Here is a 46,723-nt window from a genome sequence, read left to right on the forward strand (position 1 = left end):
GCATCGGCGCCGACATGGACGAAAAGCAATGGCGTTCGGTATTTCGCCAACTGCTCGCTGCCGGTTTACTGACGACGGATGCGGAAGGGTTCGGCACGTTGCGCCTCACCGCGGCCAGTCGCGAGGTATTGACCGGCAAACGCTCGGTACGCATGCGTGAGGAAACCAGGCCGGTGCGTCGCGCATCGCGCCGCCGCGACAGTCAGCTCGTCACGGGCGCGAGCTTGGGGATAGAAGCGTACGAACAACCCATGTGGGAAGCCCTGCGCGCATTGCGCGCGCGTCTTGCCAAGCAACATGGTGTGCCTGCGTACGTGATCTTCCACGACGCGACGCTGCTGGCGATGCTGCGGGCGCTACCGGAGAACGAAGAAGAACTTGCCTCGATCAGCGGTGTCGGCGAGGCAAAGCTCAAGCGATATGGCCGCGATTTTTTGGAAGTGATCAACGCGAAGGAGTGAGCATGGCTCACGCGTTGGTGCGCTTTCTTCCCTCTGTCGTCATTCCCACGCCCTTGCCGTCACTCCCGCGAATGCGGGAATCCATCTTCGTCTTTTGCATGAGGGCAAGGTGGATTCCCGCTTACGCGGGAATGACGGCAAATGGGGGAATGACGCCGGTGGGCATGGGATTGCGCACGTAGAAATAAGGACGTGACCGATCATCCATGATCAGTCACGTCACGACTTGGCCGGCTTGATCCGCGACGCGAGCGGCGCGTGCGTGGTTGCGAAGGATCGATGCCAACAACTCGAATGCCGTTGGTAGCGCGCGCAAGTCGCGCATGCGGCAACTCGGCAGCTTCCGCCACATAGCGCCAGCCGCTCAACTTCTGTGGTAGCCGCGCCTGAGGATAGGTATCGCGCAACGCATTCAGCGCCGTCTCGGCCGAATCATGCCGGCTTACTTCACTGACCTCGATCAGCGCGCGCCAACGGTGTCCGTGCTTGACGATGCGAAACAAACCACGGCTGGAGGGAAATACATACTGCGAAACCATCGGGTAATACTCTCAATCCGATGGTGAAAGCATCGCGCACGGTGATGACGTCACGATTATTTCTATGCGTCACTTCGATGGCGAAAGTGTGATGTTCACGTCACTACCGTGCGCGGGTCGTTAGAAAGATGTGAGGTCAGCCCGCATGACAGTCTATGCCAGGCGCGCTGGCGATCGTTTCGCCCGGGGCGAGCGGTGCAAGCATGCCCTCACGCATACCCTTGGTCCACCATTGCCATCCGTCGCCCGCATAGCGGGCGCCACTTCCGGAAATCACGCTGTGCAAGGTATGTGTTGCATGGTGAATGCTGATCACGGCCGTCTGGGAGTCGGGATAAGCCGCCTCGACCGTTTGTCCATCACTGCACGTGTAGTTCACCCATGCGAAAGGGTCGCTCGCCTGGGCGTGGTAAGAAGGTGCCGTCGCGCAGCCGGACAGCGCAACTATCATCGTCGCTATGCAACCGCGCACGATCATCACTGCGCCCTCCGCGTTCTATCTTGCGGAGCATGGCGCGGACGGTCCGGTGAACGCGGCGCTGCGATTGATTTTGTTCAATGCAACGCGGACTGTGCCAATGCCTTGATCTGGGCGGAATCGGTTACGCCAACCAATCGTCCCGTTTCTTTGCCGCCGTCGAAGGCGATCAACGTGCTTTGCTGGATGATGCCCAGCTGACGCTTCTCAGCGTTCTGATTGTCGTAATCGAGCCGCAAAATGACCAGTTTCGCAAAGGCAGGATCCTTTGCCATGGCATCGATCGTCGGCGCCTGCTTGCGGCAAATCGGACACCAGCTTGCGTAGGCATCCACCAATACAGGTTTGCCCGCTGCCCGTGCGGCCTTCAGGGCAGCAGTGGTGAAGGGTTGGATGGGTTGCGCCATCACGGGTGCGATCATGCCTAGGCCGAGCACGGCAATGAGGGAAAGCTTGCGAAGGGCGGACATGGGTCAATCTCCGTGTGGATGCAGATGGCTATTCGTACGGGAAGGGCGCCCGGTTACAGGGTAACCCTGGCGTCTGGCCGGACGAATGAAAAGCGACATCGCCAACCTAAGGAGTCCAATATGTCAGCCCGCCCGATCACGCAGCTCTATCGCCCCACGGTGCGGTCATGAGCGGTCAGCTCAATCCGCTGGTGGCCTATGTGGCGGGTGCTCTGACCATCCTGTCGCCGTGCGTGATCCCGCTCGTGCCGATCGTGTTGGGGAGCGCGGCGCAGCGTCATCGTTGGGGGCCCTTGGCCCTGGCGATCGGATTGGTGGCGTCGTTCACGGTCACAGGGTTTGTGATTGCCACCGTCGGCGCGTCCGTGGGTTTGAATGCCCAGACGATCCGTTTGGCAAGCGCAGTGTTGTTGCTGCTGGTCGGTATCGTTCTGCTGGTCCCGCGCTTGCAGGCCGTGTTCGAGCACGCCGCCGGGCCGCTCGCCAACTGGGCCGGTGAACATCAGGCGCGTCTGGAACGCTTCGGCTTAGCCGGTCAAGCGGGCATTGGCGTACTGCTTGGATTGGTGTGGAGTCCCTGCGTGGGTCCAACGTTGGGTGCGGCCACGTTGCTCGCCGCCCAAGGTAAGGATTTAGGACAGGTCGCCACGGTCATGCTCGCCTTTGCACTCGGCATTGCGACGGTGTTGCTCGTCGTTGCGTTGTTTGCGCAGCGTCTGTTCTCGCGTCGCAGAGGCGTCTTGATGACGGTAGGCGCACGCGGCAGGCGTATTTTTGGCGTACTTATCGTGCTGGTCGGTGCGTTGATCATCACCGGCACCGACCATGCATTGGAGGCTGCCATCATCGGAGTGTTGCCGGATTGGGTCACCAATCTCACGACCTCGCCATGACATCCTCGCGTGATGCGCTCAATTCGTTCCGATGATGCGCCCCGATTGGGCGTCGAGCTGCAGCGTAACGCTAGCGCCCGCTGGGCTTTTTGCCTTGGCCTTCCAGACGCCATTATCGAAATCGACATCGTGGACGTGTGTGTAGCCCTCCGAAGAAAGCGTGGCGCGAATGTCGGCCTCACTCATGCGTGACACCTGCTTGTTCGGATAAGCCTTGCCCGTAATCGGATCGACCCGCACTTTCACGCGTTCGCCATCGCCGCTGCGGCCACGGGCCGTCCACACGCCATCCTTGAAATCCACATCATGGATATCGGTGTAGCCCTGTTGCTTCAGTTGCGCGACAATTTCCTGCTTGGTCAAGGCTTGGTCTTGCGCGATGGCATAGGTGCCGGCGCATCCCACGACGCATGCAAAGGCCAATGAAGCGATCTTCTTCACGGACTTACCCTCGTTGCTGTGAGCGCAAGCAGTCTCCGTCGCACACAATCAACCTTCGGTGAAAAAAATTTACGGTGGACAGCGTTTATTCATGCGCATGAATCGCGGCATATACCGTGAACGGTGCTGTGCGTAGGCGTTGTCAACGGACTGTCTGAGCCAAATAGAAAAAGCCCGCTCAATAATAAGCGGGCTTTTTTTAAAGTGATCAGAACGCAATGCGTTTAGCGGTCGGCTGCCGCACATTGGTCATTAGGGCACGCGAAGTCGATTTCGGCGCCTCGGCCCGCGATGAGCGCAACATGGGCACGTGTATCGACCGTTTGTTCGCCTTTCTGCAGCGTGATGATGTAGTCGCCTGCCGGCAGCGACTCGATCTTGTAGTGCCCCTTTTTACTCACCGTTTCGTGGCGGTGCATGCCGGTGGAGCTGAGCGCCGTGACGGTCTCCCCTGCCGGTGCCTGGCCGAAGATGTGAGCGGTTGTCGACTGCGCGTGCGCAGTGACAGAGGGTAGGGAACTGACGATACCCAGTGCAATGAAAGCAGCTGCATTACGCATGGAAAACAACCAGCGGCATGGTTTATGGCTGGCTTTAAAACACTCGATGTTACGCATGGAAACTCCTGTTTCACGATGACAGTGCGGACGCACGGCGCCAGCCCTGACCTTATTTGTTGGCCATTGGCTCACCATGCTTGTTGACGATGCAATGCCGATTTTGCTTCCGTGCATAGGCTGCTCGCGCTACTGCTCTCCCTGTGCGCTGGGCAAGAGATTTCCCAGTCGTGTTGGCCCATACCCCATTGGACCAAATTCGAAAGATCGGTTCGATTCCGGGTCTCGATCATTTGCCACGAATGGCTCGGGCGTCAAATGCCTTTGGACATGGTTCGCATGCGCCAAAATGAAAAAGCCCGCTCGATAAGCGGGCTTTTTCATGGAATGCAATGGTGGCCGGGGACGGAATCGAACCGCCGACACGGGGATTTTCAATCCCCTGCTCTACCAACTGAGCTACCCGGCCAGAAGACGGCCATGTGTTACATGGAGCCGCACATTAAATCGAATGTGCGGCAGTACGTCAAGACTCTTGCGGTGGTTTGTAACCCTCTGGCTGCTTAACGTCGCCGCCAAACAGAAATTTTTCCATTTCGCCGCCCAGGAACTGGCGGGATTTGGGGTCGAGCGGATTGAGGCGGTATTCGTTGATCAGCATGGTCTGATGCGCTAGCCATTGCTGCCACGCGGGCTTGGAAATCTGCTCGTAAATGCGTTGCCCGAGCGGGCCTGGCCAAGGCGCGAAATCCAGGGCTTGGGCATCGATGCCGAGCTTGGCACAATGAATGGTACGGCTCATCGGACAGTCTCTTGTCAGTTAGGGTGCGGCAGGTTCAGGCAGCGCCATCAGCAACGAACGCACTGGCGCGGGCAAGCCCAGCGCGTGCAGGTCGCCGATGGCGCACCAACGCAGATGCGCATTATCGGCGATTGCGAGCGCGGGTGCTGCAGCATCGAACAGCAGCGGCTGGATTTGCAGGCGATAGTGGCTGAACACATGCACGAAGGGTGTAAGTGTAAGGGCGTCGTCGATGCGGGCATGATGTTGCGCTTGGCGCCATGCGCTGTCGGTATCGTCGGCTTCGGGCAGGCTCCACAAGCCGGACCATACACCTTGCGCACCACGCTTATGCAGCAGAACACGGCCGTCGATGTCGCGCAAAACCAGCATGACCGTGCTGCGCGTCGGTAACGCCTTGCCAGGCTTGGGTGTGGGAAGCTGCGCGGTGAGATGGTCGCGGTTCGCTACGCAGTCGGCCTGCATCGGGCATACGGCGCACAGGGGGCGTGCACGTACGCACACCGTAGCGCCCAGATCCATGATGGCTTGTGTGTAATCGGCGGTACGCTCGGCCGGGGTATGCGCATCGGCGTGCTGCCAGAGTTGCTTTTCAACGTCGCGTTCGCCCGGATAGCCGGCGATACCGTGGAAGCGGGTAAGCACGCGCTTCACGTTGCCATCGAGAATGGGAAAGCGCAGCCCGTAAGCCTGCGCCAAGATCGCGCCGGCGGTGGAGCGGCCGATGCCTGGCAGTTCGGCCAGCGCATCGAAATTGGGCGGTAGTTCACCATTGTGATGCGTCACGCACGTTTGTGCCGCGCGATGCAGAAAACGTGCGCGACGGTAGTAGCCCAATCCAGACCAAAGCGCGAGCACGGTATCTTCGTCGGCGGCAGCGAGATCGCGCAGCGCCGGCAATTGCGCGACGAAGCGCAGAAAATAAGGGATGACCGTCGCCACCTGCGTCTGCTGCAACATGATCTCGGACAGCCACACACGATACGCATCGCGCGGGTGTTGCCAGGGCAGGTCGTGACGCCCGTGGTGGTCGAACCAGGCGAGCAGGGCGGAGCTAAAAGTAGTCACTGTGAACGTGGTGCCATCGATGGGTTGGTGACCGGCGCACTGGTCGCAGGAGCAGGTACGGCGTCCCCCGTTTGGACGCTCAAGCCTTCGATATGCACGTTGCCGACATCCAGCGTGGCCATCTCGATGTGTCCATTGCCGGGTGGCATGGAGAGTCGCGGACCCTGCGGACGGGCAAGCCCGTTCCACCATTGCGCGAGCGCGAGCGGCGGCAGTTGGAGATCGATGTGGTTGTCGCGACCGAGCAATTTCAAATGCAGGAGCAGCGGCTTGCCTTGCGTGGCGGGGGTGAGCATGACGGCCGCGTCGTAATCACTCTCGCTCGCCAGGTGAAACTTGCCCTGCAGCTGCATCGACGCATTGGCTGCGCCCATCCAGCGTGCGTCGCCGGTCAAGTGCAGCGTGGTGGCGCTGCGATCGGTGACGTGTATGGTGATGTTGTTGAGCTTGAGCACGCCGTTATCGATGCGCGGCACACTAGAGAATTGCCATTGCAGCGGAGTGCCGTCTGTTTCGCTGCCTGATAGATTCACCCAAAACGCTTGCCCGGGTGTGAGGCGACCGGTATCGAGCGAAACGTCGCTCAGCCACTCACGGTCGCCTTGGACCACGCTGCCGTTGCGGATGCGCACGCCGGTCGCAATGCGTGGCACTTCTTCGGGCACCTTGGTCGATTGTGGTGGCAGGTTTACCAGCCATGCTTGCAGGGCATCCAGATCCACCCGCGGCGAATTGATTTGCATGCGCGAGATTTCCACCTGACGCCCGAGCAGCGCACGCCATGGCAATACCAGCCGACCATTGGCGGCCAGCAGGATGGGCATGTTGTTGGGGTTCGCACCGTTGTCGCGTGCGACCAGGGTAATGCCTTCCAGTTGCAACGCCGGGCGCGGGAACAAGGTTGGACTGGCCGGGCTGGACAACGTCAGCTCTAAACCCGCCTGCTGCGCCTGTGCTTTAAGCAACGCGGTGAAGCGATCCGGTTGCAGCAACAGATACAGCGCCACTAACACTACGAGCGCGATGCCGGCCAGCACGCTGGTGCAAATGATCAGCAGCAGTCGCAGCGGGCGCGGCAGGTTCATCAGCTCGTTGCAAAGTCGGCAGGGAGAAGGCCGTCTACATAAGCGTCAGCGTCGAAGACGCGCAAATCCGTGGCGGTTTCGCCCAGGCCGACGAAGCGGATCGGCAAACCGAACTCGCGCGCCAGCGCAAACACCACCCCGCCCTTGGCGGTACCGTCCAGCTTGGTGACCACCAGGCCCGTGACGCCGACGATCTGGCGGAACTGGCGCACCTGATTCACGGCGTTTTGGCCGGTCGTTCCATCGATCACCATCAGCACCTCGTGCGGCGCCTCGGCGTCGAGCTTCTTGAGCACGCGGGCGATCTTGCCAAGCTCGTCCATCAGGCCGGCCTGCGTGTGCAGGCGACCGGCGGTGTCGGCGATCAATACGTCCGCCTGGCGTGAGCGCGCGGCCTGCAGCGCATCGAAGATCACGCTGGCGGCATCGGCGTCCTGGCCTTGCGAGATCACCGGGACTTGATTGCGTTCGCCCCAGGCCTTGAGTTGTTCCACCGCGGCGGCACGGAAGGTGTCGCCGGCGGCCAACAAAACCTCTCGGTGTTCATCGCGCCAGCGGCGGGCGAGCTTGCCGATGGTGGTGGTTTTGCCGACGCCGTTGATGCCGACGGTGAGCACGACGAAAGGCTGTCGGCCGCCGATATCCAGCGGTTTCTGCACGGGCTTGAGCAGTGCGATCAGTTCTTGCCGCAGCGCCCCGAGCAGCGCGCCGGCATCGGCAAACTCACGCTTGTGCATGCGTTTGCGCAGGTTCTCCACCAGCGTCGTGCTGGCTTCAATACCCACGTCGGCGGTGATCAGCGTGGTTTCCAGTTCATCCAGCAGGTTGTCGTCCAGCTTGGGATGGCGGGCGAAGAGGCTGGTAAGCCCGCGGGCGAAGGTGCTGCCGGAAAGGCGTTCGCGCCATCCTCGCTTGGCCGGCGTCGACTCGCTCGTCGTGACATCGGCAGGCGCGGTTTGCGGCGCGATGTCCGCGATAACCGTTACCGGTTCAGCCGCCGGCGCCTGAGTTGGCGCCTGAGGCGTGGCTTCCTCGCTGTCGCCCGCGCCTTGATCGGCGGGTTTTTTTTTCCAGAACTTGAGCATGAAGGGCTCATTCGAAGACTAAAGTGGGGAGCGCTGACCCGTAGATGGCATGATGTTCATAACGACATGGATCAGAGCGTCAGCCAACATGCTAACACCCCCATATGTACTGTCCGCTGAGGAGGCGGGCGCATGAGGGCTTCGCCCGGCCGAATCCGGATCATCGGCGGCCAGCTGCGTAATTCGCGCCTGGACGTGCCTGATCTTCCAGGCTTGCGCCCGACCTCCGAGCGCGTGCGCGAAACCTTGTTCAACTGGCTCACCCCTACGCTTGCCGGCGTGCGGGCGCTGGACCTTTGTGCAGGAACGGGCGCGCTAGGCATCGAGGCGTTGTCGCGGGGTGCGGCAGCGGTGCAATTCGTGGAGCCCGAACGCGCCGTGGCGCAGGCGCTTGGGGACAACCTTGTCAGATTGAAGGTGGCCGCCGGTGAGGTCGCCGCCATGGATGCCATACGCTTTTTGCACGGTTCGCCACAGCCATTTGGCCTGGTGTTCATCGATCCGCCGTTTGCCTTGCAGCTGTGGACGCCACTGGCGCAACGCCTGGAGCAGGGCGGTTGGCTTACGGATGCGGCGCAGGTTTACGTCGAAGCGCCCCGCGGCTTATCCATGGAGCTGCCGTCGAACTGGGCGATCCATCGCGAGGGTCATGCGGGCGAGGTGCGATATGCGCTCTATCGCCGCTTCCGGCACCTTCCGTTAAGCTAATGCCAATCTCCTCCGAAAAACGCTTTTTTGTGAATCAGCCGGTCAACAAACGCCTCGCCGTCTATCCGGGCACCTTTGACCCGATTACCAATGGTCACGCAGATCTTGTCGCGCGCGCGGCACCGCTGTTCGAACGCATCGTCGTGGCGGTGGCGGATAGCCCGAACAAGGGCAAGGGGCCTGGGTTTTCACTGCAGGAGCGCATTTCGCTGGCACGCCTGGCGCTGGCGGACTTGCCGAACGTGGAAGTGCGTGGCTTCGATTGCCTGCTCGCGCAACTCGTGGCGGAGATGGGGGCCGGCGTGATCATTCGCGGCCTGCGCGCCGTGTCGGATTTCGAGTATGAATTCCAGCTGGCGAGCATGAATCGCCATCTCATTCCGCAGGCCGAAACGCTATTCTTGACGCCGGCCGAACAGTACAGCTTTATTTCTTCCTCGCTGGTGCGCGAGATCGGTCGCCTTGGGGGCGACATTACCGGCTTCGTGCATCCGGCGGTTCAACAGGCCATGCGGCAGCGCTGGCAAAAAAAGCAACCCGAAACCGAAGGGGATAACTATGCGTAAACTCACTCTCGTCGCCACCGCCCTTGCGTTGACCGGCTGCCTGGCACTGTCTGCATGCAATAACGGTCAGCAAGGCGACGGCCAGCAGCAGGCCCAGCAGCAGCAAGTCACCAAGCCCACCGATCCGAATGACACCAAGGCCTGGGGCGCCTACCTTGGCCAGATCGTGCAGAAGAACATGCAGGGCATGTCCGCGCCGCAGCCGTACGCGTACATGATCCCGGCCGGCGACAGCGACGATGTCAAGGATGCGCGCGACCGCCAGCTCAGCAATGTGCAGGACATCGTGGCCCGCGGCGTGCTGCCGGGCAACCTGATCGCCTTTGGCGGCCCGGATTCGGGCAAGACGGCCGATCTGGTTACCACCGCCTTCAAGGATGCCAAGTCCGGCTCCCTCAAGGGCGTGATCATCATCGTGATCGGCGATCAGGGCGACCAGCAGCGCGTGGAAGACGTGCTCAAGCCGACCGATGCAACGATCCGCTACATCACGATGTAACGTTCAAGGCTGAGATTTTCTCGGTTGCCGAACCGGCCTCTTCCCCCGCATGCAGGGGAAGAGGCCACGAGCTCTACGCTCGGTCGCCCCGGCGAAAGCCTGGGCCCAGCGTCTTCGCCACACCCCGGTTTTGCTGCGGCAACGGGCGGCCAACCACTGCGGCTGCTTTACATGGTGCCGTGGCGCTGTTGCTGCTTCGCACAACCGCCAGGCGGCCCATGTAAACTAACCCGGCATGTCCCTCAAGATCCTCGATACCTGCGTCAACTGCGACGTCTGCGAACCCGTCTGCCCCAACAAGGCGATTTCGCTTGGCGAGGAGTACTACGTCATCGACCCCGCACTATGCACCGAATGCGTCGGCCACCACGGCGAGCCGCAATGCGTGGTGGTGTGTCCGGTTGAATGCATCATCGTCGATCCCGCGCATATCGAAACGCACGGGCAGCTCGAAGACAAATACAAACATCTGATGGAGACCAAGGGATGAAGCTTGCGTTGCGCTGGCAGGTGCTGCTGCTGGGTTTTGTACTGGGCACCAGCGGCGCGTTCGCCGCGGACACGCCCACTCCCTCCATCCAGGCGGCACCGCTCGCGCAGCGTCCCGGTCATGCCGGCATCGCCAGTGCGAACGCGTTGGCTACGGAGGCGGGCTTTGAAGTGCTGGCCAAGGGCGGTAACGCCTTCGACGCGGCCATTGCAGTGGCTTCCACACTGTCGGTGGTCGAGCCGGAGAGTTCGGGCTTGGGCGGTGGCTTCATGGCGACCCTATACATGGCTGCCGACAAGCACTCGGTTTTCATCGATGCGCGCGAAACCGCACCGGCAGCGGTCAATCCCAAGGATTATCTCAATCCCGATGGCACGCCCAATCGCGATACCGCGCTGAAAGGCCCGCTGTCGGCCGGCATCCCGGGCGAACCGGCTGGCCTGGTGTGGCTGGCCAAGCATTACGGCAAGTTGCCGCTTACGGCCTCGTTGGCACCGGCAATCCGCATTGCGGGTGGATTCAAGCCGGACGAGCGCCTGCTCGGCTCCATTCGTGAGGAACAGAAAAATATCGAGCGCTGGCCCGCGTCGGCCGCGAAATTCCTGCCCAACGGCAACGCGCCGGCACAGGGAGAAATCTGGCACGACCCGGATCAGGCGCACACGCTGGAGCTGTTGGCAAAATACGGCGATTCCGGTTTCTACAGCGGCGAAACCGCCAAGAAGCTGGTGGATGCCGTGCGCCAAGCCGGCGGCGACTGGACGCTGAAGGATCTGGCGTCCTACCGCGTGAAGGAGCGCACGCCGATCACTGTGGATTATCGGGGCTACAAGATCATCACCGCGCCGCCGCCGTCATCCGGTGGCGTGGCGATCGCGGAAATCCTCAACATTCTTTCTGGATTCGATTTGACCAAGCTGGATCAGGCGCATCGCGTGCATCTGGTGGTCGAAGCCATGCGCCGTGCGTTCCGCGATCACAACGATTACCTGGGCGATCCGGATTTCGTAAAGATGCCACTGGACATGCTGCTGTCGCCGTATTACGCCGACGGGCTGCGCCAGACCATCGTGCCGGACAAGGCCACGCCCTCCTCGATGCTGGCGCCCTCCAATGCCAGTGATCCGGGCATGCACACCACGCATTTCTCGATCATCGATGCCGACGGCAACATGGTGGCGATCACCGCCACGGTGAACTACGTGCTTGGTTCCACCTTCGTCGCCGATGGCACGGGCGTGCTGCTCAATGATGAAATGGACGACTTCGCGCTGGTACCCAACAAACCGAATGTGTACGGATTGCTGGGCAGCAAGGCCAACGCCCCTGAGCCCGGCAAGCGCATGCTCTCGTCCATGTCGCCCAGCATCGTGATCGGGCCGGACCGCACGGCGGTGATCGGTTCGCCGGGTGGTTCCACCATCATCACGCAGGTACTGGAGGGCATTCTTGCTTTCATTGACGGCGGGGATGCGCACCAGGTAGTGGCGCACAAGCGTTTCCATCACCAATACATGCCTGACGTCGTGACAGTGGAGCCGGGCGCGTTCGATGCCACCACCAGTGATGCGTTGACGCACATGGGTTACACGCTCAAACAGCGTGAACCATGGGGTTTCATGAACGTGGTGATCTGGGACCGGCGCACCAACAAGCTCGATGCGGCGAGCGATCCGCGTCGTCAAGATGGGTTGGGCAAGGTGCAATAGACGCCTGGAAGTGATCACGGGCAAAAAACGCACACGTATCACCTGGCGAAAAACGTACACACGCGTCATTCCGGCCTTCGCCGGAATGACGGCAAAGCAAGCGGGGATAGTCATGCAGTTGTGGTCCCTCAACGGCAACACTCAAAAACTCGATGGCGGCGCGATGTTCGGCAACGCACCCAAAGCGATGTGGTCGCATTGGATCGCGCCGGACGAATTCAACCGCATTCCACTCGCGTGCCGCTGTCTGCTGGCAAAAGATCTGGAAGGCCGGCACGTTTTATTTGAAACCGGCATCGGTGCGTTTTTCGAACCGTCTCTGCGCGAGCGCTACGGTGTGGTGGAAAGCCATCACGTGCTGCTTGATTCGCTGGCAGAGGCGGGCTTATCACACGAAGACATCGACGTAGTCGTCCTTTCGCATTTGCATTTCGACCATGCCGGTGGACTGCTTGCGGCGTGGGAGGAAGGCAAGCCATCGCAGTTGCTGTTTCCCAATGCGACGTTTCTGGTTGGCGCGCATCACTGGCAGCGCGCGCAGAAACCCCATCCGCGTGACCGCGCGTCCTTCATACCGGAGCTGCAGCACCTACTGTCGGGAAGCGGGCGACTGGAGCTGGTGGCGGGCGAATACTCCCAAGCGCTCGGGCAGGCTGTACGCTTCCATTTCTCAGACGGCCATACACCTGGGCTGATGCTGGCGGAAGTCGCCGGCGTCGTTTTTTGCGCCGACCTGATCCCCGGGCGATCCTGGGTGCACTTGCCCATTACTATGGGCTATGACCGTTTCCCCGAAGCACTGATCGACGAAAAGCGTGCTTTTCTGGAAGATAAACTTGCACGCAACGTGCGCCTGTTCTTCACTCACGACCATGCTTGCGCGCTTGCCCGCGTGACACGCGACGAGCGTGGGCGCTATGGTACGGCTGACGAGCAGCCCCAGTTGCGCGGCATCGTCTGACAAGGAAAGCACCCTGATCCCTTTCGGCCGGAGGTTCGATGAGCGGCGAGCGAAAGCCACCACTCTCCATCCGTGAATTGCTGTGGCCCGCGCTCGGCGCGGTGCTGTTGCTCCTGGGCGTGGGGATGGGCGCGGTCATCGAACGCGGGCAGCTCGACTACCGCGCACAAATGAAGCGCCATGGCGGCGATGTAATGGACCTCGGCGGCAACGGCCATCCCGATGCCGGTGAGCAGGGTTTCATGGTGCGTGTGATGGGGCCGCTGCAAGTGGTGGAGGCCCCGCTCGATGAGCAGTTCAACCAGCAAACCGATCAACCGGTGCTGATCCGCCACGTGGAGATGTTCCAATGGCGTGAGCTCCGCTACGGCGAGGCCCCTTCCTACGAACTGGATTGGGTGGATCATCCGGTCGATTCCAGCCATTTTCAGCACCCGGAAGGCCATGCCAACCCCGGCAAATTTCCGATCGACGGCGCGCAGTTCGATGCGGGCTTGGTGCGTGTGAATGATTTTGTGCTCGCCCCTGCTTTGGTGCACGCCTTGACCGGAAGCCAGTCGGTAACGCCGGATGTGCGCAATTTGCCAAGCAATCTTGCTGCCAGCTTCAGCCTCTATGACGGTGGTCTGGTGACCAGTGCAGTGCCATCGCACCCTCAGTTGGGTGATCTTCGCGTGACCTGGGAGGCTGTGCCTGCACAAGACGTGACGGTCGTGGCGAAGGTGGACGGCAACAAGCTCATGCCCTCAAGCGACGCGACCGACGGCGTCGGTTTCGCTGTGCAGTCCGGTGATGTGCCGCTCTCGGATATTTTTTCCGATACACCGCTCGCGCCCGAATACCCGTGGCCACGTCGCATCCTTGCGCTGGTGCTGGCGTCGCTGGGCGCTGGACTCTTGCTGCGCTGGCACTACCAGCGCATCGATATCATTCTCGCGCCTGCGATCGCGGTAGTGGTGACGGGCGCTGTCGATGCAGTGTTGTGGCTAGGCAATGACACCACACTGGCCGCTGAGTGGTTCGGCCTCGCTGTCATTGGCATGGTGCTGACGATCTGGCGCGTGCGCGTGCAGGCGCATGCAAGCGTGGCAAGCTATTAAGTGCCTTATCGTCCGGCGACGCGTGTGTTGCCGGGAAGAGGCTGTACCGTTGGCGCTAACCGCCGAACGCGTCTGCGTGCTCGATAAACCACAAGCCTGCAAACAGCTTGGGGTCGATGGAATAGCCTTCTTTCGCCCGCGCCAGTAACCATGCTCCGGCCTCGCGACGCGGCACCTCATGCACCACGATGTTTTCCGTGGCATCGCCCCCGCCCCGGCTCACCTTTACCAGCTCATGCGCGCGCACAAAAGCGATGATCTCGTTGCTCATGCCGGACGACGATGGCCCTTCGTGCACGAACGTAACGCGGCTGCAGCAGTAGCCGGTTTCTTCTTCCAGTTCACGTTGAGCGGCCAGCAGTGCGCTTTCTTGTGCTTGATCGGCCAGGTCGCCGACGAGGCCGGCCGGCATCTCGATGGTGAATTGCTGTACCGCTACGCGATATTGCTCGACGAACAGGATCTTGTCTTCCGGCGTGACAGCCAGAATGATCACTGCCCCGCCAGGGTTGTTGCGTTCGGCATATTCCCAGCGACCACGCCGGCGCAGGCGAAGCCAGCGACCCTGGTGGAGCGTTTCAGGTGGCGCATCGGCATCTTCGGGTTTTCGGTTGACGTGATCCATTGAACGGGAGGCCTCTGGAAAGCGAAAAAATTCAAGCACCGTTGAGTGCGCGTAGCCGCGTGCGTGTGAGCGGGCCGAAACGAAGCTGTTCGCATAGCGGTTCAAGCGTGCTCATGCCGCGTTGGCGCACCAGTAGATCCGCGCTGCTTTCGATCGGCGCGTCGAGCGCAATGCGGGTCAAGCGCCGATACAACCTTGCCGCGTCCGCATGTTCGCGCAGTCGCTCGGCACAACGTGCCGCACCGCGCAGTCGCAGGAATGCCACTTCGTCCACGCGATCCAACAACTCATCCAGACTGCCGAAGTGGGCCAGCAGCGCGGCAGCCGTCTTGGCGCCGATCCCGGGCACGCCCGGTATGTTGTCGACAGCATCGCCGCAAAGCGCGAGAAAGTCCGCCACCTGTACCGGATGCACGCCCAATCGCTCGAATACGCCGGACGGACCCCAGCGCAGGTTGCGCGCAAAGTCCCACTGCTCGTCGTGCTCGCCGAGCAATTGGCCGAAATCCTTATCCGCCGAAACGATCACGCTGCGAAATCCATGCGCGCGCAAGCTCCACAGCGTGCTGCCGATCAGATCGTCCGCTTCATAGCTGTGATCAATCAGTACGCGTACGCCGAGCGCCTCGGTGATCGCGCGGCACAGTATGAACTGCCGTTCGAGGTCGGGCGGTGGCAACTCGCGGTTGGCCTTGTACGCAGGATAGATGGCGTTGCGAAAAGACGTGGTGAGCGAGGCATCGAACGCAACCGCAAGATGGGACGGACCCTCGCGTTCCAGCAACTCACACAGGAAACGCGTGTAACCGTGCACCGCATTGACCGCATGGCCATCCACGTCGTGAAACTCGTCCGGCATCGAATGCCAGGCGCGAAACACATACAGGCTGCCGTCGATCAAGTGGGCGGTGGGCAGGCGCGACATGTCAGCGCTGCCACTCGCTCAAGAGATCGTCCAGAGCGGGACGATCACGATCGGGAATGTCCCCTTGTGGCGTACCGATGTGTACGAAACCGATGACGGATTCGTTCTTCGCCAGGTGCAGCAAGTGGGCGACCTCCTGGTCGTAAGCCGCCCAGCCGGTAAGCCATTGCGCACCGAAACCCATGGCGTAAGCACCCATCAGAATGTTGTAGGCCACATTGCCCGCGCAGAGCTTCTGTTCGATTTCCGGAATGCCGCTGTCGTGATCGATGCGTGCCACCACCACCATTACCAGTGGGGCGAAGGTATAACGCAAGCGTTCTTTTTCGCGCTTGGACTCAGGCAGGTCGGGATTGCGAGTGATGGCGCGTTCGGCCAGCCATGCGCCAAATGTACGTTTTGCTCCACCACGCAACGCGATCAGACGGAAAGGAACGAGCTTGCCGTGATCGGGTACGCGGATCGCCGCCTCCAGCAGCGTGCGCAAGGTGGACTCATCCGGCGCAGGCTCGCCAAGCTGGCGCGAGGGTGCGGAGTGGCGTTGCTGCAGTAGGGAAAGCGCATCGAGCATGGGATGGCGTGCCTGGGAAAACGCTTATCCTACAACCGTACCGCCATGGTGGCTTGTGAGTGATTGCGCCGCGGATGCGTACGCGGCAACGGCGACGATCAGCGCACCGTGGCCAGACGGAATCCTTCTGGTAATAAAGCTTCCACGGTTGTCTGCCGCGTCGCCCCGGACGTGTTGGCCAGCAGTACCGGCATGTCGCTGGCGCACAGTTCGGCCAGCACCTGCCGGCAGGCACCGCAAGGCGTGACCGGCTCCGGGGTATCGGCCACGATGGCGATGGCGCTAAAATCGCCGGGTTTGCAGCCGGCGGCGATGGCGCTGAACAGCGCGGTACGTTCAGCACAATTGCACAAACCGTAGGCGGCATTCTCGACATTGCAGCCGCCGAACACGCGACCATCCTTGCTTTGTAGCGCTGCGCCGACATGAAAATGGGAATAAGGCGCGTAAGCCAATTCACGCGCGCTATGGGCAAGATCCAACAGGGTTTTGCTGACAATCTGCTCGGACATCGGGGCTCTCGCTGTCCCCCAATCGGGTCGGCCAGTCTAACGCGAAGCGCACGCGCTTCGGCTAGGATGCAAGGGTTACTCTGCAGAGGATGGCCAATGTCGATCACCGTGTCCGCATTGCGAGAGACCGCCGCCGGCGAACGGCGCGTGGCGATTACGCCAGAGATGGCGAAAAAGCTGCGTGGCAAAGGCATTCGCATCCTGCTTGAACAGGGTGCGGGTAGGGCGGCCGGTTTTCCGGACGCCAGTTATGCGGACGTGGAATTCGCCAGCGCGGACGAGGTCATGGCCCAAGCCGATCTGCTGGCCTGCGTGCTGCCGCCGGATGACGATGTGCTGCGCCGTTTGCGCGAGGGTGTCATCGTAGTGGGGCAGTTGCGTCCTTATGGCGCCGCCTCACGCATCGCCGCGCTCGTGCAGGCGAAGGTGACATCGTTTGCGCTCGAACTCCTGCCGCGCACGACGCGTGCGCAGGCGATGGATGTGCTCAGTTCGCAAGCTGCTGTCGCCGGCTACCGCGCCATGCTGATCGCTGCCGAACATGCGCCGAAATTCTTTCCGATGCTGACTACGGCGGCGGGCACCATCCGTCCTTCGCGCGTGCTGGTGATTGGTGCGGGCGTGGCCGGTTTGCAGGCTATCGCCACCGCGCGCCGGCTCGGTGCGCAGATCGAAGGTTACGATGTGCGCCCCGAAACGCGTGAACAGGTGGAATCGCTGGGTGCGAAGTTTCTCGATCTGGGAGTGAGCGCAGCCGGCAGCGGCGGCTATGCGCGTGAACTCACTGCCGAAGAACGCGTGGCGCAACAGCAAGCGCTGGCCGATCATCTGAAAGCCTTCGACGTCGTGGTGACCACGGCGGCCGTTCCTGGACGCGCGGCGCCGAAAATTCTCACCGCGGCCATGATCGCGGGCATGAAGCCGGGTGCGTTGATCGTGGACCTGGCGACCGAAAGCGGCGGCAACTGCGAACTCACTCGCCCGGGCGAACAGGTGCAGCAGGGTGATGTAACTATCCTGGGACCTCTCAACCTCGCCGCGGGTGCGCCACTGCACGCATCGGAAATGTATGCGCGCAACATCTACAACTTCGCCGAGCTGCTGATTCGCGAAACTGCGTTGCAGCCGGACTTCGACGATGAGCTGGTGGCTAAAAGCTGCGTGACGCGCGGTGGCGAGGCGTTGTTCAACGCGTGAGAGCGGTTGAGGGCGAGAGCATCGTTTTTCTTGGTCGCGGTGGATGAGGTCTGTCCTTGCCCTAGCGTTCGCCTGAGCCTGGCTGTCATTGCGGCGAAGGCCGGAATCCAGCTTAAATTCGAGTCCGAACGACACAACATTCTCGATGTTGCGTGCTACGCACGACGTATTCGAACTGGATTCTGGCCTTCGCAGGAATGACGCTGAGGCAATATCCGCTTTCTCAGAATAACGGCGCGCAAGAGCTAAGGCGCAGACTCCGATCGAATCTCGAATCGCTTAGCCGACACCGACTATCAATGCCGCGGCCGCGGCATGCCAAAGGCGTGTCCCGACGGCAGCGTGGACCCCGGTCCAAGGTGTTCCAGCCACTGGTGATGTTGCTCGGGTGACTGCTGCTGCCACTGGCGGCGTAACGCTTCGCGCTGAGCGGGCGTCAGCTGCTGGAAGCGCTTGAATGCATCGTGCAATTGCTGCTGCTTGGTGGCCGGAAGCGTGTCGTACAGATGTTGGTTCTGACGCGCCTGCGCGCGCTGTTCGGGCGTCATCTGCTGCCAGCGTGCGATGTGTTCGCGCACCTCCTGCTGACCTTCGGGCGAGAGCTTCATCCAGTCCTGCGTGCGCTGGAGCATATGCTCCTGACGGGCAGGCGGCAGTGTGTCCCACTGTGATTGCAGCGGCGAAAGCAGATTCTGCTGAGCGGGACTAAGGCTGTTCCACGGATGCGCGTTCTGCGCGTACGAAGGCGCCGCGATCGTCAGACCGAGCAACAAGGTCAACAGTGATGGCAGACGAACTTTTCGTAGCAGCATGGATCAGTGTTTGGCCTGGTCGCCCTGATTGGCGGCAAGCCAGCTATAGAAATCGAGATTCTGGTACAGACCAGGATCGGCTTTTTCCGCGCCAGGGGGCAAGTATTCGTTGTCCTGCTGCTCGGTCGCGGTAACTTGTGCGTTGTTATCGGTTTGCGCCGGCTGGGGCGCCGGCTGCCAGGTCATAAGCGCAGCCAGTGCCATGGCGGCCAAAGCCCCCACCGGCAACAGCACGCGCACGCGATGGCTGGGCGAGGTGTCTGCGGTGGCGGCCTGCAAAGCCGTACGGCGGGCGGCACGCAGGCGACCGGCAGTGACCGCGTCGATGCCTAGAGTCGCCTCCTGGTACCGCGCGCGGGCGCGCTGTTCGAATTGTTTGTCGGACGAGTTCATCGCCACTCCTCCAGTTGTTCGCGCAGGTGTTGCATCGCCCGCGAAAGGTGGGTTTTGACGCTGCCCTCCGAGCAGCCCATCGCAGCGGCGGTTTCCGCCACGTCCAGCCCTTCCAGTATTCGCAGGATGAAGGCTTCGCGCTGGCGTCGCGGAAGCTTTCTCACGGCCACGGCCATGTCTGCGTAGGACTGTTCTCCATGTAGTCGTTCCAAGGGATCCGGACCGTTGTCGGCCGGCTCCCAGGCGGGAAGTTCGTCGCCGTCGTCATCGTGGCCGCCACCAAGCCAGCCGACCACAATCGAGCGGACCTTGCGCCGGCGCTGCAAATCCACGATGCGCCGTCGCAGAATCCCCCAGAACAGCGGCGTCCATTCCCCCGCAGGTTTACTGCGGTAATGCTTGACCAGACGGAGCATGGCGTCCTGCACGGCATCAAGCGCGTCTTCCCGGTTGCCCAGGTGCAGCTCAGCCATACGGAATGCCCTCCGCTCCATGCTCGCCAGGAACGCATCCAAGCTGGCCGGTGCCGCCTGGCCTTCCTGCGCAAGAAGTTCCGCCTCGAAAACGGCTGAGACGCCATTCATGGCGCCGTTATCCGAATCGTCAGGGCGAGCATCCCGGGGCTCCATCGGTTCGACTCTCGTCATCAACGCGCAGGGCCGGCGTGGGTTGACCCTAGGCGCCTCATGCCTACCTCGCCACGCGGCCAGCGCCTAACCCGGACGGCATGGATCGTGACGTCCCATACACCGTATGATGCGGTGAATGTGACCAATGGGCGAGGGAAATGCATGCTGGACGGGTTCCTGGCGCTTTACATTTTCATGCTGGCAGCATTTACGGGTTACGAAATCATCGCGCGGGTACCGGTGATCCTGCATACACCGTTGATGTCCGGCTCCAATTTCATACATGGCATTGTGCTGGTTGGAGCCATGATTGCGCTAGGTCATGCGCATACGCCGTTTGAACTTGCGATAGGTTTCATCGGGGTACTGTTGGGTGCCGGTAACGCGGCCGGCGGTTACGTGGTCACGGAGCGGATGCTGGAGATGTTCAAGTCCAGCAAACCCGGCCAGGGCGGCAAGGAGAGCAAGTGATGGCGCTGCCGCAAAGCGTGATCGATGTCTGCTATTTCATTGCCGCACTGCTGTTCATCCTTGGCCTGAAGCGCATGAGCTCGCCGCGTACGGCGCGTGGCGGCATCGTCTGGGCGGGCTTTGGCATGCTGCTGGCGGTGGTGGCGACCTTGCTGTTGCCGGATATGCACAACCGCGGCCTGATCATCGCCGCCGTGCTGATTGGCGTGACGGCGGCGTGGTGGTCTGGCCGGCGCGTGGCGATGACGGCCATGCCCCAGATGGTGGCGCTCTATAACGGTATGGGTGGAGGCGCGGCGGCGGCGATCGGCGCCTCGGAACTGGTCGCCCATGTGGTTCCCGCGATGGATGCGGTGACGGTGGGCGCATTGAGCCCCGTGGCGCTGGCGCTAGGCGTGCTGGGTGCGCTGATCGGCTCAGTAAGTTTCTCCGGTTCATCGATCGCCTTTGCCAAGCTGCAGGGCTGGCTGGACCGGCGCTTCGTTTTCCCCGGCCAGCAAGTGGTGAACCTGCTGGTGCTGGCGGCCGCGGTAGGGCTCGGCATTGTACTGGCGAGCGGGCACATCACATTACCGCTGGTGGTGGGTTTCTTCATTGCCGCGTTGCTTTTCGGCATCCTGATGACCCTGCCCATCGGCGGGGCCGATATGCCGGTGGTGATTTCGCTCTACAACGCCTTTACCGGCCTGGCGGTGGCGTTCGAAGGCTATGTACTGCAGAACGAGGCGATGATCATCGCCGGCATGGTGGTGGGCGCGGCCGGTACGCTGCTTACGCAGCTGATGGCCAAAGCCATGAACCGTTCGATCGGCAACGTGCTGTTTGGCAGCTTTGGCGCGGCGGCGACAGGCGCGGCGGCACAGGCCATCGGCGGCAGCCAGAAACCCGTTGAAGCGGCCGATGCCGCCGTGATGATGGCTTACGCTGAGCGCGTGGTGATCGTGCCCGGCTATGGCATGGCCGTGGCGCAGGCGCAGCACAAGGTGTGGGAATTCGCGCAGCTTCTCATCGCGCGCGGCGTGAAGGTGAAGTTCGCCATCCATCCGGTTGCAGGCCGTATGCCGGGGCACATGAACGTGCTGCTCGCCGAGGCAGGTGTGCCGTATGACCTGATCGTGGACATGGAAGACATCAATCCGGAGTTCCCGGTCACCGATGTCGCCGTGGTGATCGGCGCCAACGATGTGGTTAACCCGGTGGCCAAGACCGACCCTTCCTCGCCGATCTATGGCATGCCGATCCTTGATGTTGCCGACGCCCGACAGGTGATCGTAGTGAAGCGCGGCAAAGGCACCGGTTTTGCCGGCATCGAAAACGCGCTGTTCTATGCAGACAATGCGCGCATGCTCTACGGTGATGGCCAGTCGGTGGCTGGCCAGCTCGTATCGCAACTCAAAACGCTGGACGCCTAGTTTTCCTTGCGCGCGGTGGTGGCAGGCGAGTGACGCAACGCCGTCACCGCCGCCACCACGATACCGGCCACCGCCCATGCGACATCGACTTTGCCCGCGGCCAAGTGTGCCAATTCCAGCAGCATCGCCAGGCCGGCCGTGCGCATCACCTCGATCAAGCCGTAGCCCAATGCAGCGGAAAGGTTGACGGCAACGGTCAGCACATGGCTGTACGCGCATGCCACCAGCGTGGCGAACGACGCCAGCCAGACCGCATTCCATTTCTTGGCGTGAACCCATTGCCGAATGGCGATGGCAAGCAACCAGCCTGCGGGCACGGCGAGCCAAGGTAGCGGGCGCTGGAAATGCACTGTGGGCAACAGCCAGACAGCGCCGGCCGCCAGTCCGAGCATGACTGCACAACACAGCGCAACGCCCTCACCGATGATCTGGCGCACGGTCATGGGCGATGGCCCGGAAGGGTTTGCAGCTCGGTCACGCGATGTCCTGGAGACAAAACAAAGCGGCCATCTTAGGGCCTGTCCGCACTATTTGCGTAGCCCGCGTTACCGCCCGACGGCCACTCAACCGCAACCCAAAGGCCTCCGCTCTGCCCTCGGCGGGCGTTCAAACGGCTCCTGACGCGCGCCACACAAATAGCGCGAGGCGATCCCTTGAGTTTCGATGTATCGCCCCTGATTTTGGGGACAGGCCCTGCCGATGGCCGGCATAATAGAGGGCCGGGCAAGCCCGGCTGGCTTTTCCCCACGATCGATCGAGATGGCATGAGCGGTTTTAGTCTTAGCAGCGAGCCTTTCACCCTGGAGCGGGACTGCAATGCGGTCATGGTGCCGCAGGGCGAAAACGTTGTTTTGCCCGCCGGCCAGGTGGGTTACATCACGCAGGCGCTTGGCGGCAGCTTTACCGTGTATGTGGAGGGCAACCTGTTTCGCATCGTTGGCAGCGATGCCGATGCGTTAGGCAAGGAGCCCCCGCCACCGCTGGAACTTCCCGACGATGCCACCGATGCGGACGTGGAAAATCTGGTGTGGCAGCAACTGCGCACCGTGTTCGATCCGGAGATCCCGATCAACGTGGTCGAACTTGGCCTCGTCTACGACGTAAGCCTGGAAACCATCGCGGTCGACGAGCGCAAGGTGTATATCAAGATGACGCTCACTGCACCAGGCTGCGGCATGGGCGACGTGCTGATTGACGACGCACGCACCAAGCTAGAGTTGATTCCGACGATTAAGGAAGCGGACGTCGACCTGGTGTTCGACCCGCCGTGGAACCACTCGATGATGTCGGAAGTGGCGAAGCTCGAAACCGGCATGCTTTAAGGTCGGCGCTTGTCCAAGCGCGGCGGCGGTGCTTGTTCATCTTGCGGAGGCTTGCATGCCTGCGCAAGTGGATATCAGGCGTGCTGAGACGCGGCAACATGAATGGGCATGCCGCTCCCGGTCACTGGCTTTTAGACGTCCAAACGGTTCATTACGTGAAAGACAAGGTAGAACTTCACGTCAAACTGGCGCTAGGATTAAAAGGACTGGCAGCAGGGGGCCAGCCGTAAAGACCGCTTCGCAATATCCATTTCTAGGAGAGAGGGGTATTTCGTATGAAGCAGAAACCTGTGCAATGCGTGGTTTTGGGTCTTACTTTCATCTTGCCGAGCATCGCTTTTGCTTTTCAGGGACAGCAACTGAAAGTGGGCGTGAGCGTAACCGGGGGATGCACCTTTGAGGATGGAACTGTCCAGCATGCCCATTTTGGGAGCCACCTTGCTGGAAGACCGCATTCGCCCGTGGCGGCAAATGGCTACGTGGAATTTTGGTGCAGCCCAGGCACCACGATCCAGATAGGTGTCGATGACGGGCAGAACCCTAATGCTGGCATGCGGCGCATGAAGGGGCCGGGGCCAACCGACTACATCTCCTACACGCTTCAACACAACCCGCAGCAAGCCATCGGCGGAGGACCGGGTGCAGCAACCCGGGTCAATGTCGATTTCACTCTGCCTGCAGACGCCATGCTAAACGCGGCGCAAGGTGAATACGAAGACACAGTGACAGTTACGGCCAACGAATAACTGATCAAAGGAGCCACGCGATGAATACGAACAGTCGTTGGGGGCTGGTTGTACTCGGCCTATGGGTGGCAAGTTCGGCGGGGGCGGCAGGTTTTAGTGTTACGCCGTTGCGATTGGATTTCACCGGCAATGGCTCGGCGAGTGTGGAAATCGAGAATGCAGGCAATACACCGATCGACATGGAAGTACAGGTCATGAGCTGGGCGCAGGTGGATGGCAAAGATGTTTACGCCGACACCAGCGATTTGACGGTTTTTCCCATGAAATTCACCCTGCCACCAAAATCCAGTGGCAAAGATCAGGGGCGTGTGATTCGTGTCTTCTTCCCGGCGGGCAAGAAAGGCTCACTGCCCAAAACGGAAAAGGCCTACCGCCTCTACATCACCGAGCTGCCGTCAGTGCAGCAAGATCCCGGCGAAAACATCCAGATACGCGAGCGCTTTGGCATACCGGTGTTTTTTCGCGAAAAGAAAGCCAGCTCGCAACTGAGCGCCAGCGTGGAAAGCGGAGGTGACGGCCTCATCAAGGTCCGGCTTACCAACCAGGGCACGATGCACGCGCACCTGAAATCCATCACATCCGATCCGGCCGGCATCGCGGGCGGTGGATTGGATGAGTGGTATGTATTGCCGAGTGCATCGCACCTGTATTCATTGCCGATATCCGGTGCTGTGTGCAGTCAGGCAAACGCCAAGTTGCGCATCAGTCTGGATCAAGGCAAACCTGTCGATGTGCCTGTTTCCATTCCCAGTGGCACGTGCAAAGCAGGTTAGCGTCATCAGAGTACCGGGTTGCAGCCGTGCAACCCGGTCATGCAAGCCAGGGTGTTTGGGCATGCGGGATGCGCTTGCAATGCATGTACTGATGGGTTTGATTTAGTAATGGAGCGCATGCGGGAGCACCCGTAAACGGCAGAGAGGTCGAAGCGGCACGGGCTAGGATGGCGAGAACGCAAGTGTGAGGAGAAGCATCGGCCTTTTTGGATCATGTGCCACAGGATGGATCAGGGGAGAGGCCGGTGCGCAAAATCCCCGTTGTCCGCGCCCTCGCGGCGTGTTGCCGCTGGAGCATGGGCGGAATACTTGCGTTTTACATGGCGCCTGCTGTTCATGCGGCTAATGTGCAAAACGTGCAACATCAGGCATCCACATTAAGCGAAGTGATGTGGGTGGTGGACGTTAATCACGGCAAGCCGACTGAAGTGGACGGCTTGACGGATGGTGAGCGCGTTTTTCTGCCGGCGTCGATGCTCGATGAATTTGGAATGCTGGCAAAGCCACCCATCGTCCATCTTCAAGGCAACGATTATTTCGACCCGCAAAGCATCAAAGGCTCCAAGAACGAGATCGACTTCAATCAGCTTGCGATACATATCGTTGTACCTGCCGATCTGATGAAGGGAAGCACGGTCAATCTGTCTCAACCGGTGATCCATTCCTTGACTCCGGAGCCACCGTGGTCGGCATTTGTGGATTATCGCTACGATCGTACCGAATCCCAGGGCAGAACCTTCCAGCAACTGCTGCTGTCACCGCACCTTCGCATGTTCGGATGGTCGTTCTACGACGATCAGGTTTTGACGAACTCGCCGTCAGGATTCCAAAACACACGTTTCGATAGCGTCGCATTTCACGATTGGCCCAACGATGCGTTGCGGCTGATGATCGGCGACTACACACCGGACACCGGCGACTTGGGTACCAGCTTTTCCCTCGCGGGTGTCACTTTGCAACGAAGCTACGCGCTGCAGCCGGGGCAGGTGATCAATCCTACCGCAAGCATGTCCGGTGTCGCCCAATCGCCGTCGCAGGCACAGATTTACATGGACGGGGTGATGATCGGCTCGATGAATATCGGGCCTGGCCCCTTCAACTTTCAAAACCTGCAAGGCTATGGTGGTTTGCGCGACATCAGTGTGCTGGTGACGGATACGGCCGGCAATCAGCACTCGTATTACATCCCTTACTACTTCAGCAACGAGCTGCTTAAAGCGGGATTCGACACATTCGACATGAGTGTTGGCTCACCGCGTACCAGTTTCGGCGCGGGTGGGTATAGCGGCAAGGCCGCCACCATTGCTTACCTTTACGGCGTCACCGACTGGTGGACCGTTGGCACCAACGACAGTTACATCGAGGGCGATCGGCACCTCTCGCCGCTGATGACGTTTGGGCTGGGGCCCGTTGGCACCATGACGGTCATGAGCGCCGAACGTCAGCACGACCACCAGCACCGTTACGCACATGAGTTGAATTTCGAGGGTGTGTGGTATCGCACAGACCTTCGATTTCAGTGGCGGCATGCGCAAAAGGACTTTGACGATCCACTGACACTCACTCAGACCGTCGAGGAAACCGAGGGTGGTCAACCGGTACTGCCTGATCTGCGTGCGCGTGATCGTTATTCGATAGCGCTATCGCAGCAGCTCGGACCGTTAGGTTCGATCTCCGCGAGCATGGGCCGACTTTTCCGCTTCGATCAGAGCGTCGTGACAACCGAATCCTTGACCTGGGCGCTGCGCTTGCCGTGGCGTGGGCAACTGAGCCTAAGCGGCCTCTATATGCGAGGCACCGGAGATCGCATGCGCGGTATTTTTGCATCCATCTATGTACCGCTCGGCCAACGTACGACGGTGACGACGGGCTATCGCGACGTGACCGGCAGCTCACCGCAGCGCTATGTTGAAGCCACCATGTATCCACCCACGGACAGTGGATTCGGTTTCAGGTTTTACGATAGCTGGCAGGGTCCCATCGACGATAAGGACGTCGGTGGTACATGGCTTAACAAGTTCGCGCAAGTCGATGTCGGCGTACGCGACCTCGATGATGGACAGTTCGTGCAGCAAGCCACACATGTATCGGTCAGCGGCGCGGTGGCCATGATCGGAAGCTACGTGTATTTCACGCCGTCGATCAACAGCTCTTTTGCTGTGGTCGATGCGGGTTATCCAGACGTTGGTATTTATCGTGCAGGCCAGCTCATCGGCGCAACAGGCCGCAACGGCACCTTGCTTGTGCCGGAAATAGCGCCTTATGCAGCGACAACGCTTTCCGTGCGTGACGATGATCTGCCGCCGGACGTGGATCTGCTCTCGCCAAAAGTGAACGTGGTGCCGGCTGATGGTGCGGGCGTATGGGTGAAGTTCGATTTGCCTAGGATCTCTGCCGTGAATGGGAATCTGTATTTTTCATCCGCCCACGGCGGGGGCACCGTCGATAACCATGCGATCAAGCTGACGACGCCGGACGGCCACGTTTTGGGCGGCCGAACTGGCGATCGCGGACTGTTCGAGTTGGACAATGTGAGCGGCGGCAGTTATCGCATCGAGATTCCCGATGCATCGCCCGCGTGTGTTGCAGTGATCCATGTACCTGAGGAGAGGCCTGCGATCTGGCAGGCAGGGCAGGTGACTTGTGAATAGGCGCACATGGTTTTACATGTTGCCGGGTGCCCTGATGGTGTTGACCGCGGCACGGGTCTGGCCGCAATTCACGATGCCGCCGCCTGCCGAGCCCTTTGACTCCTTACCACCATCGGCGCATCCCCTGCCATCGCACAGCGGACCTGTTCCGGCGGCGGAGGAATGCACGCTGCGAAACAACGATGTTTATTTCAGCAACTACACGTCGGGGCAGAGCAAGGATAAAGACGATGCCATGGGCATGTCCTTGTATTGCAACGAACCGGTCAGGGTGCTTATAAGCGCATCGCCCAGCCCGGAAAGCCCCAGCTTTGAATACCGCCTTCTGCGTCATGAAGGAGGCGACTCCGCCACACTGCGCTATCAGCTCTATATCGATTGGAGTCGTCAGGTTGTATGGGGAGACGGCACCGCGGAAAGCCGGCCTTTCGTGATAAACGTCGATCCAGATGCCGGCGCGGCTACCGTCGATGTGTTCGGCACCATTTTTGCCAACCAGTCCGTGCCGCCTGGCAGGTATTCGGACATGGTCACCGTAACGATCGATGTCGAATGACGCTGCGCTGTCTGCGTTTTTTGCGTCGGCTCAAAACGTCGAGGAGTGGTGGTATCAGAGGCCGCCGGCAATCTCTTCGAATCGGTTTGCATCGCGATTCTTGCGCACCTTGGCCGGATCCCACACGCGTCCATTCATGGCGATGTAAACGCCTTCCGGCAAAGTTTGCACCGCGGCCACCGCGCAACCGATGTTGAACACCGCATCCGAGCCCTGAAAGCGCGCGGGATTGAGCGCACCGGTGAGCACGATCACCTTGCCCTTGATCGAGGCCAGTTCCCTGGCGGTTTCCACCATGGTGTCGGTGCCGTGCGTCACCAGCACGTGACGATGCGACTGTGCTTCGATCGCGGAGCGAACCAGCGCACGATCCTCGGCAGTGATGTGCAGGCTGTCCTTGCGCAGAATCGGAATCACATCGAACTGGAAGGCCACGCCAAGCTGGCTGAGGATATCCCCGATCTGCGGCGCGCCAATCTTGTAGTCCGATTTGTCATCGAAGTAGATCTTGTCGATGGTGCCGCCGGTGGTGACGATGGTCAGATGCTGCATGATCGGATGGGCTTGTAGGGTGGAGACGCATTTTAACCGTTCCGCAGCGCCAGCGTAGGTGATCACTCCAGCAGCAGGCGGGTATCTTCACCGCTGATATCGGAAAGGCGCAGCAGGCCGTGGCCCAGGAACCGGCGCAAGGCCGCTGCCGGGCGCTCATCGGCGCGTGAAGACGCCCACGCCGCCTGGCGCGCCAGCAGCCCAGCGGCCGCGCAGCGCGCCAGCGTGATGGCGATGCCGCGCGCGCCCGCCTCCAGCACGTGGCGCTCGACTTTTTGCGTATCCATGTGCATGGCGGCCGCATCCAGCGCGGCGTGCACCGCAAAGGCAGCTTGCTGGTTATGCGCATGATTGAGCCAGCCGCCGATTACCTTGCGCAGGGCGGTGAAGCTGTTGTTGCCGCAGAGGGCGCGCAGGCTGTCCAGTGACAGCACATTGGTGGTGCCTTCCCAGATTGCGTAGACCTGTGCATCCCGCAATAACTGCGGCAGCCCGGTATCTTCGACGTAGCCGGCGCCGCCGAAGCATTCCAGTGCTTCCGAGCACAGGCTCACCGCCATTTTGCCCGTCCATAGTTTTACCAGGGGCGTAAGCAGACGCAGTGAGGCGGTTTCCTGCAGCGTGGCAACGTTCTGTTCCACACGGCCCAGCAGATATGCCACTTCGAAGGCGAGCGCAAAGGCGCCCTCGAATTCAGCCTGCATGTCGGCAAGTGTTTGCGCATGCAGAGGCTGTTCGATCAATGGCCGTCCAAATGCCTGACGACGCATTGCGTAATCGCGCGCCAGAGCAATGGCGCGCGCCATGCTTGCAACCGCACCGATCGCGTTCCATGTGCGGGTGATGTTGAGCATGGGCGCAACCTGGCGCACACCGTGTGCAAGTTCGCCTACGGGCCACGCTGGCAGGCCCTCCAAATGGATTTCCGCAGTGGGTAATTCGTGCGTACCGAGTTTGTCCTTGAGGCGATCAATGATCAGCTCAGGCTTGCGGTCCTCACCGTTCATCGTTTCCACGTAAAACAGCGCAAGCGTGGCCGTGCCGCTGCCGCTGCCATCCGGACGCGCCAGTGCCAGCGCCGCTTCGCCGACCACTGCGGAACTGAACCACTTGCGGCCATAAAGGCGCCATGAGCCGTCAGTGTCTTGCCTGGCGATGGTTTCGGTGTTGCTCACATCCGAACCACCGGCGTTTTCCGTCATCCATTGTCCGGATAGCCAGAACTGGCTTGCATCACGGCTGAGGAAATGCGGTAAGGCGCGATCGATCAGCGTCTTGTTGCCGGACGCTTTGATGGCGGTCGCAGCACCATCGGTCATCGCCAGAGGACAGGTGTAGAACTCGCTGGCCACGTGATAGACATAGGCGCGTGCGAATTCTTCCAAACGCGCGTGCTCGTGCGATTCGTGCCCGGCGGCAAGAATGGCGTGGCGGGTGGTGAGCTGCGGGCCTTCCAGCCATGCAGCGGTCAATTCCACGCGATCGACCCGGCGACCCCAGGCATCCCATTGCGTTAGCAGGGGTTTGCGGCGCGCGTGTCGGGCGCTGCGTTCCCACGTCATCTGGGCGTAGTCGGCCAATGCATCCAGGTCCGCATCCAGCGCGGCGCGGCGCTTTGACGGGAAGACACGGTCGAGCAAGGCGGTCAGCAAACGGTCGCTGCGATAGGGGTGCGCCAGTTGCGGGGCGTCTTGCAGGAATGCCATGTCGTTCACTCCAAGCCGATACAACCAGTATAGGCATGAAGCCGACGGCGGATGGTCAACCTGCCGGTGCCTTCGGCTTGCGTTTCACGCCTGCGCCCAATGTGCCGATCAGCAGTAAGGCGAGCAGCACTTCGAGCAAGGCCATGCCACGTTCTTGCGCTGAGCTCCAGCTTTCGGCGATGCCATGGCAGAAATAGAACAGGCTGAGCATGCCCGCCCATAGCAATGCGCGCGGTGGGTTGCCGATGGCAAGGAAAGGCAGCAGCAGCGGCACCACGGTCACGGCCAGCACCAGCCACAGCGGAAGCTGTTGCGGCGGAAACAGCCACGCATACCACGCGCACTGCAACAGGATCAGCGCCATCCAGGCCGCCATGCCGATACGTTGAGCCATGCTCATGCGTCGGTCGCCAGCTTGCGTGCGGTGTCGGCGAGACGCCGGCCGAGTGCGCGTGCCAGTTCGCGCTCGTGCTCAGTGATGGCGTTGTCGCCCTTGCTGCCGGCCACATGGCTGGCGCCGTACGGCGTGCCGCCGCTCAGCGTATGGGTGAGCGAAGGCTCCGTGTAAGGAATGCCCAGCAGCAACATGCCGTGATGGAGAAGGGGCAGGGCCATGCTCAGCAGCGTCGATTCCTGACCGCCGTGCATGGTGCTGGTAACGGTAAAGACGGCCGCCGGCTTGCCCACCAGGGCGCCGCTGGCCCACTCGGAACCGGTGCCGTCCAGGAAGTATTTCAACGGTGCGGCCATATTGCCGAAACGGGTGGGGCTGCCTAGCGCCAGACCGGCGCATTCGTGCAGATCCTGTTTGGTGACGTAGGGCGCACCTTCCTCGGGCTCCGGCGGCTGCGCCACCTCGGTGACCGGCGCCACCGGTGGAACCTGGCGCAGGCGGGCGCGCATGCCGGGAATTTCCTCCACGCCGCGGGCTAGCAAACGCGCCAGTTGGGCCGTGTGGCCGGTGCGGCTGTAGTACAGGATCAGGATGTCGCGCATGGTTTGGGGCATTCAGAGAGATTGGGGTAGTGTACGGGGCGGTACCAGGGATGTTCACCACTTATGAGCCTGCGTTTGGACCGTGACCGCACGTTGACCCTGGGCCGTTTCCTCTGGCGCCGGTTTCTCGACGACAAGTGTTTCGAGACGGCTGGTGCGCTTTCCTACACCACACTGGTTTCGCTGGTACCCCTCACCGTGGCCGTGCTGGCCATGTTCGCGGCCTTTCCCATGTTCGAGGAAGCGCGCGACACGCTCATCAATTTCGTCTTCAGTAACTTTGTGCCGGCGGCCGGCGAAACAGTACAGAAGGCCCTACTGGATTTCGCCTCCAACGCGCGCAAGCTCACCGGCATAAGCATTCTGGTGATGTTGTTCAGCGCGGTGTCCATGATGAACAGCATCGAAGACCGCCTCAACCGCATCTGGCAGGTGCGCCACCATCGTCCATGGGGGCCGCGCTTGTTGCTGTATTGGGCCGCGCTCACGTTGGGCCCGATCTTGATCGTCGGCGGCATTGCGGTGACCTCTTACGTGGCGGCCGTGCCGATGCTGCGCAGCGCCGGCGCGCAACTGGGCGTCGGGCAGGAACTGCTGAAAGCCATGCCGTTCGTGGTGACATTCCTTACGCTATGGTTGATGTACACCACGATCCCCAATCGGCCGGTAGACAAAAAACACACCGCCATCGGTGCTTTGCTGGGCGCCCTCTTGTTCGAACTGGCGCGCTGGGGTTTTACGCACTACGTGCGCAATGCGCAGAACTACCAGCAGATTTATGGCGCATTGGCGATCATTCCACTGCTCTTGCTGTGGATTTACCTCTCGTGGGTGATCGTGATTCTTTGCGCGTCGGTGTCGGCGTCCATGTCCGCGTTCGAGTACCAGAAACCCTGTGACGTGATGCCCGAAGGCTCCGAATTTCTTGGGCTGTTGGTGGTGTTGCGTCACTTCGTCGATGCGCAACGCGAAGGGCGTTCCATTGAGCCATTATCGATACGCGCAGCGGAGCCTTGCCTGCGCAGCGAAGCGATTGCGATCTACTTCGATGACCTGGCACGCGCCGAGCTCATCCATCGCAACGAAAACGCAGGCTGGTCGCTGGTGCGCAGCCTCGACAGCACCGATCTGATGCATGTGTATCGACACAGCGGCTATCGGCTGCCGTTGAACCCGATCGAACAAGTCGCCGCGGCCGGCATCAAACTTCCGCAAGAGTTACTTTCCACGCTCACCCGCTTGGCGCATTCGCTCGATGCCACCTTGGGTGCCCGGCTGGACAAGGTTTATCCTCTCCAGAGTTCACTGGCGTCCCCGCGTCAGGTTTCCCACACGCAGGAATCTGAAACATGAAGTTGTTTGCATCGTTGCTGCTGATGGCTACGTGTCTGGTAGCGTTCCCCGCTCACGCTGCCATGCCCGCCCAGCCTTCGCTCAAGATCACCACCCTGGATGGCAAGCCTTATGACCTGGCAGCGCAGCGTGGCCATTGGGTCATCGTGAATTTCTGGGCCACCTGGTGCGTACCGTGCATCAAGGAACTGCCGGACATCGCGCATTTCGTGAGTACGCACCCGAACGTGCGTGCGATCGGCATTGCGTATGAAGACACCGATCCGTCGGATATACGTGCCTTCCTGGCCAAGCATCCCGTGAGCTACCCCATTGCGCAGGTCACCATGGACAAGCCGCTGAAGGATTTCGACGAACCCGTGGGCCTGCCGACCACCTGGCTGATCGCGCCGGATGGCAAAGTGGCCAAGCACTTCATGGGGCCGATCACATCGGCGGCATTGAGTGCGACGATCGGAAAGTGATGCCGTGACCCGCGCGTGCTTCATTGTCAGCGGCAAGGTACAGGGCGTGTTTTTTCGCGCCAGCGCGCGCAACGAAGCATTGCGACTGGGCGTAGATGGTTATGCGCGTAACTTGGCAGACGGTTGCGTGGAAGTGATTGCCAGCGGCAGCGATGAAGCCTTGCATGAGCTTGAGCGATGGTTGCGGCATGGGCCGCCAGCTGCGCGCGTGGATGAGGTGATCCGTAGCACTTATCAGGGTGAGGTCCGCAGCAGGGGCTTTGCAGTGCTTTAACGCGATTGAATTCACATCGCCCAATGTGTATCCAACAATAGCCACGCTCATTCGACCGAGCGCGATGTTCGCGCATGCATCTACAGGTCGATATCTTTTGGCGGCCTGCCAATGCGATAACGCGCACTGATCGCCATCACCGCCCGACGGAAATCCGTAGCGAAGCCTTGCATGTCGAATAACGAATGCTTGTCGCGCTGCTGCGCGATGTGTCGCCGCAGGGCTGCCAGCGCGTCCGGATCATTGCCCAGCGCGGTGGCCATGCCGATGTAGGAGGTGTTTTCCGCGAGGATCAATTCCGGCAAGCCAAGATGATGCAGCAGGCTTGTCACCGTGCGTGATGCCATGGTTTCGCCGGTGCGCGTGAGCACTGGGCAGCCTGCCCAAAGCGCATCCGACGCCGCTGCGCGCGAGTGCACGGGCAGGGTATCCAGGTAGAGGTCTACGTGCGCGAAGCGTGCGAGGTAGTCCGGATAGGGAAGACGCGGCAAAAAGACCAGGCGTTCGGGCGCTACGTCCAGCGCCTGTGCTGCCTGGCGTAGTCGCTCATCCGTATTGGCCGGCCCAGTGAGTAGCCACAGCACGCTATCGGGCACCTGCTGCAGGATGAGCATCCAGCGCGCGAACGCGCCGGGATTCAACGCGTGGGTTTCGCAGAAGCAGGCAAACACGACACCCTCCTCCGGCAGCCCGCATTCGACCCGCGAAGGCGCTTGGCTATGTGCGCGGTTTGGATCGTTCGGCTGATGACAGCGGGGCAGGCGCACCACTTTTTCGCTGACGTGTTCGCGTAGTTCCGGGGGAAGGGTGATGGCGTCTGTCAGCAGATAATCCATCCACGGCGCGCCGGAACTGCCGGCATACCCCAGCCAGCTCACTTGTACGGGTGCCGGTTGCAATGCCAACATTTCCGCGTTGCCACGCCCGCGGTAACCATTGAGATCGAACAGAATTTCGATGCCTGTAGCGTGAATCCGTGCCGCGACCTGCGCACTATTGAGCCTGGAAACATCGTGCAATGTCGCGGCCGACGAAAGGCGCCTACGCACGGCGCTACCGTCGTCGGGTGTCGTGGCAAACAGGTGGATGTCCAAATCGCTGTCGGCAAGTTTTTCGATCAGGCCCACCAGATGCTGGCCGACGGGTGTTTCGTGGAAGCCGTCGGAGAGCATGCCCACGCGAATGGGCGTATCCGGCAATGGCATCGAGTGGCGCAAGTTGGCCTGCTGACGGAACGGGGCTGCTTGCGCTTCGATGAGTCCTGCGTAGGTTTTCGCGCATTGCAATTGAAAAGCGGCATCGGCGTCTTCGGCCAGAAACGAAAACGGATGGATGCCTGGTTCGCCATTGGCGACGGCCTGCAAGACGCGTTCGCTGAGTGCGTCGATGTCGTGCCAACGACACAAGCGCCGTCGCAGATACAGCAACTGTCCAGTCACCGGCACCGAATCGGGCGCACGCGCGAGTGCATCGGTAAAGGCATCGTGCGCACCAGGCAGATCGCCGGCTTCGTCCAGAAGCAGTGCAGCCTGGTACGCCGGCTGCACGTTATTGGGCTCAAGCTTGCCGGCCTGGAGCAGAGCGGCTGCGGCCTCCCGTGAGCGGCGCTGCGCGTGCAGTGCGTGACCAAGCATGACGTGGGCGACCGCGATCTCGGGTGCCTGGTGCAAGACTTGCCGCAACAAGGCTTCGGCTTCAGAGAGACGTCCCAGCTCCAATTCCGCTACTGCGAGATTGAGGCGGATGACCGGATGCTCAGGCAGGTTTTTTACCGCCAACGCGAACAGATCGCGTGCCTGCACGTGCTGGCCGGTGGACATGTATGCCGTGCCGAGTGCTTGCAGCAATGCAGGATGCCCTGGCGTTTTGGCCATGGCCTTTTGCAGACGTTCGATGGCCGCGCCGACCCTGCCGTCGGCCATGGACAGGCTGGCGAGATTGCATTGCAGTTCCACATTGTCCGGCGCGATTTCCGCGGCGCGATTCATCGCTGTCTGTGCTTCGCGGCGGCGTCCCAGGCGGAGCAACGCCACGCCGTGCAAGCGAATCAGTTCCGCCGCTACCGGAAACGCACGCCGCGCCAGCGCCGCAGCATGCGCGGCTTCTTCATTGGCATCGCGTTGCAGCAGCTCGCTGACTTTTTGCAGCGCGGAAGCGACATCGGTGGGTAGAGCGTCGGTCATCGGTAAAGAGCGGATCTGGCAAACGTGACAACGTGAACCTGCGGCAGCGCCGTCATTCCGACGAGGGCCGGAATGACGAATCGGGTATGACGGGTCCCCTTTGCGGAGGCGCTACGCTCAGCACTCTCCACGTGGCCTAGAGTAGCGCGACCGGCGGCCGGCGTAGAGCGACTTGTTCAATGGCCGGCGAGCGATTTCAGTTCGTCGGCCTGATGCTCGCGGGCAAGGCCGCCGAGGAGCTCGTCCAGGTGGCCTTCCATGACATCCGATAGGTTGTGCAGGTCCAGCCCGATGCGGTGATCGGTGATGAGGTTGTCTTTATAGCGGTAGGTACGAATACGCTGGCTGCGGTCGCCGGTGCCTACCTGCAGGCGTCGTGACTGCGCCTGCTCGGCGGCTTGCTTGGATTGCGCTTCGTCCAATAAGCGGGCCTTGAGCAGGCCCATCGCGCGCGCGCGGTTCTTGTGCTGGCTGCGTTCGTCCTGGCATTCCACCACGATGCCGCTGGGCAGATGGGTGATGCGAATCGCCGAGTCGGTTTTGTTGACGTGCTGACCGCCCGCGCCGGAGGCGCGGAAGGTGTCGACTTTCAGGTCGGCAGGGGAGATAGCGATCTCTTCGATGTCGTCCAGTTCCGGCAACACCGCCACGGTCGCGGTGGAGGTGTGCACGCGACCTTGTGATTCGGTGAGCGGCACGCGCTTCACGCAATGCACGCCCGATTCGAATTTCAGCCGCGAATACGCACCTTTACCCTCGATGCGGACGACCCCTTCCTTGTAGCCGCCGTGCTCGCCCGGATGCTCGCTCAGCACCTCCACCTGCCAGCGCTGGCGCTCGGCATAGCGCAGGTACATGCGGAGTAGGTCACCGGCAAAGATGGCCGCTTCGTCGCCGCCGGAGCCGGCGCGTACTTCGAGGAACAGGTTGGCCTCGTCGCGCGGATCTTTGGGGATCAGCAGGCGTTGCAGTTGATCGTCGAGCTCGGCCGTGCGCAATTCCAGGCGCGTGATGTCTTCGGCGGCCATATCGCGCAGTTCTGCGTCATCGAGCATGGCGCGTGCGTCGGCCAGTTCGCGCTCGACGTTTGCCAGCTCGCGCATGGTGTCGGCAACCGGTTGAAGTTGCGCATATTCGCGCGAGAGTTCACGAAAGCGTGTGGTGTCGGCCAGCACATCGGGTTGCCCGAGCAGCAGGGCGAGTTCTTCGTGGCGTTCGACGGTGGTTTCGAGTTTGTGGCGGATGGATGGTGTCATGAAGAAAACGAAGGGCGCAGTAGGAGAGGGGCGAAGCGATACGGCATGCATAGCGCGGCAGCCAGCCGCCCTCGCTATTCGTCGCTGGTCTCTACGCTTTCGTTTTCATCCAGACCGTACAGGCGTCCGGCGGCGTGCAAAAGATCATGGTCGCCGCTGAGCGCGGCTTCGCGCAGCCGCGCGCTGGGATGATGCAGGAGTTTATTGGTAAGCGTGTTGGCGAGGAATGCCAACGCTTCCTCCGGCGATTTGCCGCGCGCAAGCATGGCGCGTGCCTTTTCCAGCACCTGGTCGCGATAGCTTTCCGCGTGCAGGCGCAGATCCACGGCAGGATTGCGGATCGTGAGCGCGCGAAGCCACGCCATGTAGCGCTCCACCTGCAGATCGATGATGGCATCCGCCTCGCGCGCGGCATTCTCGCGCGAGCGGCGGTTGTCATCGATGACCTGGCGCAAATCATCGATGCCATACAGGTAGACGTCTCCGAGCTCACCCACGGCCGGATCGATATCGCGCGGCACGGCGATGTCTACCATGAACATCGGCCGCCGGCGGCGTGCGGCGATGGCTTTTTCCACCACTTCGCGGGTGAGCACTGGTTGCCGCGCGGCAGTCGAGGCGATGACGATGTCCGCTTCGGCGAGATGCTGCGGAAGATCGTGTAGCGAAATGGCATAGCCGCCGTGGCGGCCGGCCAGTTCCTGCGCGTTTTCCAGCGTACGGTTGGCGATGATCAGTCGGCGTACCTGTTTTTCGGTCAGATGGCGCGCCGCCAGCTCCATGGTGTCGCCGGCGCCGATCAGCAGCACGCACGCCTGACGCAAATCGGTGAAGACGCGTTCGGCCAGCCGCACGGCAGTGAAAGCTACCGATACGGTGTGTGCACCGATGCGCGTATCCGTGCGTACACGCTTGGCGACCGCAAAGGTGTGCTGCAGCAGGCGATCCATCGGCGTCTTGAGCGCATTGGCCTGTCGCGCCTGTTGATAGGCGTCCTTTACCTGGCCAAGGATTTGCGGCTCGCCCAGTACCATCGAGTCCAGCCCGGTGGCCACCCGAAACATGTGCCTCACGGCCGCGTCGCCATCATGCCGATACAGGAACTCGTCAAGCTTGCCTGGAGTCAAACGGTGATGACGACTGAGCCAAGCCTGCGGCACGGATTCGGCGCCCGCGGTTACGCTGACGTAAAGTTCGGTGCGGTTGCAGGTGGAAAGGATCAGCGCTTCGTCGATTCCGGGCTCGCGCGCAAGTTCATGCAAGGCGGCGGCGGTTGTATCTTCGTCAAACGCCACCTGTTCGCGCAGGCTGACCGGCGCGGTGAGATGGTTGAGCCCGAGGGCGATCAGCTTCATGACGTGATGCGAGTGAGAGCGACGGGCGTTGACCGGCGTAGACTAGACATTCCCGGTTGCGGCCGGAGCCGACAAGAGGTCTGGAGGAATAGTGTGCTGAGCGGGACGGTCAAGTTCAAGCAAGTGCGGCGGATTGTAGCGAGTGGATGGGTCGTGCTTGGCCTGGCCGGATGTACTGCGATGCCTCACCGGGCGCAAGCGCCATCGGCCGCGGCGGCTTCGCAGCCGCTGGCGAGGATGACCGTGGTCACGCCCGATCTGGATCACGATTTACTGGCCCAGTTGATGGCTGGTGAATTGGCGTTGTCCAGCGCCGATCTCAAGTCCGCCTCACAGTCTTATGGCAAGGCGATGATGATCTCCAATGATCCGGAGGTGGCCGGCAAGGCCGTCGCCCTGGCCATTGCCATCCACGATCCGGACGCGGCCAAGCGCGCCATCGACCGCTGGCAGGCCCTGGGTGCTACGTCGGCCCAGTTGGCGCAGGCGCGGGCCCAGCTGGCGGTTGAGCAGGGGCAGTCCGAGGAGGCCCGCCGCCAGTTGTCGTTGTTGATCACCAGCGGCGAGAAGGACGCATGGCGCATGTTCGGCCGTGTGCTGATTGGCAGTCGCGATCCGGCGCTGGCTGGCAACCTGCTCCAGGCTCTGGGGACGCCGGATCATCTGCCGGCCGACCCCAAAGCGTGGCTGGCCATGAGCGAGCTGGGCGAGCAACTGGGCCGTCATGCCTACGCCCAGCAGATCGCCGATGGCGCCTTGAAGCGCTTTGGCACGGCCGAAACCTATGCCTGGGCGGCGCAGCTCAAGCTCAACAACGGCGATCGCACGGGTGGCCTGAACCTGTTGCGTGAAGCCCAGGTGAAAGACCCCAACAACATCGGCCTGCGCTTGACCTACGCCTCTTTGCTGGGCCAGAGCGGCCAATATGCACAGGCTGCGCATTTGCTGGAAAAAGGGCCGCAGAACGCGCAGACCTATGCGTTGCGCGCGGCGCTGGCCGCCAACGCCAAGGACAACAAAACCCTGGGGCAGGTCTATCAGCAGCTTTCCCAGGCACCCGACGATGTGCGCAGTTCCAGCGCCTATCTGTTGGGCCAACTGGCTGAAGTGCTCGGGCACAAGGAAGATGCGCTGAAATGGTACGACCAAGTACCCGATGACGACGATCACGCTTTCGATGCCGATCTGCGCAGTGCAATCCTGCTGCAAGACCTGGGGCGCAGTGCGGAAGCGCATCAGCAATTGGCCGAAATGCAAACGGACTATCTCGACCAGCCCGCGCAGTTGCGCCGCGCCTACGAAGTGGATGCGGATCTCTATCTGCGCGAGAGGCGCTACGCCGAAGCGACCGATGCATTCAGCCATGCTTTGCAGGTGGCGCCGGACGATCCGGATCTGCTTTACGGCCGAGGGTTGGCGTATGCCGAGATCGGCAAGATCGACCTCGCCGTGGCCGATTTTCGCCGTTTGCTGCAAATCAAGCCGGACGATGTCGATGCCAGCAATGCATTGGGTTTCACCCTGGCCGATGCGGATCGCGATTTATCCGAAGCGGAGCGCCTGATCGCCACCGCGCGTGCGGCCAAGCCCAACGATCCATCCATTGCCGATTCCTGGGGTTGGTTGCAATACCGGCTCGGCCATCTTGATCAGGCTGCCGATGTGCTGCGCAGTGCGTGGCAATCGGGCAAGGATGCCGACGTCGGTGTGCATCTGGGCGAAGTACTCTGGAAACAGGGCCATCATCAGCAGGCCGAGCAAGTGTTCGACGAAGTGCGTCATATCGATCCGCATAACGCCGCCCTGCAACAAACCTTGAAGCGGCTGCAGCCATGAAGTCACTCCTACGCGCTTTCGCGGCGCTGGCGCCGCTGCTGCTGGCTGCGTGCGCGCCACAGCAACTCGTGCGCAACCAAGGCGATACCGCTGCGCTGGCGCAGCAGACAGCGCGCGAGCAACAACTGGCGAACACCACCCACTGGGTTCTGCAAGGCAAGTTGGGGGTCTACAACGCACAGGATGGTGGTAGCGGGTCCTTCACGTGGATACAGGATGGTGATCGCTACGATTTCACCTTCCGTGCGCCCATCACCGGCAAGAGTTATCGCCTCACCGGCGGCCCGGACGGCGCCGAGCTTGCGGGCGTGGAAGGCGGTCCGCAGCATGGGGCGGATGCTGAAACGCTGATGCAACGCGTGCTGCATTGGGACGTTCCGCTGAGCGAATTGCGTGCCTGGGTGCTTGGGTTGCGCGCGCAAGGTCAGCAAGCGCAACTGAGTTTTGGCGATAACGGCCTGCCTTCGCAATTGCTGCAGGACGATTGGGCAGTGACCTATCCTGCGTGGGATACGACGCGTCAACCGCCGCTGCCTGTGAAGGTATTTGCGGATAAGCCACCGTACAAAGTAAGGCTGGCCATCCAGTCATGGGATCTGCACTGATGTCGTTCCATATCCAGCGCGCTACCGCCGCACATATCGATGCCATCTGCGACATCGAGCGCACCGCCGTGGAACTGTTCCGCGACCATCCGGCGTGGCCGTTCTATTCGCGCATGGCCATTCCCAAGGATCTGCTCGCCGAAGAAATCCGACGTGGTTTCGTATGGGTGGCCGTGGATGAAGCGAGTGCCGAGGCCGTGGGTTTCGTGTGGCTCGATGTGGAGTTGCATGGCGACGTGGTCGGTGTAGCGGAGATCGACGTGTTGCCGGCATTTCATCGACGCGGCATCGGTTCGGCGCTGCTCGAGCACGCCTGCGCGTGGGCGCAGGAGAAGGGCTACCGGCGCGTCGATTTGGGAACGCTCCCCGATGTGCCCTGGAATGCGCCGTTCTACACCAGACACGGTTTTGTCGAGGTCGACAAGAACGATCCTGCTTACGCCTACGCGCGTGAACGCGATCGCGAGAACCGTTTTCCGGAAGCGCTGCGCGTGTTCATGTCGCGAACGCTTTCGCCCTGATTGGCACGCGACGGCGATGAATGCAAGCCCGTCTCGTTCGAACGCATGAATTGACACGCAGCGCGCTCCCAGCCACAATTTTTCTTCTTTGCTTTCGCCGGCTCCTGCTCTGGACAGCGAGCGATGCGGGCTGGGCCGAAGGCAGGTACAAACGAATACTGGGGCGTCGCCAAGCTGGTTAAGGCACGGGATTTTGATTCCCGCATGCGTAGGTTCGAATCCTACCGCCCCAGCCATTTATGACACGGGGGCCTTGTGCCCCCCGTTTGCGCAATCCGGAAGGATTGTCGTCGCATCGGGGCACTTGCGCGCCTGATGCTTTTCAAGCTCCATTCGGACTTACGCCGAATGGGGACGGGTTGAAGGGACATGGCGTCCCCGCGACAACCCTTGTGCGATTTCAATGGCCTGGCTCTGAGGAAACAACCGTGGATACGTCCAGTCCGATGCTGTTTACCGGCAATGCGCACCGTGCCCTGGCCGAAGATGTCGCCCATCGTCTGGGCGTGCCGCTGGGTAAGGCTCTGGTCGGCAAGTTCAGCGACGGCGAAGTGCAGATCGAGATCGAAGAAAACGTTCGCCGCCAGGAAGTATTCGTGCTGCAGCCCACGGGCGCGCCGAGCGCGGAGAACCTGTTCGAACTGCTGACCCTGGTCGATGCGCTCAAGCGCGCGTCAGCCGCCAGCGTCACCGCGGTGATTCCCTATTTCGGCTACGCCCGCCAGGATCGCCGTCCGCGCTCGGCGCGCGTGCCGATCACGGCCAAGCTGGTGGCCCGGTTGATCGGTACCGCGGGTGTGGATCGCGTACTCACGGTGGATTTGCACGCCGACCAGATCCAGGGCTTCTTCGACGTGCCGGTGGACAACGTCTACGCCTCGCCGATCCTGCTGGCGGACATCTGGCGCAACTACAGCATGGATGACCTGATCGTGGTCAGTCCGGACGTGGGCGGCGTGGTGCGCGCGCGCGCCATCGCCAAGCGCCTGGACGACGCGGATCTGGCCATCATCGACAAGCGCCGCCCGAGGGCCAATGTGGCCACCGTGATGAACATCATCGGCGACGTGGAAGGCAAAACCTGCGTCATGGTGGATGACATCGTCGACACCGCCGGCACACTCTGCGCCGCCGCCGCGGCGCTGAAAGAGCGTGGCGCCCGCAAGGTGGTGGCTTATTGCGTGCATCCGGTGCTCTCCGGCGCGGCGATCCGCAACCTCGAGAATTCCCAGCTCGATCAGCTGGTGGTCACCAATACGCTGCCGCTGCGCGAAGAGGCCAAGTCCTGCACCCGCATCCGCCAGCTCTCGGTGGCTGAAATGTTGGCCGAGACCATTCGCCGTATTGCCTACGGCGAATCGGTGAGCTCGCTCTACATCGACTGACGCCTTGGGCTCCCCCTGCTGGCAGGAGAGGGCAGGGGTGAGGCAGGGCGATCTATAGCGGGCTACCTCCAGCCTCCCCCTGCAGGCAAGGGGAGGGGCCGCGGTCATGGGTTGGGTCGACCCCCCTTTTTTCTGTATACTTGTGCGCTTTTCCGCCCGCATCCGCGGGCATTCCGGCTCTTCTGGTCGCGGGAGAGTCCATTCGGCTGCCGCGAGGCGGCTTTCAAAAACCTAAGGCAATACCAACATGGCCAAGACTCATGAAATCGCGGCGCAAGCCCGCAAAGACGAGGGGAAAGGTGCGAGCCGCCGCCTGCGTCGCGCGGCGTTCGTGCCCGCAGTGGTTTACGGTGCGAACCAGCCCGCCGAGAGCATCCAGATCGAGCACAACACCATTCTGCTCGCCGCCAAGCACGAGTGGTTCTTCTCCTCCGTGCTCGACCTGAACGTCGACGGCAAAGTGCAGAAGGTGCTGGTGCGCGACTGGCAGAAGCATCCGTTCAAGCAGCAGATGCTGCACATGGACTTCCAGCGCATCAATGAAAACGAAGCCATTCGCCTGAATGTGCCGATTCACTTCCTCAACCAGGAAAAGTCGGCTGCTGGCAAGACTGCCGGCGTGGTGGTTTCGCACAACCTCACGGAAGTGGAAGTGTCCTGCTTGCCGAAGGATCTGCCGGAGTTCATCGAGCTCGATCTGGCCGACCTCAACCCCGGCGACATCATCCACTTGTCGCAGCTCAAGCTGCCGGCGAACGTGGAAATTCCGGCCCTTCACCTGGGTGCCGACCACGACGTGGCCGTGGTCTCCGCTGTGACCGTGCAGGAAGAAGTCGAGCAAGCTCCGGCTGTTGAAGGCGCCGAGGGCGAGGCTGCCAAGCCGGCCGAAGCGGCCAAGGAACCGAAGAAATAATTCGCTTCGCTTACCACTCCCTCTCCTCGTTGGGGAGAGGGCTGGGGTGAGGGGCGAATCGTGCGGCCAACTCTCCAGTTACCCATGGCAGGTTTACGGCTCATTGTCGGACTGGGCAATCCCGGTGCCGAATACCTCAGAACCCGGCACAACGCCGGGTTCTGGTTTGTTGACGCCCTGGTATCGGGACATAACGAACGCTTCGGTTTCGACGGCAAGCTGCACGGCGAAACCTGCAAGCTGCGCCTTGGCGGCGAGCCGGTGTGGATATTGAAGCCCGCCACGTTCATGAACAAAAGCGGCATCGCTGTGGCTTCTGCGCTGCGCTATTACAAGATCGAGCCGGAGGAATGCCTCGTCGCCCACGACGACCTGGACTTGCCTGCCGGAACGGTGCGGCTGAAGTTCGATGGTGGTCATGGCGGCCAGAACGGTCTGCGCGACATCATGGCTCATCTGGGTCATGGCAAATTTCACCGCTTGCGCTTGGGTATTGGTCATCCTGGCCATAAGGATCAGGTTACGCCGTGGGTGCTCGGTCGTCCGTCCGTCAAGGACGAAGACGCCATGCTCGACGGCATCGCTCGCGCGCTGAACGTGTTGCCGCTGGCCGTTGGCGGGCAGTTGGACAAAGCCATGCAGCAACTACATACCCCGGGAACGGAAAAGAAGCCCGTGCCCTAGCCGCGTCTCGCTTCACGTTCCCTGTTTTCAGCTTTTCCGGAGTTATCCATGGGCATCAAATGCGGCATCGTCGGCCTGCCTAATGTCGGCAAATCCACCTTGTTCAACGCGTTGACCAAGGCGGGTATTGCGGCGGCCAATTTCCCGTTCTGCACGATCGAACCGAACGTGGGCGTGGTGCCGGTGCCCGATCAGCGCCTCAACGCACTGGCCGGCATCGTCAAGCCGCAGAAAGTGGTGCCTACCGCGGTGGAATTCGTCGATATCGCGGGCCTGGTCGCTGGCGCATCGAAAGGCGAGGGACTGGGCAACAAATTCCTCTCGCACATTCGCGAGGTGGATGCCATCGCACACGTCGTGCGTTGCTTCGAACACACCGACATCGTGCACGTGGCCGGCAAGGTCGATCCCATTGCTGATATCGAAACCATCGACACCGAGCTGGCGTTGGCGGATCTGGATTCGGTCGATAAGGCGCTCAATCGCGCCGAGCGCGCCGCCAAGGCCAACGACAAGGAGGCGCTGGCCAAGAAGCCCGTGCTCCAGAAGCTCGCCGCTGCGCTGAACGAAGGCAAATCTGCGCGCAGCATTGGCCTGGATGATGAAGAAAAGGCCTTGGTGCGCGATCTGTTTCTGCTCACGCTCAAGCCCCTGATGTACATCGCCAACGTGCGCGAGGATGGCTTCGAAAACAATCCGCACCTCGATGCGGTGCGTCAGCGCGCGGCAGGCGAGGGTGCGGAAGTTGTGCCGGTATGCGCGGCCATCGAGGAAGAACTGTCCCAATTGGACGACGCCGACCGTGACGAATTCCTCAAGGATCTCGGCCTGGAAGAGCCGGGCCTCAACCGCGTGATTCGTGCCGGCTACAAACTGCTCAACCTGCAGACCTATTTCACCGCCGGCGAAAAGGAAGTGCGCGCGTGGACCGTCAAGCGTGGCGCCACCGCGCCGCAGGCGGCTGGTGTGATCCATACCGATTTCGAGCGCGGCTTCATTCGCGCCGAAACCGTGTCGTACGATGATTTCATTCACTACAAGGGCGAATCGGGCGCCGCCGCGGCCGGCAAGCTGCGCAAGGAAGGCAAGGAGTATCTCGTCAAGGATGGCGATGTGCTGCACTTCCTGTTCAACGTCTGAGTTTCCAGGCCCCGCGTAAGCGGGGCTTTTTTCATGCGAGCATGTGCGTCGTGCATGGAGTGAACATTCATGTCGAATGACGAATTGCAGCTGCGCCTGGCTCAGCCCGATGACGCGCGCAACATCGGCGTGTTGTGCCGTCGTGTCGTAAAGCGTTGGGTGGTGCCTGATCAATCGGCTGATGTTGGCCGAGCTTTGCTTTCACGCCTGAGCGCAAGCGTGGTTCGCCAACGCATCATCGATGGTCAGCGCTTCCACCTTGCGTATGTGGGCAATGTGCTGGTTGGCGTGGCGGCGATGCGCGATGACAGCCATCTTCTGCATTTCTACGTGAGCACGCGCTATCAGGGGCGCGGTATTGCGCGGCGGCTCTGGCAGAGTGCCATGGGCGATGCCATCCGCCGCGCCGGTACGCGTTGCTTCACGCTCAATGCCACACCCTGCGCCGTGCCGGTCTATCTGCGGCTGGGATTTCACATCGACGGCGCCGAGCGACCTTCGCCGTCCGGCGTACTCACCACGCCAATGAGCTTGCAGCTCCCGGTGCAGCGCAGCCAGCGGGCATAATGGCGGTTTGACGGTTGCCGTAGCGTTCGGAGACTCCCATGTCAGGCCAGCAGCACGAAGTTACGTTCCGGTTCCTTGCGCAGCCTGCCGACGTTAATTTCGGCGGCAAGGTACATGGCGGCATGGTGATGAAGTGGATCGACCAGGCCGGCTACGCCTGCGCCGTGGGCTGGAGTGGGGCGTATTGCGTAACGGCTGCGGTCAGCGGCATCCAGTTCGTCAAGCCGATCCTCATTGGCGATTTGGTCAGTGTGCGCGCCAAGTTGATCTATACCGGCACGTCGAGCATGCAAATGGCGGTCGACGTGCTGGCCCGTGATCTGCGCACCGGGGAAGAGCGCCTGGCGACCAGTTGCATCATGGTGTTTGTGGCGCTGGACAAGCCAGAAGGCAAACCCACGCAAGTGCCGTCATGGACGCCGCGCGATGACAATGAGCGCCAGCTGCAGGAACAGGCCAGGCACTTGCTGGAACTCTCCAAAAGCATGGTGCAGTTCGTCGATACGCGCGGGGCCGGAAACGACTGAAACAAGGCGTCGGTTTGTCGGAAAAAATCTCGAAAATCCGGCTATTTCGCCCGTGAAGGTGTTGACACAACAGGCCCCGATCCACACAATAGCCGTTCTTTGTTGGAGGGATACCCAAGCGGCCAACGGGGGCAGACTGTAAATCTGCTGGCTTACGCCTTCGGTGGTTCGAATCCACCTCCCTCCACCAGTTTTACTGTTCTTGTGATGGTGGAACTGGCGGAATGAAAACCGGGCTGTGGAGGTGGTATGGATGCCATCGAAATGGGTTGACGGTTCGACAGACGAGTTCCGCACCGAGCGGGAGTAGTTCAATGGTAGAACCTCAGCCTTCCAAGCTGATGGTGCGGGTTCGATTCCCGTCTCCCGCTCCATTGATCTCGTCGTAATGCTTTCGTGCTCATGTAGCTCAGTCGGTAGAGCACTTCCTTGGTAAGGAAGAGGTCGCTGGTTCGATTCCAGTCATGAGCACCACCGCCTGCGGCTGCTGCGACACATGCACGGCATGTTCAGGCTTCCTTCTCACTCATTGACTCCATTGGGATTTAGCGCTCATGGCAAAGGGTAAATTCGAACGGACCAAGCCGCACGTAAACGTGGGCACGATCGGTCACGTTGACCACGGCAAGACGACGCTGACGGCGGCGCTGACGAAGATCGGCGCGGAGCGGTTCGGTGGCGAATTCAAGGCGTACGACCAGATCGACGCGGCGCCGGAAGAAAAGGCGCGCGGTATCACGATCTCGACGGCGCACGTGGAATACGAATCGCCGAACCGTCACTATGCACACGTGGACTGCCCAGGCCACGCCGACTACGTGAAGAACATGATCACGGGTGCGGCGCAGATGGACGGCGCGATCCTGGTGTGCTCGGCGGCGGACGGTCCGATGCCGCAG

General features: G+C 61.3%; 54 protein-coding genes and 5 tRNA genes (1 of these 59 only partly in view). 34 read left to right on the forward strand and 25 right to left on the reverse strand.

Features of this window, described 5'->3' with window-relative positions; genetic code table 11:
- A protein-coding gene (recQ, locus tag DWU98_RS08120; protein ID WP_115495024.1) for a DNA helicase RecQ crosses the window boundary here: on the forward strand, positions 1-461 show its 3' end. Its footprint begins 1,354 nt before the window's first position; 461 of the gene's 1,815 nt are visible here — the last part of the coding sequence; the start codon falls outside the window, past its left edge; the stop codon is at positions 459-461.
- A 200-nt stretch (positions 462-661) separates the two neighbouring features.
- Here the strand turns inward: recQ and DWU98_RS08125 are convergent, their stop codons facing one another.
- The 3 genes from DWU98_RS08125 to DWU98_RS08135 form a co-directional block, all read right to left on the reverse strand.
- Positions 662-1,000 (reverse strand): hypothetical protein, encoded by a 339-nt coding sequence (locus DWU98_RS08125; RefSeq protein WP_196239483.1) that lies wholly within the window; start codon positions 998-1,000, stop codon positions 662-664.
- Positions 1,001-1,136: 136 nt separating this feature from the next.
- A complete protein-coding gene (locus DWU98_RS08130; protein WP_115495025.1) occupies positions 1,137-1,478 on the reverse strand; it encodes an MliC family protein in 342 nt (113 codons plus the stop codon).
- A 77-nt stretch (positions 1,479-1,555) separates the two neighbouring features.
- Complete coding sequence (locus tag DWU98_RS08135) at positions 1,556-1,948, reverse strand: thioredoxin family protein (protein WP_115495026.1); 393 nt, start codon at positions 1,946-1,948, stop codon at positions 1,556-1,558.
- 167 nt (positions 1,949-2,115) lie between these two features.
- Here DWU98_RS08135 and DWU98_RS08140 point away from each other — a divergent pair, with 167 nt between their 5' ends.
- Complete coding sequence (locus DWU98_RS08140; protein ID WP_115495027.1) at positions 2,116-2,841, forward strand: cytochrome c biogenesis CcdA family protein; 726 nt, start codon at positions 2,116-2,118, stop codon at positions 2,839-2,841.
- Positions 2,842-2,859: 18 nt separating this feature from the next.
- Here the strand turns inward: DWU98_RS08140 and DWU98_RS08145 are convergent, their stop codons facing one another.
- The 7 genes from DWU98_RS08145 to ftsY form a co-directional block, all read right to left on the reverse strand.
- Positions 2,860-3,282, reverse strand: a complete 423-nt coding sequence (locus DWU98_RS08145; RefSeq protein WP_230474749.1) for a PepSY domain-containing protein — start codon at positions 3,280-3,282, stop codon at positions 2,860-2,862.
- A gap of 224 nt (positions 3,283-3,506) precedes the next feature.
- Positions 3,507-4,016 carry a carboxypeptidase-like regulatory domain-containing protein gene (locus DWU98_RS22180; protein WP_230474750.1) on the reverse strand — a complete coding sequence of 170 codons (510 nt, stop codon included), beginning with the start codon at positions 4,014-4,016 and terminating at the stop codon, positions 3,507-3,509.
- A 216-nt stretch (positions 4,017-4,232) separates the two neighbouring features.
- A tRNA-Phe gene (locus DWU98_RS08155) sits at positions 4,233-4,308 on the reverse strand.
- Positions 4,309-4,365: 57 nt separating this feature from the next.
- Positions 4,366-4,641 (reverse strand): oxidative damage protection protein, encoded by a 276-nt coding sequence (locus DWU98_RS08160; RefSeq protein ID WP_115495028.1) that lies wholly within the window; start codon positions 4,639-4,641, stop codon positions 4,366-4,368.
- Between the two features lie 18 nt (positions 4,642-4,659).
- Positions 4,660-5,709, reverse strand: a complete 1,050-nt coding sequence (mutY, locus tag DWU98_RS08165) for an A/G-specific adenine glycosylase (protein WP_115495029.1) — start codon at positions 5,707-5,709, stop codon at positions 4,660-4,662.
- A complete protein-coding gene (locus DWU98_RS08170; protein WP_115495030.1) occupies positions 5,706-6,794 on the reverse strand; it encodes an AsmA family protein in 1,089 nt (362 codons plus the stop codon). Before DWU98_RS08170 ends, mutY begins: the two co-directional genes overlap by 4 nt.
- A complete protein-coding gene (gene ftsY, locus DWU98_RS08175) occupies positions 6,794-7,879 on the reverse strand; it encodes a signal recognition particle-docking protein FtsY (protein WP_115495031.1) in 1,086 nt (361 codons plus the stop codon). Before ftsY ends, DWU98_RS08170 begins: the two co-directional genes overlap by 1 nt.
- Before the next feature lie 132 nt (positions 7,880-8,011).
- On the opposite strand from ftsY, the gene rsmD reads away from it, so the two are divergent.
- The 7 genes from rsmD to DWU98_RS08210 all read left to right on the forward strand — a co-directional run bounded on the left by rsmD (position 8,012) and on the right by DWU98_RS08210 (position 13,912).
- A complete protein-coding gene (gene rsmD, locus DWU98_RS08180) occupies positions 8,012-8,587 on the forward strand; it encodes a 16S rRNA (guanine(966)-N(2))-methyltransferase RsmD (RefSeq protein ID WP_115495032.1) in 576 nt (191 codons plus the stop codon).
- Positions 8,587-9,153 carry a pantetheine-phosphate adenylyltransferase gene (gene coaD / locus DWU98_RS08185; RefSeq protein WP_115495033.1) on the forward strand — a complete coding sequence of 189 codons (567 nt, stop codon included), beginning with the start codon at positions 8,587-8,589 and terminating at the stop codon, positions 9,151-9,153. Before rsmD ends, coaD begins: the two co-directional genes overlap by 1 nt.
- Positions 9,146-9,652, forward strand: coding sequence for a hypothetical protein (locus tag DWU98_RS08190; protein ID WP_115495034.1), 507 nt, complete (start codon positions 9,146-9,148; stop codon positions 9,650-9,652). The genes coaD and DWU98_RS08190 overlap by 8 nt, the downstream gene beginning before the upstream one ends.
- Before the next feature lie 235 nt (positions 9,653-9,887).
- Positions 9,888-10,142 (forward strand): YfhL family 4Fe-4S dicluster ferredoxin, encoded by a 255-nt coding sequence (locus DWU98_RS08195; protein WP_115495035.1) that lies wholly within the window; start codon positions 9,888-9,890, stop codon positions 10,140-10,142.
- A complete protein-coding gene (ggt, locus tag DWU98_RS08200; RefSeq protein WP_115495036.1) occupies positions 10,139-11,851 on the forward strand; it encodes a gamma-glutamyltransferase in 1,713 nt (570 codons plus the stop codon). The genes DWU98_RS08195 and ggt overlap by 4 nt, the downstream gene beginning before the upstream one ends.
- A 112-nt stretch (positions 11,852-11,963) precedes the next feature.
- A complete protein-coding gene (locus DWU98_RS08205; protein ID WP_115495037.1) occupies positions 11,964-12,812 on the forward strand; it encodes an MBL fold metallo-hydrolase in 849 nt (282 codons plus the stop codon).
- Between the two features lie 38 nt (positions 12,813-12,850).
- Entirely contained in the window at positions 12,851-13,912 is a 1,062-nt protein-coding gene (locus DWU98_RS08210) for a TMEM43 family protein (RefSeq protein WP_115495038.1), read from the forward strand.
- A 55-nt stretch (positions 13,913-13,967) separates the two neighbouring features.
- Here the strand turns inward: DWU98_RS08210 and DWU98_RS08215 are convergent, their stop codons facing one another.
- The 4 genes from DWU98_RS08215 to cdd form a co-directional block, all read right to left on the reverse strand.
- Positions 13,968-14,537, reverse strand: coding sequence for an NUDIX hydrolase (locus tag DWU98_RS08215; protein ID WP_115495039.1), 570 nt, complete (start codon positions 14,535-14,537; stop codon positions 13,968-13,970).
- A 31-nt stretch (positions 14,538-14,568) separates the two neighbouring features.
- Positions 14,569-15,462 (reverse strand): 5'-3' exonuclease, encoded by an 894-nt coding sequence (locus DWU98_RS08220; protein WP_115495040.1) that lies wholly within the window; start codon positions 15,460-15,462, stop codon positions 14,569-14,571.
- A 1-nt stretch (position 15,463) separates the two neighbouring features.
- Positions 15,464-16,033: a nitroreductase family protein gene (locus DWU98_RS08225; protein ID WP_115495041.1), complete on the reverse strand. Its 570-nt coding sequence runs from the start codon at positions 16,031-16,033 to the stop codon at positions 15,464-15,466.
- A gap of 98 nt (positions 16,034-16,131) precedes the next feature.
- Positions 16,132-16,545 carry a cytidine deaminase gene (gene cdd / locus DWU98_RS08230; RefSeq protein ID WP_115495042.1) on the reverse strand — a complete coding sequence of 138 codons (414 nt, stop codon included), beginning with the start codon at positions 16,543-16,545 and terminating at the stop codon, positions 16,132-16,134.
- A 96-nt stretch (positions 16,546-16,641) separates the two neighbouring features.
- On the opposite strand from cdd, the gene DWU98_RS08235 reads away from it, so the two are divergent.
- A complete protein-coding gene (locus DWU98_RS08235; RefSeq protein ID WP_115495043.1) occupies positions 16,642-17,742 on the forward strand; it encodes an NAD(P) transhydrogenase subunit alpha in 1,101 nt (366 codons plus the stop codon).
- Between the two features lie 296 nt (positions 17,743-18,038).
- On the opposite strand, the gene DWU98_RS08240 is transcribed toward DWU98_RS08235, so the two are convergent.
- The 3 genes from DWU98_RS08240 to DWU98_RS08250 are packed head-to-tail and all read right to left on the reverse strand — an operon-like array spanning position 18,039 to position 19,531.
- A complete protein-coding gene (locus DWU98_RS08240; protein ID WP_115495044.1) occupies positions 18,039-18,554 on the reverse strand; it encodes a DUF3106 domain-containing protein in 516 nt (171 codons plus the stop codon).
- Between the two features lie 3 nt (positions 18,555-18,557).
- Positions 18,558-18,947, reverse strand: a complete 390-nt coding sequence (locus DWU98_RS08245) for a hypothetical protein (protein WP_115495045.1) — start codon at positions 18,945-18,947, stop codon at positions 18,558-18,560.
- On the reverse strand, positions 18,944-19,531 hold the full coding sequence (locus DWU98_RS08250; protein WP_115495046.1) for an RNA polymerase sigma factor: 588 nt from the start codon (positions 19,529-19,531) through the stop codon (positions 18,944-18,946). The genes DWU98_RS08245 and DWU98_RS08250 overlap by 4 nt, the downstream gene beginning before the upstream one ends.
- 207 nt (positions 19,532-19,738) lie before the next feature.
- Between DWU98_RS08250 and DWU98_RS08255 the strand changes: the two genes are divergently transcribed.
- On the forward strand, positions 19,739-20,047 hold the full coding sequence (locus tag DWU98_RS08255; RefSeq protein ID WP_115495047.1) for an NAD(P) transhydrogenase subunit alpha part 2: 309 nt from the start codon (positions 19,739-19,741) through the stop codon (positions 20,045-20,047).
- Complete coding sequence (locus tag DWU98_RS08260; RefSeq protein WP_115495048.1) at positions 20,047-21,459, forward strand: NAD(P)(+) transhydrogenase (Re/Si-specific) subunit beta; 1,413 nt, start codon at positions 20,047-20,049, stop codon at positions 21,457-21,459. Before DWU98_RS08255 ends, DWU98_RS08260 begins: the two co-directional genes overlap by 1 nt.
- Here DWU98_RS08260 and DWU98_RS08265 read toward each other — a convergent pair.
- Entirely contained in the window at positions 21,456-21,902 is a 447-nt protein-coding gene (locus tag DWU98_RS08265) for a hypothetical protein (protein ID WP_115495049.1), read from the reverse strand. The two genes, DWU98_RS08260 and DWU98_RS08265, sit on opposite strands and share 4 nt — an antisense overlap.
- A gap of 321 nt (positions 21,903-22,223) precedes the next feature.
- Here DWU98_RS08265 and sufT point away from each other — a divergent pair, with 321 nt between their 5' ends.
- The 5 genes from sufT to DWU98_RS08290 all read left to right on the forward strand — a co-directional run bounded on the left by sufT (position 22,224) and on the right by DWU98_RS08290 (position 27,507).
- The gene (gene sufT, locus DWU98_RS08270) at positions 22,224-22,781 is read left to right on the forward strand and encodes a putative Fe-S cluster assembly protein SufT (protein WP_115495050.1); all 558 of its coding nucleotides are present in this window, start codon (positions 22,224-22,226) and stop codon (positions 22,779-22,781) included.
- Positions 22,782-23,056: 275 nt separating this feature from the next.
- Complete coding sequence (locus tag DWU98_RS08275) at positions 23,057-23,527, forward strand: spore coat protein U domain-containing protein (protein WP_115495051.1); 471 nt, start codon at positions 23,057-23,059, stop codon at positions 23,525-23,527.
- 20 nt (positions 23,528-23,547) lie between these two features.
- Entirely contained in the window at positions 23,548-24,300 is a 753-nt protein-coding gene (locus DWU98_RS08280; protein ID WP_115495052.1) for a fimbrial biogenesis chaperone, read from the forward strand.
- 320 nt (positions 24,301-24,620) lie between these two features.
- Positions 24,621-26,951, forward strand: coding sequence for a fimbria/pilus outer membrane usher protein (locus tag DWU98_RS08285; RefSeq protein WP_158545003.1), 2,331 nt, complete (start codon positions 24,621-24,623; stop codon positions 26,949-26,951).
- A gap of 16 nt (positions 26,952-26,967) precedes the next feature.
- Entirely contained in the window at positions 26,968-27,507 is a 540-nt protein-coding gene (locus DWU98_RS08290; RefSeq protein ID WP_115495054.1) for a spore coat protein U domain-containing protein, read from the forward strand.
- Positions 27,508-27,561: 54 nt separating this feature from the next.
- Here DWU98_RS08290 and DWU98_RS08295 read toward each other — a convergent pair whose 3' ends face one another.
- From DWU98_RS08295 to wrbA, 4 genes are all read right to left on the reverse strand, one after another.
- A complete protein-coding gene (locus tag DWU98_RS08295) occupies positions 27,562-28,059 on the reverse strand; it encodes an asparaginase domain-containing protein (RefSeq protein ID WP_115495055.1) in 498 nt (165 codons plus the stop codon).
- A gap of 62 nt (positions 28,060-28,121) precedes the next feature.
- Positions 28,122-29,765: an acyl-CoA dehydrogenase family protein gene (locus DWU98_RS08300; protein ID WP_115495116.1), complete on the reverse strand. Its 1,644-nt coding sequence runs from the start codon at positions 29,763-29,765 to the stop codon at positions 28,122-28,124.
- Positions 29,766-29,820: 55 nt separating this feature from the next.
- Positions 29,821-30,165: a DUF2069 domain-containing protein gene (locus DWU98_RS08305; protein WP_115495056.1), complete on the reverse strand. Its 345-nt coding sequence runs from the start codon at positions 30,163-30,165 to the stop codon at positions 29,821-29,823.
- Positions 30,162-30,761 (reverse strand): NAD(P)H:quinone oxidoreductase, encoded by a 600-nt coding sequence (gene wrbA / locus DWU98_RS08310; RefSeq protein WP_115495057.1) that lies wholly within the window; start codon positions 30,759-30,761, stop codon positions 30,162-30,164. The genes DWU98_RS08305 and wrbA overlap by 4 nt, the downstream gene beginning before the upstream one ends.
- Positions 30,762-30,824: 63 nt before the next feature.
- On the opposite strand from wrbA, the gene DWU98_RS08315 reads away from it, so the two are divergent.
- The 3 genes from DWU98_RS08315 to DWU98_RS08325 are packed head-to-tail and all read left to right on the forward strand — an operon-like array spanning position 30,825 to position 32,852.
- Positions 30,825-32,114: a YihY family inner membrane protein gene (locus DWU98_RS08315; RefSeq protein WP_115495058.1), complete on the forward strand. Its 1,290-nt coding sequence runs from the start codon at positions 30,825-30,827 to the stop codon at positions 32,112-32,114.
- Positions 32,111-32,578, forward strand: coding sequence for a TlpA family protein disulfide reductase (locus tag DWU98_RS08320; RefSeq protein ID WP_115495059.1), 468 nt, complete (start codon positions 32,111-32,113; stop codon positions 32,576-32,578). Before DWU98_RS08315 ends, DWU98_RS08320 begins: the two co-directional genes overlap by 4 nt.
- A 4-nt stretch (positions 32,579-32,582) precedes the next feature.
- Positions 32,583-32,852: an acylphosphatase gene (locus DWU98_RS08325; protein WP_115495060.1), complete on the forward strand. Its 270-nt coding sequence runs from the start codon at positions 32,583-32,585 to the stop codon at positions 32,850-32,852.
- Positions 32,853-32,932: 80 nt separating this feature from the next.
- On the opposite strand, the gene DWU98_RS08330 is transcribed toward DWU98_RS08325, so the two are convergent.
- The 3 genes from DWU98_RS08330 to hemA all read right to left on the reverse strand — a co-directional run bounded on the left by DWU98_RS08330 (position 32,933) and on the right by hemA (position 37,646).
- Entirely contained in the window at positions 32,933-35,035 is a 2,103-nt protein-coding gene (locus tag DWU98_RS08330) for an O-linked N-acetylglucosamine transferase, SPINDLY family protein (RefSeq protein WP_115495061.1), read from the reverse strand.
- A gap of 176 nt (positions 35,036-35,211) precedes the next feature.
- Complete coding sequence (prfA, locus tag DWU98_RS08335; protein ID WP_115495062.1) at positions 35,212-36,291, reverse strand: peptide chain release factor 1; 1,080 nt, start codon at positions 36,289-36,291, stop codon at positions 35,212-35,214.
- Positions 36,292-36,365: 74 nt separating this feature from the next.
- Positions 36,366-37,646, reverse strand: coding sequence for a glutamyl-tRNA reductase (gene hemA / locus DWU98_RS08340; protein ID WP_115495063.1), 1,281 nt, complete (start codon positions 37,644-37,646; stop codon positions 36,366-36,368).
- A 180-nt stretch (positions 37,647-37,826) separates the two neighbouring features.
- On the opposite strand from hemA, the gene DWU98_RS08345 reads away from it, so the two are divergent.
- The 14 genes from DWU98_RS08345 to DWU98_RS08410 all read left to right on the forward strand — a co-directional run.
- Positions 37,827-39,482 carry a tetratricopeptide repeat protein gene (locus tag DWU98_RS08345; RefSeq protein WP_230474751.1) on the forward strand — a complete coding sequence of 552 codons (1,656 nt, stop codon included), beginning with the start codon at positions 37,827-37,829 and terminating at the stop codon, positions 39,480-39,482.
- Positions 39,479-40,087 (forward strand): lipoprotein insertase outer membrane protein LolB, encoded by a 609-nt coding sequence (gene lolB / locus DWU98_RS08350; RefSeq protein ID WP_115495065.1) that lies wholly within the window; start codon positions 39,479-39,481, stop codon positions 40,085-40,087. Before DWU98_RS08345 ends, lolB begins: the two co-directional genes overlap by 4 nt.
- Positions 40,087-40,608 (forward strand): GNAT family N-acetyltransferase, encoded by a 522-nt coding sequence (locus DWU98_RS08355; RefSeq protein ID WP_115495066.1) that lies wholly within the window; start codon positions 40,087-40,089, stop codon positions 40,606-40,608. The genes lolB and DWU98_RS08355 overlap by 1 nt, the downstream gene beginning before the upstream one ends.
- A 159-nt stretch (positions 40,609-40,767) precedes the next feature.
- Positions 40,768-40,844, forward strand: a tRNA-Gln gene (locus DWU98_RS08360).
- Positions 40,845-41,054: 210 nt separating this feature from the next.
- Complete coding sequence (locus DWU98_RS08365; protein WP_115495117.1) at positions 41,055-41,993, forward strand: ribose-phosphate diphosphokinase; 939 nt, start codon at positions 41,055-41,057, stop codon at positions 41,991-41,993.
- Positions 41,994-42,240: 247 nt separating this feature from the next.
- On the forward strand, positions 42,241-42,906 hold the full coding sequence (locus DWU98_RS08370) for a 50S ribosomal protein L25/general stress protein Ctc (RefSeq protein ID WP_115495067.1): 666 nt from the start codon (positions 42,241-42,243) through the stop codon (positions 42,904-42,906).
- Positions 42,907-42,990: 84 nt separating this feature from the next.
- Complete coding sequence (pth, locus tag DWU98_RS08375; protein WP_115495068.1) at positions 42,991-43,590, forward strand: aminoacyl-tRNA hydrolase; 600 nt, start codon at positions 42,991-42,993, stop codon at positions 43,588-43,590.
- Positions 43,591-43,638: 48 nt separating this feature from the next.
- Complete coding sequence (ychF, locus tag DWU98_RS08380; protein WP_115495069.1) at positions 43,639-44,730, forward strand: redox-regulated ATPase YchF; 1,092 nt, start codon at positions 43,639-43,641, stop codon at positions 44,728-44,730.
- A gap of 69 nt (positions 44,731-44,799) precedes the next feature.
- Positions 44,800-45,297: a GNAT family N-acetyltransferase gene (locus DWU98_RS08385; RefSeq protein ID WP_115495070.1), complete on the forward strand. Its 498-nt coding sequence runs from the start codon at positions 44,800-44,802 to the stop codon at positions 45,295-45,297.
- A gap of 38 nt (positions 45,298-45,335) precedes the next feature.
- Positions 45,336-45,824, forward strand: coding sequence for an acyl-CoA thioesterase (locus DWU98_RS08390; RefSeq protein ID WP_115495071.1), 489 nt, complete (start codon positions 45,336-45,338; stop codon positions 45,822-45,824).
- 104 nt (positions 45,825-45,928) lie between these two features.
- Positions 45,929-46,014: transfer RNA gene (locus DWU98_RS08395), tRNA-Tyr, on the forward strand.
- A gap of 110 nt (positions 46,015-46,124) precedes the next feature.
- Positions 46,125-46,198, forward strand: a tRNA-Gly gene (locus DWU98_RS08400).
- Between the two features lie 24 nt (positions 46,199-46,222).
- Positions 46,223-46,298 (forward strand) — tRNA-Thr (locus DWU98_RS08405).
- 80 nt (positions 46,299-46,378) lie between these two features.
- Positions 46,379-46,723 (forward strand): GTP-binding protein (locus tag DWU98_RS08410; RefSeq protein ID WP_196239484.1); only part of this gene is annotated, 345 nt, incomplete at its 3' end.

The organism is Dyella monticola, assembly GCF_003363155.1.
In the GTDB taxonomy this organism is placed as follows: Bacteria; Pseudomonadota; Gammaproteobacteria; order Xanthomonadales; family Rhodanobacteraceae; genus Dyella_B; species Dyella_B monticola.

Excerpts from the sequence above, each read along its gene's own strand:
- DWU98_RS08285 (WP_158545003.1), top strand. The coding sequence starts at position 24,621 with ATGGCGCCTGCTGTTCATGCGGCTAATGTGCAAAACGTGCAACATCAG.
- DWU98_RS08225 (WP_115495041.1), bottom strand. The coding sequence starts at position 16,033 with ATGCTCGATGCGCTTTCCCTACTGCAGCAACGCCACTCCGCACCCTCG.
- rsmD (WP_115495032.1), top strand. The coding sequence starts at position 8,012 with ATGAGGGCTTCGCCCGGCCGAATCCGGATCATCGGCGGCCAGCTGCGT.
- DWU98_RS08305 (WP_115495056.1), bottom strand. The coding sequence starts at position 30,165 with ATGAGCATGGCTCAACGTATCGGCATGGCGGCCTGGATGGCGCTGATC.
- DWU98_RS08265 (WP_115495049.1), bottom strand. The coding sequence starts at position 21,902 with ATGACCGTGCGCCAGATCATCGGTGAGGGCGTTGCGCTGTGTTGTGCA.
- DWU98_RS08365 (WP_115495117.1), top strand. The coding sequence starts at position 41,055 with ATGCTGTTTACCGGCAATGCGCACCGTGCCCTGGCCGAAGATGTCGCC.
- DWU98_RS08195 (WP_115495035.1), top strand. The coding sequence starts at position 9,888 with ATGTCCCTCAAGATCCTCGATACCTGCGTCAACTGCGACGTCTGCGAA.
- DWU98_RS08345 (WP_230474751.1), top strand. The coding sequence starts at position 37,827 with ATGCCTCACCGGGCGCAAGCGCCATCGGCCGCGGCGGCTTCGCAGCCG.
- cdd (WP_115495042.1), bottom strand. The coding sequence starts at position 16,545 with ATGTCCGAGCAGATTGTCAGCAAAACCCTGTTGGATCTTGCCCATAGC.
- ychF (WP_115495069.1), top strand. The coding sequence starts at position 43,639 with ATGGGCATCAAATGCGGCATCGTCGGCCTGCCTAATGTCGGCAAATCC.
- DWU98_RS08275 (WP_115495051.1), top strand. The coding sequence starts at position 23,057 with ATGAAGCAGAAACCTGTGCAATGCGTGGTTTTGGGTCTTACTTTCATC.
- DWU98_RS08280 (WP_115495052.1), top strand. The coding sequence starts at position 23,548 with ATGAATACGAACAGTCGTTGGGGGCTGGTTGTACTCGGCCTATGGGTG.
- DWU98_RS08170 (WP_115495030.1), bottom strand. The coding sequence starts at position 6,794 with ATGAACCTGCCGCGCCCGCTGCGACTGCTGCTGATCATTTGCACCAGC.
- DWU98_RS08190 (WP_115495034.1), top strand. The coding sequence starts at position 9,146 with ATGCGTAAACTCACTCTCGTCGCCACCGCCCTTGCGTTGACCGGCTGC.
- DWU98_RS08125 (WP_196239483.1), bottom strand. The coding sequence starts at position 1,000 with ATGGTTTCGCAGTATGTATTTCCCTCCAGCCGTGGTTTGTTTCGCATC.
- ftsY (WP_115495031.1), bottom strand. The coding sequence starts at position 7,879 with ATGCTCAAGTTCTGGAAAAAAAAACCCGCCGATCAAGGCGCGGGCGAC.
- DWU98_RS08255 (WP_115495047.1), top strand. The coding sequence starts at position 19,739 with ATGCTGGACGGGTTCCTGGCGCTTTACATTTTCATGCTGGCAGCATTT.
- DWU98_RS08320 (WP_115495059.1), top strand. The coding sequence starts at position 32,111 with ATGAAGTTGTTTGCATCGTTGCTGCTGATGGCTACGTGTCTGGTAGCG.
- DWU98_RS08215 (WP_115495039.1), bottom strand. The coding sequence starts at position 14,537 with ATGGATCACGTCAACCGAAAACCCGAAGATGCCGATGCGCCACCTGAA.
- DWU98_RS08135 (WP_115495026.1), bottom strand. The coding sequence starts at position 1,948 with ATGTCCGCCCTTCGCAAGCTTTCCCTCATTGCCGTGCTCGGCCTAGGC.
- DWU98_RS08355 (WP_115495066.1), top strand. The coding sequence starts at position 40,087 with ATGTCGTTCCATATCCAGCGCGCTACCGCCGCACATATCGATGCCATC.
- DWU98_RS08220 (WP_115495040.1), bottom strand. The coding sequence starts at position 15,462 with ATGTCGCGCCTGCCCACCGCCCACTTGATCGACGGCAGCCTGTATGTG.
- DWU98_RS22180 (WP_230474750.1), bottom strand. The coding sequence starts at position 4,016 with ATGCACGGAAGCAAAATCGGCATTGCATCGTCAACAAGCATGGTGAGC.
- DWU98_RS08245 (WP_115495045.1), bottom strand. The coding sequence starts at position 18,947 with ATGAACTCGTCCGACAAACAATTCGAACAGCGCGCCCGCGCGCGGTAC.
- hemA (WP_115495063.1), bottom strand. The coding sequence starts at position 37,646 with ATGAAGCTGATCGCCCTCGGGCTCAACCATCTCACCGCGCCGGTCAGC.
- wrbA (WP_115495057.1), bottom strand. The coding sequence starts at position 30,761 with ATGCGCGACATCCTGATCCTGTACTACAGCCGCACCGGCCACACGGCC.
- DWU98_RS08235 (WP_115495043.1), top strand. The coding sequence starts at position 16,642 with ATGTCGATCACCGTGTCCGCATTGCGAGAGACCGCCGCCGGCGAACGG.
- prfA (WP_115495062.1), bottom strand. The coding sequence starts at position 36,291 with ATGACACCATCCATCCGCCACAAACTCGAAACCACCGTCGAACGCCAC.
- DWU98_RS08205 (WP_115495037.1), top strand. The coding sequence starts at position 11,964 with ATGCAGTTGTGGTCCCTCAACGGCAACACTCAAAAACTCGATGGCGGC.
- DWU98_RS08210 (WP_115495038.1), top strand. The coding sequence starts at position 12,851 with ATGAGCGGCGAGCGAAAGCCACCACTCTCCATCCGTGAATTGCTGTGG.
- DWU98_RS08315 (WP_115495058.1), top strand. The coding sequence starts at position 30,825 with ATGAGCCTGCGTTTGGACCGTGACCGCACGTTGACCCTGGGCCGTTTC.
- DWU98_RS08240 (WP_115495044.1), bottom strand. The coding sequence starts at position 18,554 with ATGCTGCTACGAAAAGTTCGTCTGCCATCACTGTTGACCTTGTTGCTC.
- DWU98_RS08260 (WP_115495048.1), top strand. The coding sequence starts at position 20,047 with ATGGCGCTGCCGCAAAGCGTGATCGATGTCTGCTATTTCATTGCCGCA.
- DWU98_RS08140 (WP_115495027.1), top strand. The coding sequence starts at position 2,116 with ATGAGCGGTCAGCTCAATCCGCTGGTGGCCTATGTGGCGGGTGCTCTG.
- sufT (WP_115495050.1), top strand. The coding sequence starts at position 22,224 with ATGAGCGGTTTTAGTCTTAGCAGCGAGCCTTTCACCCTGGAGCGGGAC.
- ggt (WP_115495036.1), top strand. The coding sequence starts at position 10,139 with ATGAAGCTTGCGTTGCGCTGGCAGGTGCTGCTGCTGGGTTTTGTACTG.
- DWU98_RS08370 (WP_115495067.1), top strand. The coding sequence starts at position 42,241 with ATGGCCAAGACTCATGAAATCGCGGCGCAAGCCCGCAAAGACGAGGGG.
- DWU98_RS08300 (WP_115495116.1), bottom strand. The coding sequence starts at position 29,765 with ATGGCATTCCTGCAAGACGCCCCGCAACTGGCGCACCCCTATCGCAGC.
- DWU98_RS08295 (WP_115495055.1), bottom strand. The coding sequence starts at position 28,059 with ATGCAGCATCTGACCATCGTCACCACCGGCGGCACCATCGACAAGATC.
- DWU98_RS08250 (WP_115495046.1), bottom strand. The coding sequence starts at position 19,531 with ATGAATGGCGTCTCAGCCGTTTTCGAGGCGGAACTTCTTGCGCAGGAA.
- DWU98_RS08130 (WP_115495025.1), bottom strand. The coding sequence starts at position 1,478 with ATGATCGTGCGCGGTTGCATAGCGACGATGATAGTTGCGCTGTCCGGC.
- DWU98_RS08330 (WP_115495061.1), bottom strand. The coding sequence starts at position 35,035 with ATGACCGACGCTCTACCCACCGATGTCGCTTCCGCGCTGCAAAAAGTC.
- DWU98_RS08385 (WP_115495070.1), top strand. The coding sequence starts at position 44,800 with ATGTCGAATGACGAATTGCAGCTGCGCCTGGCTCAGCCCGATGACGCG.
- coaD (WP_115495033.1), top strand. The coding sequence starts at position 8,587 with ATGCCAATCTCCTCCGAAAAACGCTTTTTTGTGAATCAGCCGGTCAAC.
- lolB (WP_115495065.1), top strand. The coding sequence starts at position 39,479 with ATGAAGTCACTCCTACGCGCTTTCGCGGCGCTGGCGCCGCTGCTGCTG.
- pth (WP_115495068.1), top strand. The coding sequence starts at position 42,991 with ATGGCAGGTTTACGGCTCATTGTCGGACTGGGCAATCCCGGTGCCGAA.
- DWU98_RS08290 (WP_115495054.1), top strand. The coding sequence starts at position 26,968 with ATGTTGCCGGGTGCCCTGATGGTGTTGACCGCGGCACGGGTCTGGCCG.
- DWU98_RS08390 (WP_115495071.1), top strand. The coding sequence starts at position 45,336 with ATGTCAGGCCAGCAGCACGAAGTTACGTTCCGGTTCCTTGCGCAGCCT.
- DWU98_RS08160 (WP_115495028.1), bottom strand. The coding sequence starts at position 4,641 with ATGAGCCGTACCATTCATTGTGCCAAGCTCGGCATCGATGCCCAAGCC.